The 57,671-nt window shown below is 44.2% G+C and carries 58 protein-coding genes, 1 tRNA gene and 1 pseudogene (2 of these 60 only partly in view); 44 read left to right on the top strand and 16 right to left on the bottom strand.

Annotated features, from left to right (window positions below; all coding sequences use genetic code 11):
- The 10 genes from ATL39_RS04980 to hfq form a co-directional block, all read left to right on the top strand.
- Window positions 1–197: the end of a TIGR00282 family metallophosphoesterase gene (locus tag ATL39_RS04980; RefSeq protein ID WP_120192198.1), read on the top strand. Its footprint begins 598 nt before the window's first position; 197 of the gene's 795 nt are visible here — the last part of the coding sequence; its start codon lies off the left edge, out of view; it ends in the stop codon at window positions 195–197.
- 153 nt (window positions 198–350) lie between these two features.
- Window positions 351–611: a stage V sporulation protein S gene (locus tag ATL39_RS04975; RefSeq protein WP_120192197.1), complete on the top strand. Its 261-nt coding sequence runs from the start codon at window positions 351–353 to the stop codon at window positions 609–611.
- 220 nt (window positions 612–831) lie between these two features.
- Window positions 832–2,505, top strand: a complete 1,674-nt coding sequence (locus ATL39_RS04970; protein WP_120192196.1) for an ABC-ATPase domain-containing protein — start codon at window positions 832–834, stop codon at window positions 2,503–2,505.
- 98 nt (window positions 2,506–2,603) lie between these two features.
- On the top strand, window positions 2,604–4,205 hold the full coding sequence (gene miaB / locus ATL39_RS04965) for a tRNA (N6-isopentenyl adenosine(37)-C2)-methylthiotransferase MiaB (protein ID WP_120192195.1): 1,602 nt from the start codon (window positions 2,604–2,606) through the stop codon (window positions 4,203–4,205).
- A 2-nt stretch (window positions 4,206–4,207) separates the two neighbouring features.
- Window positions 4,208–4,639, top strand: coding sequence for a YlbF/YmcA family competence regulator (locus tag ATL39_RS04960; RefSeq protein WP_120192194.1), 432 nt, complete (start codon window positions 4,208–4,210; stop codon window positions 4,637–4,639).
- Between the two features lie 197 nt (window positions 4,640–4,836).
- The gene (mutS, locus tag ATL39_RS04955) at window positions 4,837–7,440 is read left to right on the top strand and encodes a DNA mismatch repair protein MutS (protein ID WP_425452967.1); all 2,604 of its coding nucleotides are present in this window, start codon (window positions 4,837–4,839) and stop codon (window positions 7,438–7,440) included.
- Window positions 7,441–7,458: 18 nt separating this feature from the next.
- Entirely contained in the window at window positions 7,459–9,315 is a 1,857-nt protein-coding gene (gene mutL, locus ATL39_RS04950) for a DNA mismatch repair endonuclease MutL (RefSeq protein ID WP_120192193.1), read from the top strand.
- A 247-nt stretch (window positions 9,316–9,562) separates the two neighbouring features.
- The gene (locus ATL39_RS04945) at window positions 9,563–10,342 is read left to right on the top strand and encodes a class I SAM-dependent methyltransferase (RefSeq protein ID WP_120192192.1); all 780 of its coding nucleotides are present in this window, start codon (window positions 9,563–9,565) and stop codon (window positions 10,340–10,342) included.
- A gap of 3 nt (window positions 10,343–10,345) precedes the next feature.
- Window positions 10,346–11,341 carry a tRNA (adenosine(37)-N6)-dimethylallyltransferase MiaA gene (gene miaA, locus ATL39_RS04940; RefSeq protein WP_120192191.1) on the top strand — a complete coding sequence of 332 codons (996 nt, stop codon included), beginning with the start codon at window positions 10,346–10,348 and terminating at the stop codon, window positions 11,339–11,341.
- Window positions 11,328–11,567: an RNA chaperone Hfq gene (hfq, locus tag ATL39_RS04935; RefSeq protein ID WP_120192190.1), complete on the top strand. Its 240-nt coding sequence runs from the start codon at window positions 11,328–11,330 to the stop codon at window positions 11,565–11,567. The genes miaA and hfq overlap by 14 nt, the downstream gene beginning before the upstream one ends.
- Window positions 11,568–11,607: 40 nt before the next feature.
- Here the strand turns inward: hfq and ATL39_RS04930 are convergent, their stop codons facing one another.
- Window positions 11,608–12,585 carry a tyrosine-type recombinase/integrase gene (locus tag ATL39_RS04930; protein ID WP_120192189.1) on the bottom strand — a complete coding sequence of 326 codons (978 nt, stop codon included), beginning with the start codon at window positions 12,583–12,585 and terminating at the stop codon, window positions 11,608–11,610.
- Here ATL39_RS04930 and hflX point away from each other — a divergent pair.
- The 4 genes from hflX (at window position 12,577) to glnA (ending at window position 17,110) form a co-directional block, all read left to right on the top strand.
- Window positions 12,577–13,893, top strand: coding sequence for a GTPase HflX (gene hflX, locus ATL39_RS04925; protein WP_120192188.1), 1,317 nt, complete (start codon window positions 12,577–12,579; stop codon window positions 13,891–13,893). The two genes, ATL39_RS04930 and hflX, sit on opposite strands and share 9 nt — an antisense overlap.
- Window positions 13,894–13,908: 15 nt before the next feature.
- On the top strand, window positions 13,909–15,174 hold the full coding sequence (locus ATL39_RS04920) for a methionine gamma-lyase family protein (RefSeq protein ID WP_281270881.1): 1,266 nt from the start codon (window positions 13,909–13,911) through the stop codon (window positions 15,172–15,174).
- A 110-nt stretch (window positions 15,175–15,284) separates the two neighbouring features.
- Window positions 15,285–15,683, top strand: coding sequence for a MerR family transcriptional regulator (locus ATL39_RS04915; RefSeq protein ID WP_120192186.1), 399 nt, complete (start codon window positions 15,285–15,287; stop codon window positions 15,681–15,683).
- Between the two features lie 74 nt (window positions 15,684–15,757).
- Window positions 15,758–17,110, top strand: coding sequence for a type I glutamate--ammonia ligase (gene glnA / locus ATL39_RS04910; protein ID WP_120192185.1), 1,353 nt, complete (start codon window positions 15,758–15,760; stop codon window positions 17,108–17,110).
- Between the two features lie 98 nt (window positions 17,111–17,208).
- Here glnA and ATL39_RS17610 read toward each other — a convergent pair whose 3' ends face one another.
- Both ATL39_RS17610 and ATL39_RS04905 read right to left on the bottom strand, forming a co-directional pair.
- Window positions 17,209–17,334, bottom strand: a complete 126-nt coding sequence (locus tag ATL39_RS17610) for a hypothetical protein (protein ID WP_256497910.1) — start codon at window positions 17,332–17,334, stop codon at window positions 17,209–17,211.
- A 241-nt stretch (window positions 17,335–17,575) separates the two neighbouring features.
- Window positions 17,576–18,034 (bottom strand): hypothetical protein, encoded by a 459-nt coding sequence (locus tag ATL39_RS04905; protein ID WP_120192184.1) that lies wholly within the window; start codon window positions 18,032–18,034, stop codon window positions 17,576–17,578.
- A 295-nt stretch (window positions 18,035–18,329) separates the two neighbouring features.
- Between ATL39_RS04905 and ATL39_RS04900 the strand changes: the two genes are divergently transcribed.
- From ATL39_RS04900 to ATL39_RS17380, 7 genes are all read left to right on the top strand, one after another.
- A complete protein-coding gene (locus ATL39_RS04900; protein ID WP_120192183.1) occupies window positions 18,330–18,590 on the top strand; it encodes a metal-sensitive transcriptional regulator in 261 nt (86 codons plus the stop codon).
- Window positions 18,591–18,659: 69 nt separating this feature from the next.
- Complete coding sequence (locus ATL39_RS04895) at window positions 18,660–19,442, top strand: sulfite exporter TauE/SafE family protein (protein WP_245960923.1); 783 nt, start codon at window positions 18,660–18,662, stop codon at window positions 19,440–19,442.
- Between the two features lie 103 nt (window positions 19,443–19,545).
- On the top strand, window positions 19,546–20,106 hold the full coding sequence (locus ATL39_RS04890) for a sulfurtransferase TusA family protein (RefSeq protein WP_120192181.1): 561 nt from the start codon (window positions 19,546–19,548) through the stop codon (window positions 20,104–20,106).
- A gap of 14 nt (window positions 20,107–20,120) precedes the next feature.
- The gene (locus ATL39_RS04885) at window positions 20,121–21,251 is read left to right on the top strand and encodes an MBL fold metallo-hydrolase (RefSeq protein WP_120192180.1); all 1,131 of its coding nucleotides are present in this window, start codon (window positions 20,121–20,123) and stop codon (window positions 21,249–21,251) included.
- Between the two features lie 19 nt (window positions 21,252–21,270).
- Complete coding sequence (locus ATL39_RS04880; protein ID WP_120192179.1) at window positions 21,271–21,498, top strand: sulfurtransferase TusA family protein; 228 nt, start codon at window positions 21,271–21,273, stop codon at window positions 21,496–21,498.
- A 14-nt stretch (window positions 21,499–21,512) separates the two neighbouring features.
- Window positions 21,513–21,998 (top strand): DsrE/DsrF/DrsH-like family protein, encoded by a 486-nt coding sequence (locus ATL39_RS04875; protein WP_120192178.1) that lies wholly within the window; start codon window positions 21,513–21,515, stop codon window positions 21,996–21,998.
- 420 nt (window positions 21,999–22,418) lie between these two features.
- Window positions 22,419–22,589 (top strand): hypothetical protein, encoded by a 171-nt coding sequence (locus ATL39_RS17380; RefSeq protein ID WP_170146840.1) that lies wholly within the window; start codon window positions 22,419–22,421, stop codon window positions 22,587–22,589.
- Window positions 22,590–22,620: 31 nt separating this feature from the next.
- Here ATL39_RS17380 and ATL39_RS04870 read toward each other — a convergent pair whose 3' ends face one another.
- Entirely contained in the window at window positions 22,621–22,866 is a 246-nt protein-coding gene (locus tag ATL39_RS04870) for a hypothetical protein (protein WP_120192177.1), read from the bottom strand.
- Window positions 22,867–23,068: 202 nt separating this feature from the next.
- Between ATL39_RS04870 and ATL39_RS04865 the strand changes: the two genes are divergently transcribed.
- Complete coding sequence (locus ATL39_RS04865) at window positions 23,069–23,320, top strand: hypothetical protein (protein WP_147419334.1); 252 nt, start codon at window positions 23,069–23,071, stop codon at window positions 23,318–23,320.
- Window positions 23,321–23,352: 32 nt separating this feature from the next.
- Here the strand turns inward: ATL39_RS04865 and ATL39_RS04860 are convergent, their stop codons facing one another.
- The 3 genes from ATL39_RS04860 to lexA all read right to left on the bottom strand — a co-directional run bounded on the left by ATL39_RS04860 (window position 23,353) and on the right by lexA (window position 24,682).
- A complete protein-coding gene (locus ATL39_RS04860; protein ID WP_120192175.1) occupies window positions 23,353–23,565 on the bottom strand; it encodes a hypothetical protein in 213 nt (70 codons plus the stop codon).
- Between the two features lie 187 nt (window positions 23,566–23,752).
- The gene (locus ATL39_RS17375) at window positions 23,753–23,914 is read right to left on the bottom strand and encodes a hypothetical protein (RefSeq protein WP_170146839.1); all 162 of its coding nucleotides are present in this window, start codon (window positions 23,912–23,914) and stop codon (window positions 23,753–23,755) included.
- A 138-nt stretch (window positions 23,915–24,052) separates the two neighbouring features.
- The gene (lexA, locus tag ATL39_RS04855) at window positions 24,053–24,682 is read right to left on the bottom strand and encodes a transcriptional repressor LexA (RefSeq protein ID WP_120192174.1); all 630 of its coding nucleotides are present in this window, start codon (window positions 24,680–24,682) and stop codon (window positions 24,053–24,055) included.
- A 160-nt stretch (window positions 24,683–24,842) separates the two neighbouring features.
- On the opposite strand from lexA, the gene ATL39_RS04850 reads away from it, so the two are divergent.
- From ATL39_RS04850 to ATL39_RS04815, 8 genes are all read left to right on the top strand, one after another.
- Window positions 24,843–25,058: a hypothetical protein gene (locus ATL39_RS04850; protein ID WP_120192173.1), complete on the top strand. Its 216-nt coding sequence runs from the start codon at window positions 24,843–24,845 to the stop codon at window positions 25,056–25,058.
- Between the two features lie 29 nt (window positions 25,059–25,087).
- A complete protein-coding gene (locus ATL39_RS04845) occupies window positions 25,088–25,741 on the top strand; it encodes a YneB family resolvase-like protein (RefSeq protein WP_120192172.1) in 654 nt (217 codons plus the stop codon).
- Between the two features lie 142 nt (window positions 25,742–25,883).
- Complete coding sequence (locus ATL39_RS04840) at window positions 25,884–26,126, top strand: DUF896 domain-containing protein (RefSeq protein WP_120192171.1); 243 nt, start codon at window positions 25,884–25,886, stop codon at window positions 26,124–26,126.
- 317 nt (window positions 26,127–26,443) lie between these two features.
- Window positions 26,444–28,447: a transketolase gene (tkt, locus tag ATL39_RS04835; RefSeq protein WP_120192170.1), complete on the top strand. Its 2,004-nt coding sequence runs from the start codon at window positions 26,444–26,446 to the stop codon at window positions 28,445–28,447.
- 175 nt (window positions 28,448–28,622) lie between these two features.
- Window positions 28,623–28,892: a YneF family protein gene (locus ATL39_RS04830; RefSeq protein ID WP_120192169.1), complete on the top strand. Its 270-nt coding sequence runs from the start codon at window positions 28,623–28,625 to the stop codon at window positions 28,890–28,892.
- A gap of 138 nt (window positions 28,893–29,030) precedes the next feature.
- The gene (locus ATL39_RS04825; RefSeq protein WP_120192168.1) at window positions 29,031–30,797 is read left to right on the top strand and encodes an ABC transporter ATP-binding protein; all 1,767 of its coding nucleotides are present in this window, start codon (window positions 29,031–29,033) and stop codon (window positions 30,795–30,797) included.
- Window positions 30,781–32,592 (top strand): ABC transporter ATP-binding protein, encoded by a 1,812-nt coding sequence (locus tag ATL39_RS04820; RefSeq protein WP_120192167.1) that lies wholly within the window; start codon window positions 30,781–30,783, stop codon window positions 32,590–32,592. The genes ATL39_RS04825 and ATL39_RS04820 overlap by 17 nt, the downstream gene beginning before the upstream one ends.
- A 118-nt stretch (window positions 32,593–32,710) precedes the next feature.
- Window positions 32,711–33,226, top strand: a complete 516-nt coding sequence (locus ATL39_RS04815; RefSeq protein WP_120192166.1) for a CcdC family protein — start codon at window positions 32,711–32,713, stop codon at window positions 33,224–33,226.
- A gap of 15 nt (window positions 33,227–33,241) precedes the next feature.
- On the opposite strand, the gene ATL39_RS04810 is transcribed toward ATL39_RS04815, so the two are convergent.
- Entirely contained in the window at window positions 33,242–33,691 is a 450-nt protein-coding gene (locus tag ATL39_RS04810; RefSeq protein WP_120192165.1) for a DUF2621 family protein, read from the bottom strand.
- 125 nt (window positions 33,692–33,816) lie between these two features.
- Here ATL39_RS04810 and ATL39_RS04805 point away from each other — a divergent pair, with 125 nt between their 5' ends.
- The 3 genes from ATL39_RS04805 to ppc all read left to right on the top strand — a co-directional run bounded on the left by ATL39_RS04805 (window position 33,817) and on the right by ppc (window position 37,429).
- Window positions 33,817–34,239, top strand: a complete 423-nt coding sequence (locus tag ATL39_RS04805) for a YueI family protein (protein ID WP_120192164.1) — start codon at window positions 33,817–33,819, stop codon at window positions 34,237–34,239.
- A gap of 33 nt (window positions 34,240–34,272) precedes the next feature.
- A complete protein-coding gene (locus tag ATL39_RS04800; RefSeq protein ID WP_120192163.1) occupies window positions 34,273–34,461 on the top strand; it encodes a hypothetical protein in 189 nt (62 codons plus the stop codon).
- A 214-nt stretch (window positions 34,462–34,675) separates the two neighbouring features.
- Window positions 34,676–37,429: a phosphoenolpyruvate carboxylase gene (ppc, locus tag ATL39_RS04795; RefSeq protein WP_120192162.1), complete on the top strand. Its 2,754-nt coding sequence runs from the start codon at window positions 34,676–34,678 to the stop codon at window positions 37,427–37,429.
- Between the two features lie 50 nt (window positions 37,430–37,479).
- Here ppc and ATL39_RS04790 read toward each other — a convergent pair whose 3' ends face one another.
- The gene (locus ATL39_RS04790; RefSeq protein WP_120192161.1) at window positions 37,480–37,677 is read right to left on the bottom strand and encodes a hypothetical protein; all 198 of its coding nucleotides are present in this window, start codon (window positions 37,675–37,677) and stop codon (window positions 37,480–37,482) included.
- Between the two features lie 225 nt (window positions 37,678–37,902).
- Here ATL39_RS04790 and ATL39_RS04785 point away from each other — a divergent pair.
- The 3 genes and pseudogenes from ATL39_RS04785 to ATL39_RS04775 all read left to right on the top strand — a co-directional run.
- Window positions 37,903–38,481: pseudogene (locus tag ATL39_RS04785) on the top strand (peptide-methionine (S)-S-oxide reductase MsrA); the annotation flags it as partial.
- A gap of 193 nt (window positions 38,482–38,674) precedes the next feature.
- Window positions 38,675–39,661 carry an ATP-binding cassette domain-containing protein gene (locus ATL39_RS04780; protein ID WP_120192159.1) on the top strand — a complete coding sequence of 329 codons (987 nt, stop codon included), beginning with the start codon at window positions 38,675–38,677 and terminating at the stop codon, window positions 39,659–39,661.
- Window positions 39,661–40,503: an ABC transporter permease gene (locus ATL39_RS04775; RefSeq protein ID WP_120192158.1), complete on the top strand. Its 843-nt coding sequence runs from the start codon at window positions 39,661–39,663 to the stop codon at window positions 40,501–40,503. Before ATL39_RS04780 ends, ATL39_RS04775 begins: the two co-directional genes overlap by 1 nt.
- Window positions 40,504–40,572: 69 nt before the next feature.
- Here the strand turns inward: ATL39_RS04775 and ATL39_RS04770 are convergent, their stop codons facing one another.
- Together ATL39_RS04770 and ATL39_RS04765 are read right to left on the bottom strand one after the other, a co-directional pair.
- Window positions 40,573–41,967, bottom strand: a complete 1,395-nt coding sequence (locus ATL39_RS04770; RefSeq protein ID WP_245960922.1) for a glycoside hydrolase family 30 protein — start codon at window positions 41,965–41,967, stop codon at window positions 40,573–40,575.
- Between the two features lie 275 nt (window positions 41,968–42,242).
- Window positions 42,243–43,340, bottom strand: coding sequence for an N-acetylmuramoyl-L-alanine amidase family protein (locus ATL39_RS04765; RefSeq protein ID WP_170146838.1), 1,098 nt, complete (start codon window positions 43,338–43,340; stop codon window positions 42,243–42,245).
- A gap of 322 nt (window positions 43,341–43,662) precedes the next feature.
- Between ATL39_RS04765 and ATL39_RS04760 the strand changes: the two genes are divergently transcribed.
- On the top strand, window positions 43,663–45,195 hold the full coding sequence (locus tag ATL39_RS04760) for an FAD-dependent monooxygenase (protein WP_170146837.1): 1,533 nt from the start codon (window positions 43,663–43,665) through the stop codon (window positions 45,193–45,195).
- Between the two features lie 43 nt (window positions 45,196–45,238).
- Window positions 45,239–45,451: a hypothetical protein gene (locus ATL39_RS04755; protein ID WP_120192154.1), complete on the top strand. Its 213-nt coding sequence runs from the start codon at window positions 45,239–45,241 to the stop codon at window positions 45,449–45,451.
- 41 nt (window positions 45,452–45,492) lie between these two features.
- On the opposite strand, the gene ATL39_RS04750 is transcribed toward ATL39_RS04755, so the two are convergent.
- From ATL39_RS04750 to ATL39_RS17370, 3 genes are all read right to left on the bottom strand, one after another.
- Window positions 45,493–45,876, bottom strand: coding sequence for an IDEAL domain-containing protein (locus tag ATL39_RS04750; RefSeq protein ID WP_120192153.1), 384 nt, complete (start codon window positions 45,874–45,876; stop codon window positions 45,493–45,495).
- 117 nt (window positions 45,877–45,993) lie between these two features.
- Entirely contained in the window at window positions 45,994–46,407 is a 414-nt protein-coding gene (locus ATL39_RS04745; protein ID WP_170146836.1) for an RrF2 family transcriptional regulator, read from the bottom strand.
- Between the two features lie 571 nt (window positions 46,408–46,978).
- Window positions 46,979–47,075: transfer RNA gene (locus ATL39_RS17370), tRNA-Sec, on the bottom strand.
- 291 nt (window positions 47,076–47,366) lie between these two features.
- On the opposite strand from ATL39_RS17370, the gene ATL39_RS04740 reads away from it, so the two are divergent.
- The 3 genes from ATL39_RS04740 to ATL39_RS04730 are packed head-to-tail and all read left to right on the top strand — an operon-like array spanning window position 47,367 to window position 52,931.
- Window positions 47,367–48,848 carry a type I restriction-modification system subunit M gene (locus ATL39_RS04740; RefSeq protein ID WP_120192151.1) on the top strand — a complete coding sequence of 494 codons (1,482 nt, stop codon included), beginning with the start codon at window positions 47,367–47,369 and terminating at the stop codon, window positions 48,846–48,848.
- The gene (locus ATL39_RS04735) at window positions 48,841–50,001 is read left to right on the top strand and encodes a restriction endonuclease subunit S (protein WP_120192150.1); all 1,161 of its coding nucleotides are present in this window, start codon (window positions 48,841–48,843) and stop codon (window positions 49,999–50,001) included. The genes ATL39_RS04740 and ATL39_RS04735 overlap by 8 nt, the downstream gene beginning before the upstream one ends.
- Window positions 49,998–52,931: a type I restriction endonuclease subunit R gene (locus ATL39_RS04730; RefSeq protein WP_120192149.1), complete on the top strand. Its 2,934-nt coding sequence runs from the start codon at window positions 49,998–50,000 to the stop codon at window positions 52,929–52,931. The genes ATL39_RS04735 and ATL39_RS04730 overlap by 4 nt, the downstream gene beginning before the upstream one ends.
- Window positions 52,932–52,943: 12 nt before the next feature.
- On the opposite strand, the gene ATL39_RS04725 is transcribed toward ATL39_RS04730, so the two are convergent.
- Window positions 52,944–53,699, bottom strand: coding sequence for a M48 family metallopeptidase (locus ATL39_RS04725; protein WP_120192148.1), 756 nt, complete (start codon window positions 53,697–53,699; stop codon window positions 52,944–52,946).
- Window positions 53,700–53,907: 208 nt separating this feature from the next.
- Between ATL39_RS04725 and ATL39_RS04720 the strand changes: the two genes are divergently transcribed.
- Window positions 53,908–54,477 carry a DUF1643 domain-containing protein gene (locus tag ATL39_RS04720; RefSeq protein ID WP_120192147.1) on the top strand — a complete coding sequence of 190 codons (570 nt, stop codon included), beginning with the start codon at window positions 53,908–53,910 and terminating at the stop codon, window positions 54,475–54,477.
- A gap of 174 nt (window positions 54,478–54,651) precedes the next feature.
- Here the strand turns inward: ATL39_RS04720 and ATL39_RS04715 are convergent, their stop codons facing one another.
- Window positions 54,652–55,728 carry an FxLYD domain-containing protein gene (locus ATL39_RS04715; RefSeq protein WP_120192146.1) on the bottom strand — a complete coding sequence of 359 codons (1,077 nt, stop codon included), beginning with the start codon at window positions 55,726–55,728 and terminating at the stop codon, window positions 54,652–54,654.
- Between the two features lie 164 nt (window positions 55,729–55,892).
- On the opposite strand from ATL39_RS04715, the gene ATL39_RS04710 reads away from it, so the two are divergent.
- Together ATL39_RS04710 and ATL39_RS04705 are read left to right on the top strand one after the other, a co-directional pair.
- Window positions 55,893–56,873, top strand: a complete 981-nt coding sequence (locus ATL39_RS04710; protein WP_120192145.1) for an HNH endonuclease domain-containing protein — start codon at window positions 55,893–55,895, stop codon at window positions 56,871–56,873.
- Between the two features lie 510 nt (window positions 56,874–57,383).
- Window positions 57,384–57,671, top strand: the 5' end (the start) of a protein-coding gene (locus tag ATL39_RS04705) for a hypothetical protein (RefSeq protein ID WP_211326973.1). 1,011 nt of this gene lie beyond the right edge of the window; only the first 288 of its 1,299 coding nucleotides appear in the window; it begins with the start codon at window positions 57,384–57,386; the stop codon falls past the right edge of the window.

Raw genomic sequence — 57,671 nt, 5'->3', positions numbered from 1 at the left:
GTCCGCGTGACGGCATACTTGGAATGGAACGGGAAAGCGTTCTTTATAAGTTCAAGACCGGCCTGCCGGCCAGGTTTGAAGTGGCGCAGGGACGGGAACAATTAAGTGCAGTCCTTATTGATGCAGACGATAAAACCGGACGTGCCGTTTCCATTAAACGCATCCAAATAGACGAGGATCATCCATTCTTTGAATAAAGCACCGGAGGATTTTTTCCTCTCTGTTTAATTGTCAAAATCCTTTGATTTTTTAAAAAACAGTTACCAGAAAAAGGAGGATTTTTCAGTTCTTCTCTTGAATACTATTAAAACAATGGTCCAGGCTTTAACCCACACAAGGAGGTACTATTAATGGAAGTATTAAAAGTATCAGCCAAGTCAACCCCAAACTCTGTAGCAGGTGCCTTAGCCGGTGTAATTAGAGAAAAAGGAGCAGCAGAAATTCAGGCGATAGGTGCAGGCGCCATTAACCAGTCTGTAAAAGCCATTGCTATAGCCCGTGGATTTGTTGCACCGAGCGGTATTGATTTAGTATGTGTCCCCGCTTTTACAGATATTGTTATTGACGGGGAAGAGCGGACGGCTATCAAACTCATAGTAGAACCAAGGTAACTGGAAAAACAGGGCGCGGGCGTCCTGTTTTTTTACGTCCTTTATGCTTTCTATTTCCAGTGCAGGTCCGTAAAAGCAGGCAGCCTTGATTTTTTCTGTCCCGGGCTCTATCATGGAGGAAGAGAAAATATTAGTTACGGAGCCGTATATAAAAGGCAGGCACCTGAAAATCAGGTGCCTTTTCTATGCCTGTTATTATTTGAAGGAGGAAACGATATAGATGCAGCAATTAAAAAAGCAGCTACAGCGGATTGATAAAAAAGGCTATAAAGCCTATAACGATATAAAAGGATCTTATAGATTTGAAGGATTTACACTCAAAGTGGATCATGTGCAGGCGGATCCTTATGCTTCGCCTTCCAAAGTACGGGTGGTCATCTCCCTGCAGGACCTCGGTATCGGGAAAGATGAACAAACGACTCCTTCCCGTAAAACAGCAGTAATTGACTATTTCGCTGAGCGGATGATGAAAGAGCTCCGCAGCGGAAAAGACCAGGGAGGAATTTTAATTGACGGCCCGGGGCAGGAGGTCATGGATCGTACCGCTGTAAAAATCAGCGCCGGCGAACTGGAAGTAAGGCTTTCGGTACACCTGCCGGCAAAAGGACGCACGATAATGGGAAAACAGGCGGAAGAGCGTTTAACCGGAAGGCTTCCGGCCGCCGTGAAAAAAGCGGTTCATCAATTTGAACAGAAAAGCCTGAAAGACGCGCTGGAACTGGCCGATCAGCAGGATGAAATCCGTCGTTATCTGACAGAAAACAAAGCAGCCGGATTTATTGCAAACGGCGCCGTTCTTCCCAGGGAGAGCGGCATCAGCAGCCGTCCAATGAAAAGCGCGGAAGCCCGCACGTTTCAATCACCGCCGTCCATGGAAGTGACTATCCCGCTTCCCCACCGCAGCCCAATTTCCGGAATGCTGATAAAGGAAGGCGTGACGCTTATTACCGGAGGCGGCTATCACGGTAAAAGCACCCTGCTCGAAGCAATCGAAAGCGGTGTGTATAATCACCGCCGGGGAGACGGACGCGAGTATGTGATCACGTTGGCCGATGCAGCAAAAATAAGAGCTGAGGACGGCCGCAGCGTGACCCGGACGGATATTTCCATGTTTATATCCAACCTGCCCAATAAAAAAAACACGGCTCAATTTACAACAGAAAATGCAAGTGGCAGCACGTCCCAGGCCGCAAATATTATGGAAAGCCTGGAAGCAGGGAGCCGCTGCCTGCTGATTGATGAGGATACAAGTGCCACGAATTTCATGATCCGCGACAGCCGCATGCAGGAACTTGTTCACAGCAGCAAGGAACCGATCACGCCATTTGTATCAAGGGTTCGTCCTTTGTACAAAGAACACGGTGTTTCTACGATATTAGTTGTCGGCGGCACCGGGGATTATTTCAGTAAAGCGGATACGGTTCTGATGATGGATGAGTACATTCCGTATGATGTAACTGAAGAAGCCCACCGGATTGCTGAAAAAGATGTAAGAGCAGAACCGGCAGAAAGCGCTGCTCCGCTCCCTGCCGGCCGGAAAATACAGTGGAACAGTTTTGATGCAAGCCGGGGCAGGAAAACGAAGGCAGGCGCAAAAGGACGCAGCACGATCATGTATGGAAAAGAAACGATTGATCTTTCCAGCGTGGAGCAGATTGTCAACACAAGCCAGACAGAAGCAGTGGCCCGGATAATCCAGGCACTTGAAAAGCATTTTGCTTCCCGCGCGGTGTCGTTTGAGGAAGCGTTCCGCTATATTGATAAAATCTACAAAGAAAAAGGACTCGACGGCTTTTCCATTCATGAAGGCGTTCATCCGGGAGAAATGGCTCTTCCGCGAACGGTGGAAATTGCTGCCGCCGCCAGCCGCTACCGCAGGCTCCGCACGGAGTAGTCGGAGCTTCTATACAGCGCGGCGTTAATATACTACAATGTATAAAGAAGAAAGCTATAAGCCTTCCTTGAAGGACCAGAGAGAAAGGAGAGGGCGTAATGAACGAAGACCAGAGAAAACAACAGCTCAACGAATCACCCTCATATAATCATGACAAAAAGGATACACCACAGAAAGACTACAGCGCCTATTTTGACTTTTCGAGCGCTTCCATAGAGGAAAAAGAAGGCCGCCAGTATATGAAAATCGGCGGCCGCAGCATTCAAATTAACGAACAGCCTGATTTTAAAAAGGGGAAAAAGCGCGGCAAAGAAGAAGTGGAAGTTCAGTATGGCTTCAACGTTCCTGAAGAAATGCGCCAGATGGGCCGTGGGAAAAAATATTTAATCCGAACGTATGGCTGCCAGATGAATGTACATGATACAGAAAATATGTCAGGCATCCTCGAAGAAATGGGCTTTACAGAAACATCGGAAACGACTGAAGCGGACGTTATCTTTTTAAATACGTGCGCGATCCGCGAAAATGCTGAAAATAAAGTGTTTGGAGAACTCGGCCATTTAAAACCGCTTAAACTGGAAAAGCCGGAGCTTATTATCGGCGTATGCGGCTGTATGTCCCAGGAAGAAACCGTCGTAAACCGGATTCTGCAAAAGCATAACCATGTGGATCTTATTTTTGGTACACACAATATTCACCGGGTGCCTGAACTGCTTCAGGATGCCATTTTAGGAAAAGAAATGGTCGTTGAAGTATGGTCCAAAGAAGGCGATGTTGTCGAAAACATGCCCCGTAAACGCGCTGGAAAAACACAGGCATGGGTAAACATTATGTACGGCTGTGACAAGTTCTGTACATACTGTATTGTGCCTTATACAAGAGGGAAAGAACGAAGCCGGATGCCGGAGGATATTATTCACGAAGTCCGGGACCTTGCCAGACAGGGCTACAAAGAGATTACGCTTCTGGGCCAGAACGTAAACGCCTACGGCAAAGATCTGGAAGGCAACTACCGGCTGGGGCATTTAATGGATGACCTGCACAAAATTGATATTCCGAGAATCCGCTTTACGACAAGCCATCCCCGTGATTTTGATGATCATCTGATCGAAGTGCTCGCCAAAGGCGGCAACCTCGTCGAACACATTCATCTGCCCGTACAGTCCGGAAGCAGTGAAGTGCTGAAGCTGATGGCCCGTAAGTATACGAGAGAGCAGTACGTCGAACTTGCCGGCAAAATTAAAGCAGCTATTCCGCATGCCTCGTTTACAACGGATATTATCGTCGGCTTTCCAAACGAAACAGACGCCCAGTTTGAAGAAACGATGTCGCTCGTAGAGGAAATGGATTACGATATCGCCTATACGTATATTTATTCCCCAAGGGATAATACGCCGGCTGCAAAAATGGAAGACAACGTACCGATGGAAGTGAAAAAAGAGCGGCTCGCCCGCCTGAATAAACTCGTCAATGATATTTCTGCACGCCGCAACGCAGAACTCGAAGGCAAAGTGGTCGAAGTGCTGATTGAAGGCGTCAGCAAGAAAAACGAAAACGTCTTATCCGGTCGCACAAGAACGAATAAAATGGTCAACGTAGCCGCACCGGCAAGCTGCATCGGCCAGGTCATTTATACGAGAATTACAGAAGCAAAAACATGGTCTCTAAACGGAGAGCTTGTAGAAATGGCGGAGGTGTAACGATGGAACAGCAGTATGCAACAAAAGCAGACGTGCTGGCGAAAGCCAAAGAACTGGGATCCATGATCGCAGAAACCGAAGAAGTCGATTTTTTCAAGCGCGCAGAAGCACAAATCAATAAAAACCTGCGTGTGCAGGAACTGATCGGAAAAATAAAAGCCAAACAAAAAGAAGCGGTAAACCTGCAGCATTACCAAAAGCACGAAGCGCTGAAAGAAACAGAGCGCGAAATTGATGAGCTTAATGCAGAAATTGAAAGCATTCCTCTCGTCGTGGAGTTCCAGCAGAGCCAGACAGAAGTAAATCATCTGCTGCAGCTCGTCTCCACGTCTATCTCCAATACGGTGACAGATACAATTATTGAATCAACGGGCGGGGACAAGCTGCAGGGTACGACAAACCATAATCCGTTCATGAATATCACAAAAAAGTAAGCTGCATATTGTTCAAAGGGCCGGCCGGCGTTTATTAACCTAAACGCCGGCTGCTTTTTCATCATGGACCAAAATAAAACGTTATTATATAATTTCACAAACCAAAATATTTTTAAATAAGAGGTTTCCTTCGTTTAGGGGAAGGAATCAGCTATGCTATAATAAAACAGATATAAAGCGATTGAAAAGCTGGAGGAATGATTTTTGTGACTCAGGAAACGCCAATGATGCAGCAATATAAACGAATTAAAGCAGAATATACCGATGCTTTTTTATTTTACCGTTTGGGTGATTTTTATGAATTGTTTTTCGAAGACGCAGTAAAAGCTGCGCAGGAATTGGAGATTACGCTGACGAAGCGCGGAAGCAAAGGGGATCAGGATATTCCTATGTGCGGGGTGCCGCATCATTCGGCAGAAGGGTATATTTCCACGTTGATTGAAAAAGGGTATAAAATTGCGGTCTGCGAGCAGGTGGAGGATCCGAAAACGGCCAAAGGGGTCGTAAAAAGAGAAGTCGTTAACCTGATAACGCCGGGAACCGTTATGGAAGGCCGGGCCATTCATGAAAAAGAAAATAATTTTATTGCCGCCCATTACCAGCAGGAGGATGGCACAGCGGGTTTTGTAAAAGCCGATCTAACAACCGGTGAAATTTACGGTGCCCGGCTGGAAGCCGACCGTCCCGCCTGGGAGCAGGAGGCTTCTAAAGCTAATGTGAAAGAACTTATTCTGCAGGAAGAGCCTAAAGACGGGGAGTGGAAAACATTTGCCGGCACGTTTTCGGTACAGAAGTCAGCTGAGATTCCAGAAGAATTCTCCTCCCTCTGCACCCATATAAGCAGTGCTGCGATCCTGCGGGCTTTCGGTTTATTAAGCAGCTACCTGTCGCGGACGCAGAAACGTTCGCTTGATCATCTGCAGCCGATTCACCTGTATGAACCCCGTCAAAAAATGCAGCTGGACCGAAATTCACGGAGGAACCTGGAGCTCACCGAAACGATCCGGGACCATAAGAAAAAAGGCTCCCTGCTATGGCTGATGGACCAGACGATGACAGCGATGGGGGCACGCCGGGTAAAAAGCTGGATGGAAGAGCCTCTGCTTCAGGAAAAAGAAATAACGGACCGCCAGAGTATCGTGCAGTCCCTGCTTGACCATTTCTTTGAAAGAGGGGATCTGCGGGATCGTCTTAAGTTTGTGTATGACCTGGAGCGGCTCGCCGGTAAGGCGGCCTTTGGAAACGTAAACGCGCGGGAGCTTGTGCAGATGCGCCGCACGCTTCAGGAGCTGCCCGAAATTATTTCGATTTTAAAGCAGGTGGATAACGGCCTGCTTCAGGAATGGATTACTCCGCTCGATCAGTTTCATGGACTGCTGGAACTGTTGGAAGACGGTTTGGTGGAAGAACCTCCCGCTCTTATTACAGAAGGCGGGATGTTCCGTATGGGCTTTCACGAGACGCTGGATGAATACCGGGAAGCGAGTACAAATGGCCGGCAGTGGATCTCCAAGCTGGAGCGTGATGAAAAGCAGGCAACGGGTATAAAATCCCTTAAAGTAGGCTTTAATCGCGTGTTTGGATATTATATCGAAGTGACAAAAGCGAACATTCCGCTTCTGCCTGAGGGGAGATATGACCGGAAGCAGACGTTGACGAACGCTGAGCGTTTTACAACCCCCGAGCTGAAAGAAAAAGAAGCGTTGATTCTGGGCGCTCAGGAAAAAAGTGTAGAACTTGAACATACGCTCTTCTTAGAACTAAGAGAAAAGGTGAAAACGTATCTTCGTCCTCTACAGGAAGCAGCGCTTGTAATCAGCCAGCTTGATGTGCTGCAGGGATTTGCCGAACTAAGCGACCGCCAGGGCTACGTCCGGCCGCAGATGAGCAGGGACGGCAGCGTCCATATTAAAAACGGTCGACACCCGGTCGTGGAAAAAATTGTAGGCCCGGGAGAATATGTGGCAAACGATGTTTATATGGACCAGGGCCGCAATATGCTGCTTATCACCGGACCGAATATGTCTGGTAAAAGCACCTTTATGAGACAGGCTGCTTTGATTTCAATCATGTCCCAGACCGGCTGCTTTGTACCGGCGGAGGAAGCAGAGCTGCCTATTTTTGATCAGGTATTCACGAGAATTGGAGCTGCTGATGATCTGGCATCCGGACAAAGCACCTTTATGGTAGAGATGCTCGAAACCAACTATGCGCTCTCCCATGCGTCCAAAAACAGTCTGATACTGCTTGATGAGATTGGAAGAGGCACGTCCACCTACGACGGCATGGCACTTGCCCAGGCCATTATTGAGCACATACATGAGAGCATCGGCGCGAAAACGATGTTTTCAACGCATTACCATGAATTAACGACCATCGCTGATTCTCTTTCCAATCTGCAGAATGTTCATGTGCGGGCGATTGAAGAGGAAGGACAGATTGTCTTTCTGCATAAAGTGGAGGAAGGAAGCGCCGATGAAAGCTACGGCATTCACGTAGCGAAGCTTGCTGATCTTCCGGATCCCCTGCTGAGCAGAGCAGATGAGCTGTTAAAACAGCTTGAGCAGAAAGAAAAAAGCAGCGGAATGGTTGAACCTGTCTCCATTCGGGAAGCAGCCCCTGCAAACGATGAGCCGACCCAGCTGACGCTGTTTCAGGAAGAAGAACAGGCCGAAGCAGCAAAAGCAAAAAACGGAAAGCTTCATCCAATCCTGGAGGATATCCGTAAAACAGACGTGCTCCATTTATCGCCGATGGAAGCACTTGAGAAGCTTTACCGGATGCAGCAGAGACTCCGCTGATGAGGAAGGGAGACAACAATGGCTAAAATCACGAAACTGCCGGACGATTTATCCAATAAAATAGCGGCAGGCGAAGTTGTGGAACGTCCGAGTTCCGTAGTAAAAGAATTGGTGGAAAATGCGATTGATGCAGGCGGCACCCGCATCCAGGTCGACCTCGAGGAAGGAGGTCTGTCTTTAATCCGGGTTGTAGATAATGGAAGCGGCATGGACCGTGAAGACGCAGACCTTGCCTTTTACCGTCATGCGACGAGTAAAATCACCTCTGAAAAAGATTTATTTGATATCCATACGCTTGGATTCCGCGGGGAAGCACTGCCGAGTATCGCCGCCGTGTCACAGTTGGAAATGGAAACCGGGAATGGGCGCGATGCAGGTACGCTTCTCCGCTATCAGGGGGGAAGACGGATTACGCTGACTTCGTCCAAAAGCCGGAAGGGAACGGAAATCAGCGTCCGCGATTTATTTTTTAATACGCCGGCACGGTTGAAATACATGAAAACCGTTCATACGGAAGTAGGCAAAGTTAGTGACATTATTAACCGTCTTGCGATGTCGAGGCCTGATATTTCGTTCCGGCTGGCCCATAATGGGAAGCAAATACTGCACACTAACGGGGATGGCAGACTGCAGACGGTTATTGCATCGATTTACGGCAGGCAGACCGCAAAATCTTTTCTTCCGATTCATCATGAATCAAACGATTATACGGTAACCGGTTATATAGCCAAGCCGGAAATCAACCGGGCCTCCCGTCATTATATGTCTACCTTTTTAAATGAACGGTTTATCCGCCATTATCCACTTACAAAAGCAATAGAGCAGGCATATCATACGCTGCTTCCAATTGGCCGTCATCCAATGGCCGTGCTGCATATTAAGCTGAATCCGACGTTAATGGACGTCAACGTTCATCCATCCAAAATGGAAGTGCGTCTTAGTAAAGAAAAAGAGATGCTTCATGACGTGGAGCACACGATCAAACAGGCTCTGCAGCAGCTTTCCCTCATTCCGGAAGCAGATATGGCACGGGGCAGGCGTATGCAGTCGGAAGCGCTGGAACTTCCCCTGCAGCAGGAAAAGCGGGAAATCCCTCCTAAAGTGGAGGAATCCGCGCCGCCGGAATTTCGTCAGGAGCAGCAGGACTGGCAGCGTGCAGAGGCAGTAGCGGAGCCGGAATCATACACGGAGCCCTCCATTCAGGAAATGCCTGCTCCTGTAGAAGAGCCGCCTGCAGCGGAAGAAAACTACAGGACAGAGCCTGAGAACGGAGCGGGACTATATCGGCATAGAGAACTGCTTGAGCTGGAGCCGATCGGCCAGCTGCACGGGACGTATCTGCTGACGCAGAGCCGGGACGGCATGTATATTATTGATCAGCATGCTGCCCAGGAGCGGATATTTTATGAGTTTTTCCGCGAAAAAATCGGCAGCGTTAATGGAGAGATGCAGGATCTGTTGATTCCGCTGACGTTTGAAGTGACCAGCCAGGAAAAGATGGTAATTACGAACTCCCGCGAAGAGCTGGAACAGGCAGGCGTATATTTGGAGGAATTCGGAGAGAACACGTTCCGGATCCGGTCGCAGCCTACCTGGTTTCCGGTTCAGGAAGCAGAATCGGTTATACGGGAACTGCTCGAGCAGCTGCAGCAGGAAAAAAATATCAGCACGCATAAAGTACGGGAAGAAGCAGCGATCTTAATGTCCTGCAAGGCAGCGATCAAAGCCAACCGCCACCTGCGCAAAGATGAGATTGCTGCTCTTATCGAAAAACTCGGCACATGCAGAGACCCATATACGTGTCCGCACGGGCGCCCGATCGTGATCCATTTTTCCTCGTACGATATGGAGAAAATGTTTAAACGAATCCAGTAAAAAAGCGCTCTCATTTTTCCCTGTTCCCCCGCTTATGTATGCTATAATAAAAACAAATATTACATAGCGGGGGGAATCAGCTCATGTCAGCACTAGATGTCGTAGCTATCGGCGGTATTTCTTTTTTTGTTATTGTAGTAAGTGTCATCATGGCGTATTACTTTTTGAAACGGTCACAGTCCGATAACTAAAAGCGCCGAAACGGCGCTTTTTTCACGTTTAAATAGACAGGCAGGCGACATACAGTATGATTATAACGACAACTAAAGCCGCCGGGGCCATCACTGCGCAGAAAGCCGAAGCGCTTGCGGTCCGCTGGGAGGCCTCCTACCAGCAGCGGAATAAACGCTCGATAAAAAAATGGCTTCTTGAAACAGGGGAAGCTATTTATGTAGCGGGTGATGAGGCGGACATGTTTTATCCCCCCCACAGCAGAAACGGCTTCTTTTTTCATCCAAGCATGGCAAAACTCCGGGCGAAGCGCGTCATGGATGGAGGCAGGGATCCGCTGGTCGAAGCCGCCGGCATTTCAGAGGGAATGAGCGTGCTGGACTGTACTCTCGGTCTCGGCTCGGACAGCATTGTTCTGAGTGCTGCAACAGGAAAGACAGGCCAGGTGCAGGCACTGGAGAAAACAAAAGAGATCGAAGAAGTAGTAAAAAAAGGGCTGCAGCAATGGAAGCAGTCGGATGTGTTATTGAATGAAGCGATGGAGCGGGTAAACACGGTGCATGCAGACTATTCAGAGTGGCTGCGGGAAGCTCCTGCAGCTTCATGGGATGTTGTATACTTCGATCCGATGTTTCATGAAGCATTAGCTGAATCGTCCTCTATGGAGCCGCTGAGAGAGGCTGCAAGCTATGGCGGTCTTCAGGCTGCGGACGTCCGGGAGGCGCTCCGGGTCTGCCGGAAGAGAGTCGTGTTTAAAGAGCACACCAGAAGTCCGGTTTGGAATACCTTTCCGGAAGCGGTCAGGAAAAAAAGCCATGCAGCGTTTGCTTATGGCATATTGGAAAAGGACGTTTAAACGATGATGAAACAAGAAATAATTATTATTGTCGGGCCCACTGCGTCGGGAAAAACAGAAGCAGGTATGATGATAGCGGAACAACTCGGCGGAGAAATCATCAGCGGTGATTCGATGCAGGCCTATCAGGGTCTCGATATCGGCACTGCCAAAGCTTCCCCTGCAGAAAGAAATGCCGTGCAGCACCATGGCATCGATATAAAAACAATTCATGAGGCGTACACGGCAGCAGATTTTAAAAACCGGGCAGCGGGGTGGATTGAAGACATCATCCGCCGGGGGAAAGTTCCTGTCATCGTCGGAGGAACCGGCCTCTACATCCGTGCCCTGACGAGAAATTTTGATTTTCAGCAGAGCGAATCAGATCCCGAATACAGGGCGGAGCTGGAAAGGCAGCTTGCTGAACACGGAAAAGAGCGGCTGCATGAGCAGCTTCGTTTTCAGGACAGTGCAGCCGCAGAGCGTATTCACCCAAATAATACCCGACGCGTGATTCGCGCGCTGGAAATTTTAAAGCAGCAGGGCGGCCGCACAAAATCTTTTTCTGAACAGGAAGAAGCAGAAAGTCCTTATACGGTCCGGATGATCGGTCTGGATATACAAAGAGACGTCCTTTATAAACGTATTAATGACAGGGTCGATCAGATGGCGGATGCCGGTCTGATCGAAGAAGCACGGTGGCTGCTCGAACATGCGGGACCGGATGTACAGGCAGCGCAGGCGATTGGGTACAAGGAGCTGTTTCCTTACCTGCGACAGGAGTCTACGCTCGAGCAGGCACTCGATACGTTAAAACAGCACTCAAGAAATTATGCAAAAAGACAGCTGACTTGGTTTCGGAATAAAGAAGATGTGGAATGGATGAATATGACAGATACTTCCACCGCTTCAAAACAGGCAAAACTTCTTTCGTATCTTGAAGGAATCAGGCAGCCTCTGTCGAAAGGTATACAAGCAGGAAGAAAGCAGAGGGGAGATCCAGACGATGAAACATGTTAATATTCAGGACCAATACTTAAATACGCTCCGAAAAGACAAAATTCCAGTGACGGTATTTTTAACGAATGGATTTCAACTCAGAGGCCACATTAAAGCATTTGATAATTTTACCATTGTTCTGGACAGCGACGGCAAACAGCAGCTGGTGTATAAGCATGCTATTTCTACATTTTCGCCGCAGCGCAATGTGCCGCTTCAGACTACCCCTGATACGGATGAATCCTAAACACAAAAGAAGGCCCCCGGCTGATGGGGACCTTCTTTTTTTAGCTGTCTGCCTGATTTACAAAGGAAATGTACTTGTTTAATGTTAGAATAGACTGCAGGCCAAGCGTTTCTTTCATATGTTCGGGACTAATGCCTTTTTTCAATTCATTCACTATATAGGTGTTCCGGAAATGCTTTGCAGAAAAGGACCGGTCAATGCCTGCCCGGCGGCGTTCTTCACGCAGCATTTTCTGTATAGCGACCTCCGTCAGATTTTTCGGGGCATCATTTTCATAACTCCAGCGGTACGTCTGGCGCTGGAAGTCAAAGGCGACAAATACAGGATGATGGGGATAAGAGGGCCGCACCGGCTCCGGAATCAGCTGAAAGTACTGGAAAAAAAGCTTTTTCTCAGCAGCTGACAGCTGTACAATTCTGGGATTGCCGGTGAATTCCGAAATTGCAAGCTCCCCTTTTCCCAGATTAACCTGGCGGTAAGTAAGTGTGGAAAGCTCCTGAAGCCGAAGTCCGTGCTGCAGGAAAAGCTGAATCATCAACAGGTTTCTTGGGGCAAGCATTGGACGAACGGCGGCCTGACGGGCGGAGAGGCCGGCATCGGAACGAAGCGAATGAAACAATTTTTTCACTTCGGCAGGAAAAACGAGGTCTTTTTCCTGCAGGCGTTCTGTCACCGCTTCTTCCGCTGTAATACCTGTCATTGGATTGGAAGCGATACGCTGTGTGCTGTGAAGAAACGAAAAGTAACGAAGCAGCACGGTGTGAATTCGCTTGATCGTCTTGGCATGGTAATGCCTGCCCTCAGCGAGCAGGGAAAAATACCCTTCGAGAAGCGAAGGGGGGATTCGCTTTGAAGCAGGCGGACGATCCTCCTCCAGTTCCACGGAGACAAAGGCGTAAAAATCCTGAAGATCATACCGGTAGCGCCGGATCGTACTTTCCTTTCTCCCCCGTGAAGCGAGGTAATCCAAAAATAAAGTGACGTCTGTTGGTTCCGTTAACAATGCTTCATGAGCCATAGGGCAGGATCCTTTCTTTTAAATAAACGAATATATACCAAGGAGGCTTTTTCATTGAAAGAAGATGTAATTATTGTAGGTATTATTGATAAGAGCCGCAAAGATTCAAGATTTGACGCTTCTATTGAAGAATTAAGAGCGCTCGTCGACACAGCTGGCGGCACGGTTGTTGAATTGTTTACCCAGGAAAGATATTCCCCGCACCGTTCTACTTATCTTGGTAAAGGTAAGATAGAAGAGCTTTATGAAAAAGCGGAAGAGCTGAATGTAGATACTATCATTTTTAATGACGAATTGTCTTCCAGTCAAGTTAAACATTTAACCGATGAGCTCGACCGCAAAGTAATGGACCGCACGCAGCTTATTCTGGATATCTTTGCCCGCCGTGCACGTACGAAAGAGGGTATTATCCAGGTTGAACTGGCCCAGATGTCTTATCTTCTGCCGCGCCTCTCCGGACAGGGGCAGATGATGTCCCGTCTCGGAGGTGGTATTGGTACGAGAGGTCCGGGTGAAACAAAGCTGGAAACCGACCGCCGCCACATTCAAAAACGAATGGACGATTTGAAATCGCAATTAAAAGAAATGATTTCCCACCGCGAAGGCTACCGTAAACAGCGGAAAAATAACTACGCGATCCAGTACGCTCTCGTAGGCTATACAAACGCCGGCAAATCAACCATTATTAACAAATTGACGCAGGCAGATACGATGGAAAAAGATGAATTATTTGCCACGCTTGACCCGTTGACACGGAAAATGGATATTCCGTCCGGACTGTCTGTGTTGATTACGGATACAGTTGGATTTATTGAAGATCTGCCGACTACGCTGATTGCCGCTTTCCGCTCCACCCTTGAAGAAGTAAAAGAAGCCGACGTGCTGCTTCATGTCGTAGATGCATCCCATCCGGACTGCCACCAGCACATGAAAACAGTCGATAAGCTTCTCACGGAGCTTGATGCCGGAGCGATTCCCGTTCTTACCATCTATAACAAAATAGATCAGGTGACAGACACCGAGCTTCTTACCGGAGAAAACAGTCCGTCCATCCGGATATCGGCCCGCGACGATGCAGACATTGAGCGTCTTCGTGAAGCGATGGAAGACGTTTTAAAAGAGCAGATGCAGTTTCATAAAATCCGCATCCCGATGTGGGAAGGAAAAGACTTATCGAGTCTTTACGAAAGTACTATTCTAAAGAAAGAAACGTTAATAGAAAAAGAAAACATGCTCGTATGGGAAGGGTTTGCGCCCATCGATCATCCGGTGAACGGCATTATAAAAAAATATAAAACGACAGAATAAAGGCAGGGAATGAACGTGCAGGATACACAAGAACAGCTGGGCGGCTGGAAAAGAAAAGCCCGGCAGAATATTGCATTGTACACCGAGGAAATAGATGAAACGACCGATAGAAATACAGAAAGACTTCTTACGCTGTTCCGCGAACACAACGTGGGAGCCTTTCATTTTACTCCATCCACCGGGTACGGGTACGACGACCTGGGACGGGAAAAGCTTGACAGCCTGTATGCAGGCGTATTTGGAACGGAGACGGCGTTTGTGCGCTCCCAGTTTATTTCCGGCACGCATGCTATTACTGCGGCATTATTTGGGGTGCTGCGGCCCGGAGATGAGCTGCTGTATGCTACAGGCATGCCATACGATACGCTGCGGACCGTTATTGGAATCGAAGGAGAAGCGGAAGGGACCCTTCAGGAATGGGGGATTACGTATAAGGAATCTCCCTATGAAGTAGGCGAAGAGCTTTCTGCCGACCGTATTCTTTCCCACGTAACCGAAGCGACAAAGGTTATTGCAATTCAGCGGTCGCGAGGCTACGCTGAACGCGAATCTGTTCCGATGGAAAAAATGAACCAGGTCATAGCAGCCATTAAGCAAAAAGTGCCGGACGTTATTGTGTTTGTAGATAACTGTTACGGGGAGTTTACCGAAACGAGCGAACCAGGCCATGCCGGAGCCGATTTAATGGCAGGGTCTCTTATTAAAAATCCCGGCGGCGGTATTGTGAAAACGGGCGGTTATATTGCAGGCCGGAAAGATTTGATTGAAAAAGCGGCATCAAGATTTGCCGCTCCGGGTATAGGCATGGAAGGCGGGCCGACGCTGTACAGCCTGCAGGAAATGTTCCAGGGGCTTTTCCTCGCGCCTCACGTAGTAGGCGAAGCACTGAAAGGCTCTCTGTATACAGCTGCTCTCCTGGAGGAGTCCGGACTGCAGACCACGCCTTCGTATACAGAAAAACGTACGGACCTGATTCAGTCGGTTACGTTTGCCTCCAAAGAACAGATGGTTACGTTCTGCCAGGCAATTCAGGAAGCCTCACCAGTAGACGCACGCGTCATACCACAGCCGGCCTACATGCCGGGGTATACATCAGACGTGATTATGGCTGCGGGGACGTTTATACAAGGGGCGAGCATTGAACTAAGCGCGGACGGTCCGATACGTCCTCCCTACACGGCTTACGTTCAGGGCGGACTGACATTTTCCCACGTGAAAATCGCCGTGGAACATGCGGTAACCCGGCTGCTCGAGAAAGAACTTTTAGCTTCTTTACTATAAAATTTCTTACTTTCAGAAAATTTTGATGTGAAAAAAGCTCACATGGACTTGACTATAAAAGTAACATCGGGTAGGATGAAAATATCTTCCTTAGGGAAGGAGGCCTACTGATGAATGATCATATTAGAAGAAACATGCCTTTATTTCCCATTAGTATTGTCAAAAAGCTGACGGAATTGTCCGCCAGACAGATTCGTTATTATGAAGAATACGGATTGGTTTTTCCTTCCAGAACAGAAGGTAATCAGCGCCTGTTCTCTTTTAATGACGTAGACCGTCTCCTTGAAATTAAAAGCCTGCTTGAACGCGGTGTTAATCTTCAGGGTATCCGGGAAATTTTTCTGCTGCGCGAGCACAATACTTCCAAAACAGCTGGACCCCCTATGAGAAGAGACGGAGATCTTACCGACCTGGAGCTCAGGCGTCATTTGAAAAATGAGCTGGTGTACACAGGCAAATACGGAAGAACTTCCCTAATCCAGGGGCAGCTATCACGGTTTTTTGACTAGAACAGCGGTTTTACCTTCTGCCCTGCAGAAGATTATATAATTTTTTGTTCAAAGAAGGAGAGGAGTTTCTACAAATGGCTAACAGTTATTCGAAAAAAGATATCATGAAAATGGCAGATGACGAAAATGTAAAATTCATCCGTTTGCAGTTCACAGATTTACAGGGGATTATCAAGAACGTGGAGATTCCTGTGGATCAGCTTACAAAAGCACTAGACAATCAAATGATGTTTGACGGTTCTTCTATCGAAGGATTTGTCCGCATTGAGGAATCCGATATGTACTTATACCCGGATCTGGATACATGGGTTATCTTCCCGTGGACACCGGAAAAAGGTAAAGTAGCGCGCCTTATCTGCGACATCTACGAGCCGGGCAAGCCTGGAGACGAGCCAAAGCCTTTCGCAGGTGACCCACGCGGTATTTTGAAGCGTGTACTTAAAGAAGCAGAGCAGCTTGGCTTTACTGACTTTAACATTGGACCTGAGCCTGAGTTCTTCCTTTTCAGAAATGATGAAAAAGGCGAGCCAACGCTTGAGCTTAACGACAAAGGCGGATACTTTGACCTTGCTCCAACGGATCTTGGTGAAAACTGCCGTCGTGATATCGTACTTGAACTGGAAGAAATGGGCTTTGAAATCGAAGCTTCCCACCACGAAGTGGCACCAGGACAGCACGAAATCGACTTTAAATATGCAGATGCCGTTACAACATGCGACAACATTCAAACGTTTAAGCTTGTTGTAAAAACAATCGCCAGAAAGCACGGCCTTCACGCAACATTCATGCCTAAGCCGCTCTTTGGTGTAAACGGTTCTGGTATGCACTTGAACATGTCTCTTTTCAAAGGCAAAGACAACGTGTTCTTTGACAAGAAAACAGACTCCCAGCTAAGCGAAACAGCTATGCAGTTTATGTCTGGTATCCTTGAGCACGCACAGGGCTTTACAGCGTTAACGAACCCAATTGTTAACTCTTACAAGCGTCTTGTTCCTGGATTTGAAGCACCGGTTTATGTAGCATGGTCTGCACGCAACAGAAGCCCGCTTGTCCGTATTCCTTCATCCCGCGGCCTGAGCACGCGTATTGAAGTAAGAAGCCCGGATCCATCTGCGAACCCATACCTTGCTATTGCAGCAATGCTGGCTTCCGGTTTAGATGGTATTAAGCGTAAGCTTGTTGCACCAGAGCCAACGGACCGCAACATTTATATCATGAACAAAGAAGAGCGTAAGCAGGAAGGTATTGAAGATCTTCCAGCTGACCTTAATGAGGCAGTAAACAGCCTTCTTGAAGATGAAGTACTTGTAACGGCTATTGGACCACACGCAATCGAGCATTTCGCAGAAGCGAAAGAAATCGAGTGGGACATGTTCCGCACACAGGTTCACCCATGGGAAAGAGATCAGTTCCTACAGACTTACTAATAGATAGAAAAAACCTACAGCCAAAGGGGCTGTAGGTTTTTTAGTATTTAAATCTGCTGCGGTTCTGCCGGACAGGCAGCGCCTGAATGTTACGTTGTTTATACTTCTTCGTCAACATCCGGGTTTTCCGGCGGTGTGTCCTCCGGTGCCTCTTCTTCTCCGCCGCAGGCAGCTGTTGCTAATAATAAACTAAAAGCCAGTGCCATTAAACCTGTTCGTCTCATTTTTATACCCCCTGGTGTGTTATTTTCCGTTGTTGTAATGAACATCTGCGGTCTTTTATGACTCATAAATAATGAGGAAGCCCAAACATCATATTACTTTATAGTTTCCGCCCCAGGGCTAAAGTAAACGTGAAAATAAAAAGCAGCGAATAAAAGAAAAAATCCCGATGACGCGTCTGTGCGGTCATCGGGATATCTCTGCAATTTCCAGCAGCAAGAAGCTTTGCGCTGCATATAAGAATTACTCCATTTCTATATAAGGGGTGAGCATGTGCTCAAACACCGAGTCGGCCATTTCCTTTGTAAATTCGACTTTTCTGTTCGGATCTGCTGACCAGAAACAGTTCGCCGTATCAACCAGATACGCATTTTCATATTTAGGCTGTCCCAGGCTGAAGTTAGCGTCATCAATATAAACAGAAAAAGAAGCTTCAGCTTTTCTCATAGGGTGGTTTGTCGTATCAATCCGGATTTTTAAAATAGCCTGATCGAAGGTAAAAGAGGCTTCATAATATTCCCGGAAATAGTTCACCTGTACCTCCGTCTGTTCGTTAATATCATCTCGAACGGAGTTAAATAAGTCAAATAAATGATCAATGCATTCTGTTAGTTTTTCATCAGAAATTTCATTTTTTTCTTTGATTTTTTGGATGTTGCGCTCCAGCGCGTCTTTTGATACGTTCTCTTTCCAGTTATTCATATGACAAGACCCTCCTGATTTTATTCCCGGCTCCACAAGTTGAGTACAGCAGGAGATGATTAACAAGAAAAACAGCAGCCATGTTATGTACTGTTGTTTCTTTCCACTATATCATAAGTAGAAGCCCTGTTAATACGGTGATTCCTAAAGAAACCGCCGTAGACAGGCTTTTTTTCAAAAACGAAGCAGATAAATAAAAAGAATGAATAAATAGTTGACGAAAAGAAAATACACGTTATATAATATACCCCGTAAGGTATTAAAAGAGAACATGAAAGAAAGGAAGCAGGTATATATGGACTATTCAACAGAAATGAAAAACCGCCTGAAGCGCGTGGAAGGCCAGGTCAGAGGCGTTCAGCGTATGATGAATGAAGAGAAAGACTGTAAAGACGTTGTGTATCAGCTGTCGGCAGCCAGATCAGCGATCGATCGGGCAATCTCATTTATTGTAGCGGAAAACCTGGAGCAGTGCATTAGAGATCAAATTGAAAAAGGCGAAGATACAGCTGATTTTGTTCAGGAAGCTATTCAATTATTAGGAAAAAGCAAATAAAAAAATTTTTAGCCGTTTATATACCCGTGGGGGTAATGTAAATAGAGAGAAATGGATGAGGTGCTCATCGTGGAACTAACATTGTTTTTTATTTTTGTGTTATTTTTTATTGGATTTATCGGCTCTTTCGTTTCCGGAATGGTAGGAATAGGCGGATCTATCATTAAATATCCAATGCTTTTATATATTCCGCCTCTGCTCGGTCTGTCGGCATTTACCGCTCATGAAGTAGCCGGTATCAGCGCCGTGCAGGTATTCTTCGCTACCATAGGGGGTGTCTGGGCTTATAGAAAGGGAGGGTATTTAAATAAATCTCTTATATTTTATATGGGGACAAGCATTCTGGCGGGAAGTTTGATCGGGGCTGTCGGCTCTAATTATATGAGCAATGACGGTGTGAACATGGTGTACGCGGTTCTTGCAACGCTCGCGGTTATTATGATGTTCCTTCCTAAAAAAGGAAAGGACGACACGCCTAACGATCAAGTGACCTTTAACAAGCCGACAGCCGCTGTTTCCGCTTTTCTTGTAGGTATAGGAGCAGGCATTGTCGGTGCAGCCGGGGCATTTATCCTCGTTCCGATTCTTCTCGTGGTACTGAAAATCCCGACAAGAATGACGATTGCAACATCGCTTGCTGTTACGTTTATTTCCTCTATAGGTGCTACTATTGGAAAAATCGCTACAGACCAGGTATTAATCGGTCCGGCTGCTGTGATGGTCGCGGCAAGTTTAATCGCTGCACCGCTTGGGGTGATGGCGGGCAAGCGGATGAATACAAAGCATCTTCAATGGCTTCTCGCTTTACTCATTCTAGGAACAGCCATTAAAATCTGGCTGGATATATTATAAAAGGTTGACAGCTATTTTTTTACTTGGTAATATACCCATACGGGTATGAGTTTATTTTTTTGTTTATTTTAATACCCCATAGAGTATAAAAGGAGGACTAATAATGAATGTAAATTTAGTAGTGGATGCAAAAGGGCTGGCATGTCCAATGCCAATCGTTAAAACCAAAAAGGCGATGGACTCAATTAATGCAGGAGAAGTAATGGAAGTGCAGGCAACGGACCGGGGCTCTTTAGCCGATATGAAAGGCTGGGCTAAGACTACAGGCCATGAATACATCGGTTCTAAAGAAGAAGGAGAGGTACTGCTGCATTATGTAAGAAAAGCCAATCCTGAAGAAGTGAAAGAAACAAAACCTTATCCGAAGGAAATGACAAATGAAAAACTCGAAGAGGCTCTTGAAAAAGACAATATAACAATACTGGATGTGAGAGAACCTGCCGAATATTCCTTTTCACATATACCGGGAGCTGTTTCGATTCCTCTAGGGGAGCTGGAAACCAGAGCGGGGGAATTAGATGATTCAAAAGCAATATATGTCGTGTGCCGCACAGGCAACAGAAGCAGTATGGCAGCCTACACCCTGGAAGAAAAAGGGTTTACGAATGTGCAGAACGTAAAACCGGGAATGAGCGGCTGGAACGGCCCGACCGAGGAAAAATAAAGGAGGAACCACATATGTCTATGAAAGCAATGACAGCTGCCGAATTGGCAGAGATAGTGATTAACCAGAAGGATTTATTTATTTTAGATGTCCGAAACGAAGATGCCTTTAAAGATTGGCAGATAGAAGGAAAAAATGTAGAGATATTAAACATTCCGTATTTCGATCTGTTGGAAGGAGTCGAATCTGTTCTTCCACGGATACCAGCGGACAAACCAGTCATAGTAGTCTGTGCCAAAGAAGGATCTTCCAAATTCGTGGCTGAGCAGCTGGTAGAAGCTGCAAACCGGGATGTTTACTACCTGGAAGGCGGAATGAAGACGTGGAGTGAACATGTGGAACCGGTAAAAATCGGTGATCTTTACGATGGCGGAGAGCTGTATCAGTTTGTACGTATTGGAAAAGGCTGCCTGTCCTATATGGTCGTCTCTGGAGGAGAAGCTATAGTTATTGATCCAATGCGTCTGACAAATGTATATACAGATTTTCTAAAACAAAAAAATGCCGTTCTTAAGTATGCAGTGGACACGCATCTTCATGCCGATCATATTTCCGGGGGAAGAATACTGGCTGAAAAAACAGGAGCTGCGTATTATATTCCGGAAGACGATGCTGCAGAAGTAACGTTTTCCTACAAGCCTCTAAACAATAACGATGTATTACAGGCGGGAAAGACAGAAGTGGCTGTCCAGGCTTTGTACTCCCCAGGCCATACCATTGGGAGTACCTCTTTAATTGTTGATAATCGTTACCTGCTTACCGGCGATATTCTCTTTATCGATTCTATCGGACGTCCGGATCTCGCAGGAAAAGCAGAAGACTGGGTGGGTGATTTGAGAGAATCTCTTTATGTCACCTACCAGGCACTGAACGATGACCTGTTGGTACTTCCTGCTCATTTTTCGAAAAAAGAAGAAATGGATGACCGGGGACGAGTAATGGAGAAGCTTCGTGTGCTGTATAAAGAAAATGCCGGACTGCAGGTAGAAGACGAGGAGATATTCCGCAAAATGGTGACGGAAAACCTTCCTCTGCAGCCAAATGCTTATGAAGAAATCCGTCAGACAAACATGGGAAGAGTGCAGCCGGAGCCCGAGGAACAAACAGAAATGGAAATTGGACCAAACCGCTGCGCTGTATCATAACTAAAAAGGAGAGATTAATATGAACGTGACAAAAACAGTAGATGCAAAAGGATTGGCCTGCCCAATGCCGGTAGTAAAAGCAAAAAAAGCAATGGATGAACTTCAGGCAGGAGATGTACTCGAAATCATATCTACAGATAAGGGAGCGAAAGCAGATCTCCCGGCATGGACCAAGTCCTCAGGCCACGAATTAGTGGAGCAGACTGAAGCAGGTAACGAATATACATTTTGGATAAAAAAAGGATAAGGGGAGAATGAAGAATGGAAGAAACAAAAAATGGAACAACGATGGTCGTATTTGACGGAGACCTCGATAAAGCAATAGCCAGTTTTATTATTGCCACAGGAGCTGCAGCAATGGGAAAGAACGTAACGATGTTTTTTACTTTCTGGGGATTAAATGTGCTCCGAAAAGATAATGTGATCAGCGGCAGTGATAAAACAATGATGGAGAAAATGTTCGGAAAAATGATGCCGCGCGGTCCGGAAAAATTAGCACTGTCCAAAATGAATTTTGGTGGAATGGGACCGAAGATGATGAAAAAAATGATGAAAAATCATAATGTATCTTCTTTAAAAGAAATGATTGAAATGGCCCAGGATCTTGATGTGAAAATGGTAGCCTGTACGATGTCCATGGACGTTATGGGGCTGAAGGAAGAAGAGCTGATTGACGGACTGGATTATGCGGGTGTAGCTTCATATCTGGCAGAAGCTGAAGAATCAAATATTAATCTGTTTATTTAATGGCTGTATCATGGAAAAGAAAAAAGGCAGCATCTAAGGTTATACAAATTTCCAGCAGCTGAAACAAATACGTGATAAACCAAGAGCCTGCCCCCTTAAAGGGACAGGCTCTTTTCCTATGTAAGCAGAAACTAGTATACGGACTGAACGACAGAAACCAGGCAGTTGTTATGCAATGCCGCAGGAAGTGACAGCGCCCATAATGCCGGCTATAGCAATTCCTACTATAAATTTTTTCACGTTAGTCCTCCTGTATCTATAGATTCATAATTATGGTAAATAGTTTACTTTATTATAGTCGATAATTCCTAAAAAAGGTTGCATTTTTATTACTTTTTCTAAATATCGGCTTGAATGAAAAATTGTGAAGAGAAAATCTTTTTATATTATAATAAGAATAAAGGAAAGTGGGGAGATAAAATGACAGAAGAGCTGTATCACGACCTTTTTTTGAAAGATGCGGGATTTCTTCCAGTGGAAATCGAAAAATTAATGATGGAATATGCCGAAGAGTTTCAGCAGGCGGAAATTCAGCAGGTTATTAAACATACAGATGAGCATTATACCGTTGTGACAAAAGTGACAAAGTAAAAAAGCTCCCCTATAAGGAGAGCTTCAATTATTACTTCTTTTGTATTTCAACAGCTTTACGCTCTATTTCTTCATACGAATTTGTTCCGTTGGCATAATCTTTTACCATGCTTTCAAAAGAGCGGAACAATCGTTCATCTGCAGGGTCCTGAAGATCGAGGCCCATCGATTTGGCAGCTTCCTGTTGATCCCTGCGGAATGTGTCATCAGCTTCAAACGTGTTTCCTTCCTTGTACTTTTCCAAGTGGTGATCGACAAATCTTTTAATAACGTCCATATATATCGCTCTCCTTCTATTTAAACAGGTTCAGTGTTCTTTTCCCGCTTCTCACGATATCAAACCGATGAGCGGGCTGATGCGGACCGTTCGCATTGAGCACCGGCATACGATAGATTTTATATACGGATAAACGGAAAAAGGACTCACCCTTGAAGGATAAGGTATACTGTAGGATAATGGCATACGGAAAGGGGATGGAATGAATATGGTAAGCGGAAGAAATACAGAAGATATGATTATGGACCTAGCAAGCCAGCTCTCTATTGAGCAGGCAAGAAACAAAATTTTATGGGATCTTATTCTACGTCATAACGTACTCTCTCAGCAGGATGTGGATAAAGAAGTAGAAAAGCATTATGAAACCTACCGTACCACTTCTTATGAAGAATTAACCGGTTTTAACTTGAAAGAAGACACCAAGCCGGTAAAAGAACCGGAAACAGAAGAATAAAAAAAAGCGTTCCCGAAGGGGGAGCGCTTTTTTTATTGCCTTACAACATCCAGCAGCAGAAAAAAGATTGATTTTACTGCTGTGAATACCATAAGAAAGATGAACACCAGTACAAGTATAGTAAGAGCGAGATCCCCCTGAAAGTGGAGAATATCGATCAGAATTAAATTGGCAAGAACGGCGGAAATCACGCCGATAAATAGTGTGCTGTTAAATACTCGTTCCATTATATAAGAGGGAGCCATATCAACATCTCCTGAATGTAGTATAGTGTGAACTTGTGAAATAGTGAGCGTTGTTTATCCTAACCCTATTAAACCGCATTAAAGAAAGGAAATCAATAGCTGAAAAGTGACAAAACTGCGAAATAAATGGCTAAGTGGTGAACATTAATAAATGAAGACAAAAAAATAAAGCATCCATTTGGACGCTTTATTTTTCATATATATCTTCTGCCAGTAATTTAATAGGACTTCCACAGTGAGGGCAGTTTTGATACTCCTCCTGGATGTTCTCGTTGCTTAGTTCGGAAACCGACATCTGTACTTCTGCTTTTGTTTCTGTTCCACATGAATGACATTTAATATAGAGCACTGTTTATTTCTCCTTTCCATGACTGCTGCTGAATTTAATGAAGTATATTATATATTTGTATACCACAACAATTTTTTTCAAAACCTTTCCAATCAAAAAGCGGCTGTCTTCTTTTCCGAAGACAGCCGCTTTTTATCATTAATGAATCGTACGGAAAACACCAATAACTTTACCTAGAACGGTACAGTCATCAAGAATAATAGGATCCATAGCAGCATTTTCAGGCTGCAGGCGGATATAGCCGCTTTCTCTGTAAAAACGCTTTACAGTAGCTTCAAGCTCCTCTGTCATCGCCACAATGATGTCTCCGTTGTTGGCTGTCTGCTGCTGCCTGACAATAACAAGGTCCTTATCATATATTCCGGCTTCAATCATACTTTCACCTTGAATCGTAAGCACAAACACGTTCTCGTGTTCATTTGCTACCATACGCTCCGGGAGGGGAATGTATTCCTCTATGTTTTCTATGGCGGTTATTGGTTCACCGGCTGTAACTTTACCGAGCATCGGCACGTACACAGCAGAACTTTCAGATATTTCCGGCGGTGCATCTTCAAAAGACAGCACTTCTATAGCTCTTGGCTTAGTAGGGTCGCGTCGAATAAATCCTTTACTTTCCAGCCTGGATAAATGGCCGTGCACCGTAGAACTGGAGGCAAGCCCCACAGCCTCCCCGATTTCACGGACAGACGGGGGATAGCCTTTTAGACGTACTTCCCCTTTTATATAGTCAAGTATTTGCTCTTGTCTTTTTGATAATTTAGTCAAAGTCCCGGCACCTCCTGTGCGTGTAATGTTATTTTAAAAAATTGTATCATGAATAAAACGAACATGCAAACATCCGTTCTAATTTTCCTTGACGGGAACAAAAGTTCTTATTATACTTTTAAAAAAGGGAACACACATTCTTAAAAATGGGGGAATTACAATGATTTCAAAAATATCGAATGTAACGACACAGGAATGGATGATATTATTACTGTTTGCAGCATCTATATTATTCTTAATTATAGCCGTACAGGTAAATGCACCGGCCTCAGAGACCGGCTTTGTCTATGAAGACGATATGGTGGAGGAAAAAGAAGAACTTCAGCTCGAACAGGAATTAACATCCTATCAGTGGGTGAATTACAACCTCGACTAAGCAAAGCAATCAGAAGGTGAAGTGGAAAGATGGAAAAGTGTATAATTTACTGCAGAGTCAGTACCGAAAAAAAAGAACAGCAGACATCTCTGGAGCGTCAAGTGGAGGAATTAACCTCTCTTGCCAAGAGAAACAACCTGCCCATCTATAAAACCATTAAAGAAGAACAGAGCGGTTATTCAATGGAAAGAGAAGGACTGCTGGAAATACTTGACGACTTTTCAGCAGGAAAGGCGTCGATTTTGTGTGTGCAGGATGACACGAGACTGGGGAGAGGCCATGCCAAAGTAGCCGTACTCCATGCTCTGCATAAGAGTGGTGTTACTATTTACTCCGTTCGTGAAAACGGGGTGCTGGAACTGTCCGAATCTGACAGCATGCTGATCGATATATTATCCATCGTGGAGGAGCACCAGCGGAAGCTTCATAATTTTAAAATTAAACGCGGCATGAAGCGGGCGGTGGAAAATGGCTACAGGCCGGATAAAAATTTAAAAAACAGAGGGCAGGGGGAACGTATAAAAAAAGAAGTTCCGATAGAAGAAATCATCAGGCTCCGTCAGCGCGATCTTCCTTTTTATGACATTGCAGCCACCCTCCGCGGGCTCGGATATGATGTATCCAAAGCCACGGTCCACAGGCGTTACCGGGAACATATGAAAAAAGAAGATGAACGGTCATAGTGAAGGCTGAGCGCCGTTGATGAGCTTCTATACCCTCCTATCCCTCTTTAAAAGAGATGGTTCTGTTTGCATAAAAGCGGGTATATAAGTACCATTAATATAGAAGGATATTTATGTATACGAACATAAAGGGGGGAATATCATGTTATCCCAAGATAAAATTGCACGTATCAACGAGCTGTCCCAGCGCGCAAAGACAACCGGCTTGTCGGAGTCTGAAAGTCTGGAACAGCACGAGCTGAGAGAAGAATACCTGCAGAGTTTCCGATCCTCTTTTAAAGATCAGCTTCATTCCGTTAAAGTAGTAGATCCTGAAGGCGCAGACGTTACCCCGGATAAGCTGGACAGATCAAAGAAAGAACGAAAAGTTTACCGTTCCAGGTAATGCAGTAGTGAATATATCCTTCACTGAATGAAACAGGTATTATATTTATATACAAACTGCTGACCGGCAGTGGATTCCAAAAGACCATTTTCGATCAAGTATAAGAGAGTGGTCTTTTCAGCGTGTAATGAACCGGTGATAAGCAGGAAAAAGACGATGAGAATTGCCATCACACCAGCTTAAAGAAAGAAAGCAGGTACGATTTAGAAAAAATCCACGTATTTTGCCCCGGTTCTTGTATAATAAAAAGAAAGCGTTTATTATTTACTCATGGATGGACGTTAATTACTAAATAGAGACAAGGGGAGAATACGATTATGGCAGCGCAGACAACAACAGCACAATTAGAAAACTTAGCTATTAATACGATTCGTACATTATCTATCGACAGCATTGAGAGGGCTAATTCCGGTCACCCAGGTCTGCCTATGGGAGCCGCACCAATGGCTTTTACTTTATGGACAGAATGTATGAACCACAATCCCGGCAACCCGGAATGGTTTAACCGCGACCGTTTTGTACTATCCGCCGGTCACGGCTCTATGCTTTTATACAGTCTGCTTCACCTCACAGGGTACGATCTTTCCCTGGAAGAACTGCAAAATTTCAGGCAGTGGGGAAGTAAAACACCGGGTCACCCGGAATATGGTCACACTCCAGGTGTTGAAGCAACAACAGGACCTCTTGGACAAGGACTTGCGATGGCAACCGGTATGGCAATGGCAGAGCGCCATATGGCAGCCACTTACAACAAAAGCAGCTTTCCGCTCGTGGATCATTATACATATGTTCTATGCGGAGATGGAGATATTATGGAAGGCGTCAGCGCAGAGTCAGCTTCATTAGCCGGTCATCTTAATCTGGACCGCCTGATCGTACTTTACGATTCCAACGATATTTCCCTCGATGGCGATCTGCATCAGTCGTTTTCCGAAAACGTTATGCAGCGTTATGATGCATACGGCTGGCACACAATTCTTGTAAAAGATGGCAACGATACGAAAGCTATCAAAGAAGCTATTGAAGAAGCAAAACAGGCGGGCAAGCCAACTTTGATTGAAGTTAAAACTACAATCGGCTATGGTTCTCCTAATAAAGGCGGCACCAATGCAGCACACGGCGCCCCGCTTGGTGCAGATGAGATTACATTAGCTAAAGGAATGTACAAGTGGGAATATGAAGAAGAATTCCATGTACCGGCGGAAGTAACGGCCTTTTTTGCCGACAAAAAAGCAGAAGGCGCCCGCAAGGAAAAGGAATGGAACGACTTATTCGCAGACTACCAGAAAAAGCATCCTAAAGACGCAGAGCAATTCATAACAGCGCTTAAGGGAGACCTTCCTGAAGGATGGGAAAAGGAACTGCCGGCCTATACGAACGAAAAAGTAGCCACACGCGCTGCATCAGGTGATGCGCTTCAGGCAATTTCCAAACACGTACCATCTTTATTCGGGGGATCAGCTGACTTGGCTTCTTCGAATAAAACACTTATTAAAGAAGAAACAGATTTTACAAAAGACAACTACCAGGGACGTAATATCTGGTTTGGTGTTAGAGAATTTGCGATGGCTTCCGCACTAAACGGTCTTAAGCTGCACGGCGGAGTACATCCATATGCTTCTACGTTCCTCGTGTTTTCCGACTACCTGCGTCCGGCTCTTCGTCTTAGTGCCTTAATGAATCTGCCTGTCACTTATGTGTTCACGCATGACAGTATTGCAGTCGGAGAAGACGGACCTACTCACGAACCGGTAGAACAGATCGCTGCTCTCCGTGCAATACCAGGCGTTCATGTTATCCGTCCGGCTGACGGTAACGAAACATCTGCAGCCTGGAAAGTAGCATTGGAGAGCACGGGCGGACCAACCGTTCTTTCCCTTACAAGACAAGGGCTTCCTACCCTTTCTACTTCCGGCGAAAGAGCGCAGGAAGGGGTAGCAAAAGGCGCGTATATCGTGGAATCGGTTGATTCTCCAGACGTCCAGCTGCTGGCTTCCGGCTCTGAAGTAGCTCTGGCTGTGGATGCCAAAGCAGCCCTTGAACAGGAAGGCATTGCTGCAAACGTAGTAAGTATGCCTGATTTCCTTTCGTTTGACCGCCAGCCGCAAAGCTACAAAGACAGCGTGCTGTTAAAAGGTGTGCCGGCTCTCGGAATGGAAATGGGATCAACAATGCCATGGTATAAATACGTAGGCACAGAAGGCGCGGTACTTGGTATCGATGAATTCGGCGCTTCTGCACCTGGAGACAAAATTATGGCAGAGTATGGATTTACTACCGAAAACGTAGTAGCTATTGTAAAAGACCTGCTTCAAAAATAAAAAGCAAAGCCTGGACAAGATCCAGGCTTCTTTTTTACGAATAGGGAAATAAAAGCAAATCAACGTGATGCTCTTTTCATCCGTCGGTTAGTAAGGTATAATATTAGGGGTCCTTACAGTATCCCCGGATGATAATGAAGGATGTTCACTAGAGATAGAAGGAGGAAGTGCCGGAATGGATTGGCTTTGGTTTGTACTCGTCGGCGTACTGTGTTTAATCGCAGGAGCAGCGCTTGGCTTTTTTATTGCCAGAAAAACAATGATGAATTACCTAAAGAAAAACCCGCCTATTAACGAACAGATGCTTCGGGTTATGATGATGCAGATGGGGCAGAACCCTTCACAGAAGAAAATTAATCAAATGATGAAGGCTATGCAGCGTCAGCAGGATACAAAAGAATCAAAAAAAGAAACAAAAAAAGAACTAAAAAATGCCAAAAAATAATAGGAGCGCTCTCTAAATCGGAGAGCGTTTTTTTATGCATTTCATGCCGGTTCCGGGCGCCCTTTCTTGAAGATAAAACGGAAGATAACGTATGATAATAAAGAATGAAAGATAACGGAGAAGAAAGCAGGGAGACACATGCAGATATTCTGGTCGCTACGATGGTTTTTTCAAAAAGAATGGCTGGCATACAGCGTGGGCATAGGCATATTAATGCTTGTTTCCGCCCTGGCTCTGCTTCCCCCCTATGCCGCGGGCAGAGTAGTAGACCAGATTGCCGAGGGAACGCTGACCGTAGGGGATCTGCAGTACTGGGCGGTTCTCCTTCTTGGAGCAGGAATTTTGATGTATATCTTCCGTTATATATGGCGGATTATGATTTTTGGTGCGGCTATTCGTCTGGCAAAGCTGTTAAGAAGCCGCCTGTACGAACACTACACAAAAATGAGCGCCTCTTTTTACAATAGACGACGGACGGGCGATTTAATGGCCCACTCCACCAACGACATAAAAGCGGTGGAGCAGACGGCGGGCATTGGTGTATTAACGCTTGTTGATTCGATCGCCATGGGCGGTTTTGTTATAGCTGCGATGGCTTTTACGATCAGCTGGCAGCTTACACTGTTATGTCTGCTGCCGATGCCGTTAATGGCCGCAGCAACAAGCATCTATGGCAATATTCTTCATCACCGCTTCGGACAGGCCCAGGCCGCTTTTTCCGAGCTGAATAATAAAGTACAGGAAAGTGTTTCCGGTATCCGAGTAACGAAAGCATTTGGACAGGAGAAAGCTGAAGTGGCGGCCTTTTCCAGACAGTCGGATAAGGTAGTTGAAAAAAATGAGAATGTTGCCAGAGTAGATGCACTATTTGAACCAACGATCTCGCTGGTCGTAGGTATTTCGTATTTTCTGGCCGTGTTTTTCGGAGCGAGGTTCGTGATTGCAGGAGATCTAACAATAGGCGAACTGACAAGCTTTACGGTCTATCTGGGCATGCTGACGTGGCCTATGCTTGCATTCGGACTGCTCTTTAATATAGTCGAGCGTGGAAGGGCAAGCTATGGACGAATTGAATCGCTGCTGGAGGAAAAGCAGGATATTACTGATGAACGTGCAGAATACAGCAGTATTCCGACTGGCTCTATAAACGTTGTTATAGAAAGCTGCCACTATCCGGAAGCAGAACAGGCATCGCTTCAGGACATTTCCTTTTATGTGCAGAAAGGCGAAACCATTGGCATAGCGGGACGAACGGGGAGTGGGAAGACGACGCTGCTTAAATTACTGCTTCGGGAAATGGAAGATCCGCTGAGCCGGATTGAAGTCGATGGGGTATCCGCAGCCTCCTATCAGCTGGACAGCTACCGGATGGCTTTTGGCTACGTGCCGCAGGACCATTTTCTCTTTTCGATTTCCATTGCCGATAACATTGCTTTTGCACGCCCGGATGCTTCCTTCAAAGAAATTGTACACGCGGCTAAAACAGCGCACGTTCATGAGGACATTATAAATATGGAATACGGATACGATACGATTGTAGGAGAACGGGGAGTTACGCTGTCAGGCGGCCAGAAGCAGAGGCTTGCTATAGCAAGGGCCTTAATTACAGACCCGGAAATTCTTATTCTTGATGACTCCCTTTCTGCCGTGGATGCTAAAACAGAAGAATCGATTCTCTCTCACCTGCAGCGGGAACGTCACAATAAAACCACATGGATTGTTTCGCACCGCATGAGTGCAATTAAACATGCCGATCAGATTGTAGTGCTTGAAAATGGGCGCCAGATAGAAAGAGGCACGCATGATGAATTAATGAAAGACCACCGCTGGTACGCTGATATGTATGACATGCAGCAGCTTGAAAGCTTAGTGGAGAAAGGAGGAAAAGATGGAGCACCAGGATAGGGTACTAAGCAGCAAAGAGCAATGGAGCATTTTTAAACGATTATTAAAAGCAGCTGTACCTTATAAAAAACAACTGGCAGCTGCTGCTCTTTTCCTTCTGGTTGGCACAAGTGCCGATCTGGTCGGACCCATATTAGTAAAAGTGTTTATTGATGATTATTTAACCCAGAACAGCTTTCCGGCTGGTCCGCTCGTTCTGCTGGGCGTAAGCTACGGTGTGCTTCATCTGCTTGCTGTGGTTCTGGGCTATTATCAGATTTTCTGGTTTCAGCGGATCGCTCTGCAGATTATTCGCACGCTGCGGATTGATGTATTCAAAAAGGTAGAGCAGTCCCGGCTTCGTTTTTTTGACCGGACCGCCGCCGGGGGTTTGATATCGAGACTGACCAACGATACGGAATCAGTAAAAGAAATGTATGTGGAAGTACTGGCTGTCATTATTCATAATGGAGTGTTTCTAATCGGCGTCTTTATTGCAATGGCGATATTGGACGCACAGCTGGCTCTGCTTTGTCTTTCCTTGTTTCCTATCATACTTGTTTTAATATATTATTACCGGAAAAAAAGCGCTGTATTTTTCGGAGCAATGAGCGGTCGGTTGAGCATGCTTAATGCCAAAATAAATGAATCTATTCAAGGGATGAGCATTATTCAAGTGTTCCGCCAGGAAAAACGCATGCGCCATGAATTTGAAGATATTAACGAAAAGCACCGCCGCTCTTCCGTGCAGACGATGAAGCTTGACGGTCTGCTTCTCCGGCCTGCTATTGATTTGATCAGCGTAGCGACGCTTGTGCTGGTCCTTACTTATTTTGGGCTGGCTTCTTTCGGAGGAAGCGTACAACTGGGTGTGCTTTATGCTTTTATTAACTACATCGACCGTCTATTTGAGCCGGTTAACCAGATTATGCAGCAGCTCTCCAAGCAGCAGCAGGCCATTGTGTCGGCGGGCCGGGTATACCAAATCCTGGACCGGAAAGAGGATATGGAGCCTGCGGTGGATCATTCTTATGCCGGTACTATGATAAAAGAAGGCAACGTTCGGTTTGACAACGTTTCTTTTGGATATGACCCGGACAATCCTGTATTAAAAAATATTTCGTTTCAGGTAAATAAAGGAGAAACGCTCGCTATCGTCGGCCATACCGGAAGCGGTAAAAGTTCGATTGTGCAGGTGCTTCTGCGTTTTTACGATGCCCAGCAGGGCAGAATTACCGTGGATGGAACCGATATCCATCAGTATGAGAATAAAGAAATCCGCAGAAACATCGGGCTTGTACTTCAGGATCCGTTTTTGTTTACCGGTACCGTTAAAGATAATATTATTTTCCACGATCCGGACGTGAACGAGCAGGATATGAAGCGGGCGGCAGAAAAAGTAGAGGCATCGCCATTTATCGAAAAGCTGCCCTTTAAATACGAGGAACCGGTTGGAGAAAGGGGAAGTTCTTTTTCCAACGGGGAAAAACAGCTGATCACGTTTGCAAGAACCATTGCGAAAGATCCAAGAATTCTCGTTCTGGATGAAGCGACGGCAAGTATTGACTCCGAAACGGAACAGGATATTCAGACGGCGCTGGAACGCATGAAAAAGGGGCGCACGACTATTATGATTGCCCACCGTCTTTCTACCATAAAAGACGCAGACCACATTATTGTGCTGCATCAGGGGGAAATACGTGAAGAAGGAAATCACGAATCCCTGCTCAGGCAGCAGGGGCTTTACCGGACGATGTATGAACTGCAGCAGGGCAGGCTCGAGCAGGAAAAAGCCTATAACACCGAAATAGGATAACAAGCATTGCAAGATAACGTTTTCACGGTGTAAAATAGAAACATAGCTGTAAGCGTAGAAGCGTTTGCAGTTCGGCCCCGGGCATTTAGTACAGGCACGGGGAGGGGAGTGAGTGCAAATGAATATAGCTTTACTGGCAACAACCGCCGGGGCGGCTTGTATGGCAATGATTGCGCTCTTTATCCGAATGAAGGCAATCAAAAAGCCGGCAAGCATAAAGAAAATTATTCTGCCGCCATTTTTCATGTCCACCGGTATGCTGATGTTTGTATATGAACCGGCACGTCTGGTACCGCTTCAAATTATAGAAGCGCTGACCGTCGGCATTATTTTTTCCTTCTTATTAATGCGTACGACCAGCTTTGAAGTACGCAACAGCGATATTTATATGAAGCGCTCGAAAGCTTTTGCTTTTATTTTAATCGGACTGTTGATTGCACGTGTGATATTCAAGCTGATTATTGGAGACGCCATCGAAGTTGCGGAGCTTGGAGGTATGTTTTACTTATTGGCTTTCGGAATGATTATTCCCTGGAGAATCTATATGCTGATCCGTTTTAGAGAAATAGAAAAACGGCATCATGCTTCCATTGATGAACCGGCCTCCGTGTTATCCAAAAAAATGGTTAAATAAAAGCTGCCTTCTCTGTTATTCAGAGGAAGCAGCTTTTTCTTTAAACAAATATTCATACTCAGTTAAATCGATATTCTTTTCCCGGCATTTTTTCCGCAAGAATTTATGATCCCGTTTCGGGGTAGCAAGAATATATCCGCGGATTAAAAGCGGCTCATCTATTGTCTGCGCATGCTCTTCCAGAGCAATCCGGCCTATTTCCCCGGCTATCCGCTCACGTGCCACGTCCCGGAACAGTTCAGGTACAGGCTCAACCAGTTCTTCAAGCAGGTTTTTTTTGGACTGCGGCCATAAATGACTCGTTTCCTGAAGATAGTAATCCTGCCAGTCCAGAATGGAAAGGCCGTCCTCTTTTGGAAAGCGCTTTAAAAATTTGCGGAACATGAAAAAACCGCCTATGAACATAAAGACCGTTAAAAAAACCGACCATGCCATAATAAACCACATAAACGTATCAGAAGGCATCTGAATCCCCTCCATTCATATCGACGATAAAAAAACTGTTTACTCATCTTGCCTTATTTTATCATAGTTTCAAGTATAGTAGTATAATGAAAAGAAGCCCAAAGATAAAAGTAGGAGTGGTAAATATGGCTGGAAAAGAAGTAAACGATATATTAAATGAAGGCATTTACGGAAAAAAAGACATCCGCCCCGATGAAAAGAGGCAGTACCTGGGCGTGTACCGGGAACGTATTCTGCTTGTCCTGACAAAAAAGCAGGTTATGGAAAAAGGCACAAGACCGGAAGTGGAAACGGAAATGAAACAGCATAGAGACGCAGTCATCGTCTTAAATGGAAAGCTCAGCTATCAGGCTCTTAAAGGGTATCAAAAGCTTGCCAAAAAATATGGAATAGACTATACAAATGTTTCCTCGCTGGATAATGTAACAGAAATTGGGCTTGTACTGGCGAAGCCTTACGCTATTCATAAAGAAGAAATTGAAGTAGAAGACAAGCAGCCGGAAGCAGCGCCTCCTAAAAAACCGTGGTGGAAGCGAATTTTTGCGTAGCATCCGCAGAGGAATGGAAGTGAGGGAAAAAGAATGAAGCGTGCTTTATATATGGTGTTAACCGCCGTTGTATTATTATGGACCAGTCCGGCAGCAGCTGCCGACTCACCGGTGAAGAACCAGGATCTTACTGGAATATTTATCTTAATAACCATTGGCATGTTCGCTGTGATTATTGCGGTGTTTGTCTGGTTTTTAAATAAATACAAAAAGAATAAATAGGCTGAGCCGGATCATTCCGGCCGGTCATTAATCGATATTTTACTAAGATGCACAAAAAGTTTTGATTATTTTGCATATTTGATGGTAGTATATATAGATACCTGCTGAAGCGGGTGTCTTTTTATACAAATCAAGGGTCGCCAAACGTCCTTGCGGGACATGTAATGACCCAAAAATCGATGTGAAGATCGTATCAACCAGGAGGAAACTAACCATGACACAGACAGATAATCAAAGCAGCCTGCTTCGAAATGATGTAAAGAAGCTTGGTACCATTCTCGGGAAGATATTAAAGCATCACGGAGGAGACACACTTTTTAATCAAGTAGAGGAGATTAGAAAATCAACAATTGAACTCCGCCAGGATTTTGATGAAGAGGCGTACAATGAATTAAAACAAAAAATCAGCAGGTTAAAGCCGCCGATGCGCCAGCACGTAATCCGCGCATTTTCTACATACTTTAACCTGGTAAATATTGCAGAGCAGAACCACCGGATCCGCAGACGCCGCCAGTATCAGCTCGAAGATGACGGTGTAGCCCAGCCGTTTTCTATTGAAGGAGCCGTTACGTCGATCAAAGAAAATAATATTTCTACAGAAGTAATTGAAGACGTTCTGCAGAAGCTTTCGCTCGAGCTTATTATTACAGCTCATCCAACAGAAGCAACGAAACGGACGGTACTTGAAATACAAAAGCGTATTTCCACTATTCTGCAGCAGCTGGATAGTCCTGTCCTGACAAAGCGGGAGCGTAAAAATCTGGATGAAAGCCTGTTTAACGAAGTAACGGCGCTGTGGCAGACAGATGAACTGCGCCATCGTAAGCCTACCGTTATGGATGAAGTAAGAAACGGCCTTTATTATTTTGACCAGACATTATTTGAAGTGCTTCCTGATATTCATCAGGAGCTGGAAGAACAGCTGGAAGAGCACTATCCGGACACGCAGTGGAAGGTACCTAACTTTCTTACCTTCGGTTCATGGATCGGCGGAGATAGAGACGGAAATCCAAACGTAACGCCGGAAATTACCTGGGAGACATTAACAAGACAGCGCGAGCTGGTACTGAAAAAGTATAAAAAAGTAATTGAGGAATCGATGAGACGCTTCAGCCACTCCTCGGCCCGTACGACAATTGATGAATCTCTTGTTCTACAGGTAGGGCATGAAGAAGAGAAGTATCTGCAGCCGGATGAAATCTGGCCGGTGGTTTCAGAAGTCTACCGCCGCAAGTTTGCGGTTATCTTAAAGCGTCTTAGTGAAACAGGTGTATCTGAAAACGGATATGAGTATTCAGAGGAACTGCTGGAGGATCTTAACTCCATTAAAGAGAGCGTAGAAAAGCATCAGCCGTCGCACCACCGTCTCAAGATGATCAGAAAGCTGATCAGGCAGGTTCAGCTGTTTGGTTTTCACCTGGCTTCTCTTGATATTAGAAATCACAGTGGAGAGCACGAATCGGCGCTGGCAGAAGTGCTGAAAGCTGTGCACATTACCGATAATTATGCCGAGCTGGAAGAATCCGAAAAAACCGCGATTCTTGAAAAAGTTCTGAATGATCCAAGACCGCTCCTGCTTTCCAAGGACAGCTACTCCAAAGAGACGCAGGAAATGCTGAAGGTATTTACTATGATCAAACAGGCTCATGAAGAATTCGGCTCCCGCTCCATTGAAGTGTATTTAATCAGCATGGCGGAATCCGCAAGCGACATTCTTGAAGTACTTGTTCTTGCCAAAGAAGCAGGTATCTATGCTCAGCTTCCGGATGGTACAGTGAAAAGCGGACTTCATGTGGCACCGCTGCTCGAAACCATTGACGATCTGGTAGCCGGTCCGGCTATCATGAAGCAGATGTTCGAAATGGACGTCTACCGCCGTCATCTGGAAGTCAGAGGAAATCATCAGGAAGTAATGCTCGGTTATTCAGATGGAAGCAAAGACGGCGGAACGATGACCGCAAACTGGAAGCTGTTTAAAGCCCAGCAGGAAATTCATGACGTAGCAAAAGACTATGAAATCGGCCTTAAGTTTTTCCACGGACGCGGAGGTTCACTGGGACGTGGAGGCGGCCCGTTAAACCGGAGTATTCTTTCCCAGCCGGCCGAAACACTGGGAGACGGCGTGAAAATTACCGAGCAGGGAGAAGTGTTAAGCTCCCGCTATCTGCTGGAGGATATTGCTTACAGAAGCCTGGAACAGGGAGCTTCCGCGCTGCTTGAATCCACGGCCAAAACATCACAGGCGTCCGAACGTGCCGATCATAGGGAAAGTACATGGGAAGAGGCTATGGAACGTGTGTCCAGCCATTCTCTGAAAAAATACCAGTCTCTTGTATTCGGAGATCCGGATTTTCTTACCTACTTCAACGAAGCGACTCCGCTCAATGGACTTGGCGCGCTTAACATTGGCTCCCGCCCAATGAGCCGGAAAAACAGCAGTAAGTTTGAAGACCTCCGTGCGATTCCATGGGTATTTGCATGGACGCAGAGCAGGCAGTTAATTCCGGCCTGGTACGCGGCAGGAACAGGCCTTCAGGCATTCGCGGAAGAAGACGCAGGCAACCTGGAGCTTCTGAAGAAAATGTATCAGGAATGGCCGTTTTTCCAATCAACGGTAAATAATCTGCAGATGGCATTAATGAAAGCTGATATAAACACAGCAAAAGAATATACCAAATTGGTAAATGATGAAAAAATTGCTGAACGTATTTTCAGTGATATTACGGATGAATACAATAAAACACGTAGTATTCTGCTTGAAATTACGGAAAAACAGGAACTTCTCGATCATACGCCGAATATTCAAGAGTCGGTCTGGAGAAGAAATCCTTATGTAGATCCACTGAACTTCCTTCAGGTAGAACTGATAAAGCTTATGCGTGAAGAAGATGAACAGTCTGAAGAGCTGCTGACAGAAATGCTGTTGACTATCAGCGGTATTGCTGCCGGCCTTAGAAACACAGGCTGATATGATACAAAAAAAGCACCGCTTTCCGAAAAGGAGAGCGGTGCTTTTATTTATCCGGCGCTTTTATGCTTTTGGTAGCTGATAACACGAAAGATGAGATTGGTGAGCGGGAATAAAGCTGCAAGAATTAATAAACTTCCCCACAGAATATTGCCGGCGATAAAATGAATAAAAGCCAGGACAATACAAATAACAAACAGCAGTACAAGCCAGGCAATTTTAAGCTTAAAGGCTGTTGAACCTTTCATGGAAACACCTCTTTTATAGAATCATACAGTCCCGTCAATTATAGCAAGAGAAACATCAAATTGACCAGCGCCTTCCTTTTGCCCTGAACAGATTTCTCATATACACTAAAAGAAGACAAAAAGAAAGAAGGTGGCACGATGCAGGAAAACAATCAATTGCACCAGGACACATTGGGCATTAGAACAGAACAGGCCATTTTCGGCCTTGGCTGATTCTGGGGACCGGATGCCCAGTTTGGGCAGCTTAAAGGAGTAGTAAGAACACAGGTCGGCTATACCGGGGGTGCGAAAGAGGACCCGACTTACCGGAGAATGGGGGATCATACGGAATCCCTGCTGATTGAATATGATCCTTCCTATTTGAGCTACGAGGATCTCCTGAATATGTTCTGGAGCGCGCATAATCCCCGGAAAAAAAGCCTGTTCCGCGATCGGCAGTATATGTCTCTTTTGATCTACAATAACCAACAGCAGCACGAGACGGCTCTGAGATCAAAAGAAATGTGGGAAAAAGAGCTGGGAGGACCTATTAAAACGGAATTTCAGGAAGCTTCCACGTTTTATCAGGCAGAGGATTATCACCAGAAGTACTTTCTGAAACGGTTTCCGCGTGCGGTCAAAGCGCTTGAGTCAGTGTATCCGACGGCAAGGCAGCTGACAGATTCCACAGTGGCAGCCAGAATGAACGGGATGGTACGTGGATCCGGCAAGACGGCTGAATTAAAAAAAGAACTGCTGACCTGGAACATTTCGGAGCAGGAAAAAACACAGCTGCTGCAGGCGCTTGATCAGGTACGCTGGTAGAAAAATCAGAATAGGCAGCAACCCGGGACTCCTGTGTAACAGGAGTCTTTTTTTATAAAAATAAACCTTGAAATCAAACGTATGTTCGTATAAAATAAGTGTATACTACATAATATAATCAGTGCCAGAATCATATAAGTATACAACTTAATAATTCAGAATATTTAAAATTAATTACATAAGGAGGGATAAAATGAAAAGACAGGAAGTTAACAGTCCAATTGCTATTGAAGCAAAAGGTCTGGTAAAACGGTTTGGGACGAATGCCGCTGTTGATGGGGTCGATTTATCTATTCCTAAAGGATCGGTTTATGGTTTCCTCGGACCGAATGGTGCAGGAAAAACAACAACAATCCGCATACTTGCCACGCTGCTGGAACCAAGCAGTGGATCTGCTTCTATTCTGGGCCTTGACTTAAAAAGAGATGCCCATCACATCCGCGGGAAAATCAGCCTGACAGGCCAGTTTGCTTCTGTAGATGAAGATCTCACAGGATTGGAAAACTTAGTAATGGTAGCCAGGCTTTTAGGGTTTTCCTGGAAAGAAGCAAAAAAGCGTGCCATGGAGCTGCTGACTGCATTTGGCCTCAAGGAAGCCGCTAGGCAGCAGGTGAAAAATTATTCCGGCGGCATGCGCAGGCGCCTTGATGTAGCCGCAAGCATTGTTGTTGCTCCGGAAATATTGTTCCTGGATGAACCGACAACCGGACTCGATCCAAGAAGCAGAAACCAGGTATGGGATATTATCCGGACTCTTGCAGAGAGCGGCACAACCGTTCTTTTGACGACCCAGTATTTAGATGAAGCCGATCAGCTGGCTGAAAGGATTGCAGTGATTGATGAAGGGAAAATTATTGCCGAAGGAACAAGCAGAGAGTTAAAAGCCTCTGTTGGAGCAGGGGCCCTGTCGATCCAGTTCTCTGACGAAGGGTCCCGCATCAAGGGAGAACGGCTTATAAAACAACGGCTGCCGGCTGTTCTTCAGTCCCAGCCGGACGCTGCTTCACTTACGGTTAGAACGTCTCATGCAAATGAAGGAATAACCGTACTGGATATATTGGCTCAGGCTGGTATTGAAGTGATTGATTTTTCTTTCGGTAACCCGACGCTTGATGAAGTATTTCTTGCACTAACCGGTGAGGCAGCCGGGGACAAAAATAAGAAAGAAGGTATAAAATAATGAAAACGCCGGTTTCTTCTATTTCCACTACCGCGCAGGAATCGCTCCGGGATTCGATCGCGCGGGAAAAAAAGCAGGACAGGCGGGCAGGTGCTCTTTCTGCTTCGGTCACTTTTGGATGGAGGGCGCTTTTAAAAATCAAGCACGTCCCGGAACAGCTTTTTGACGTAACGGCTTTTCCAATAATTTTTCTATTAATGTTTACGTATCTATTCGGGGGAGCTATAGCAGGATCGACAGGAGATTATTTACAGTTTCTCCTTCCCGGCATTCTGGTAATGACGGTTACGATGATCACCATGTACACCGGCATGGATTTGAATAAAGATATCGTTAAAGGGGTGTTTGACCGCTTCCGCACACTCCCAATCTGGAGACCGGCTCTGCTGGTCGGAGCACTTGCCGTAGATATGGTCCGTTATTCCATGGCCGCTTTTATTATGATATCTCTTGGTCTTCTTCTCGGTTTTCGGCCTGAAGGCGGTACGGTTGGAGTATTGGCTGCGGTGGCTCTTCTGCTCGTATTTTCCTTTAGTTTTTCCTGGATCTGGACGGCGCTTGGCATTATGATGAGGTCTGAGAAATCACTTATGATGATCAGCATGATGTTTTTATTCCCGCTCACGTTTGTAAGTAACGTTTTTGTTGACCCGGCAACGCTTCCTTCCTGGCTGCACGGATTTGTAGAGTGGAACCCAATTTCTTTACTTGTCACAGCGATCAGAGGGCTTATGCATGGATCTGCATCGATCGAAGACATTGGGTGGGTGCTGCTCGTTTCTATGTTACTGACAGCTGTTTTTGCTCCTCTCACCATGTATTTATTCCGTCATAAGAGATAAAGCCGGCAGATGCCGGTTTGTATATCATGTAATAAGGCCCTCCCCATATTATAGGGAGGGCCTTAGCAGTTACCAGGTAAAGGTTACGGCTGATTCAGAAGGAAGGGAGTACATAAATGATTCGTCGCCTTCTTTTACTTTAAACTCTTCTTCATCGGCGCTGAGGTTGGCTGCAATCAATACTTTGGAACCGTCCGGATTCTCAAAAGCCACCGTTTCAATCGAATCTTCATAGTGGGTGGAATCGATACGGACTGCTCCGGTTTCGACAAATTTACTTGCATGCCCGAGCGTGTAGTACTCGACGTTCTCCGTAACGTCTCCTGTTTCCGGATCAATAGTGACGACACCGCGGCAGTCAGGGCACCCGCCGTTTTGCGGACCATCGGAAGGATCCAGTGCCAGATTCCAGAAAAGAATGCTTTCGGCATAATTTCTCGTGCCGCCGATCAGCATATTGGTCATATTCCAGCTCAGGTTCTCCCCAAAATCGGTATTCCAGCTGCCGCCGCTGCATTCTGTAACGTACATGTTTTTGTTCGGATAGGCTTCATGCACGTCCGTCATAGCTTCCGGTTCGCCGCCGTAGCAGTGAAAAGCTGTTCCGTCCGTGTATTCATTTGCCTGTTCATCGCCCAGCACGGCGTTGGCATAATCAAGTCCTGTATCCCAGTTATGATCAAAGGCGATGATTTCTGTATCAATATTGTTTTCTTCAAAAGCGGGACCAAGCTGTTCTTTAATAAACGTACGCTGTTCGATGCCATTCATGCTCATCGTCGGATACTCATCAGAAGTGTATTCCGGCTCGTTTTGAACCGTGATGGCATCTATTTCGACGCCTTCTTCTTCATAAGCCTGAATGTATTTTACGAAGTACTGCGCATACGTTTCGTAAATTTCCGGATCTGTGTAATCAAGAAATGATCCATTGAACGTATACTCTTCTTTCATCCAGGGCGGGGCAGACCAGGGAGAGCCGAGTATGAATGTGTCATCATTTTTATCCTGAATTTCGTCCAGTAAAGACCATACTTCTCGATCCGGTTCAATAGAGAAATTGTCCAGATTATAATCGGTGCTGCCCTCAGCTGCGTCACTATAGGAATAGCTGAGCGGATCGCCGTTTTCATCAACGGAATAATCAGAGGCGCCGATAGAATGACGGATAAAATTCAGGCTGATGCCATCGTCTGTAAATATGTCATCCAGCAGGTCGTCTTTCTGGGAAGGAGTCAGCACGTTATTAATTAAATAGGCTGAAGAACCGGTGACTGCCATGCCGAATCCTTCTATTTCCTGATAGGTAACGGCTGGGTCCACTTCCACTGTAAGAGGGGCCTCCGGCGTCTCTTCATCCGGCTGGAACTCCTGTTCCTGCTGCTCGTCAAGCAGGTTTTCCTCATCCCCTGTAGTAAGCCATACCTCTGCGCTGTTGTCCAGATAATCGGCGAGCCGAAACACGCCGATTACAGCAGCAAGCAGACCGGCAAGTATAAGTGCTGTTCGTAACCATTTGTTTTTAAGTATATAGACCGCTCCTTTATAGTTTTAGAATAGCCGGAAAATCAGGCACTTATTTATTATATCTATTTTAACGAACGAAATACAATAAAGTAACTTATATATCGAACAATATGATCAATACCTGAAAAAACCTTACTACACAAAAAACGCTTCGGCCTAAATGATAGGCCGAAGCGTTTCTTACATGAGTGTTTCATTTGAAACACTTATTATCAATTATAGTAGCGCTCCAGTCCTCTAACAATGGCACTGGCCGCTGCCTCGCGAAATGCACTTGAACGAAGTTTCGCTGCATCAGACGGTTCATCGATAAAAGCCGTCTCAGCCAGAACAGCCGGCATGGACGTATTGCGAATAACAGAAAAATTACCATCGCGGCTGCCGCGGTCTGCTGTTCCGAGAGCCTTCACCATTTCCTCCTGGATCAGACCGGCAAGTTCTGCCCCGTCCCGGCTGCCGGAATAATAAAATGTTTCCGAGCCGGATGCGGCACCGTTAAATGCATTTGCATGAATGCTGACAAAACTGTCGGCATTGGCCGAATTGGCGATTTGGGCACGCCTTTCCAGTCCTACATATACATCATTGCTGCGCGTCATCACTACGTTTGAGCCCGCAGCGTTTAATTTCTGCTCGACGCGGCGTCCGATATCAAGAACGACGTCTTTTTCCTGAAGGCCGTTTCCTACGGCACCAGGATCACTGCCGCCGTGGCCGGGGTCAATTGCTATCGTTTCCCCGGTTAGCGGGCTGCCTGCAACAGGTGAAGGAGAGCTGCCTTCTACTACGGACAGGTAGCTGAGGCTCACGTAGCCGTATGTGTCATTGAAATAAATAAGCGCCCAGTTGCCCACCGTGGACTCGACTTCAACTGTCGTGCCGTTAGGAAGAGAACCACGGATTTCTGAAGATGCATTGGCTCCGGAGCGGACATTCAGGCTGGTGTTAACGCCTGTCACAGTTCCCTGATACTCTCCTGTCCGACCGCTGGAGCCGGCAGACGGTTTATTTAAATCAACGTAGTTCATGCTGACGTATCCATATGTATCGTTGAAGTAAATCAATGCCCAGTTTCCTACAATATCCTCAATTTCGATCGTAGAGCCATTTGGCAGCCCGCCCCTGATCTCTGAAGACGCATTGGCTCCAGAACGGACGTTCAGGCTGCTTTCTACGCCGCTTACGATTCCTGTCCGGCTTGTTTCTTCTGCGCTGGCTTCTTTATGCTCCTGAAACGGGGAAAAGAAAAACAGCAGGCTTGTAACAGCCAAAGCAAAAACCATAATAACGGCTGTCTGTTTTTTGTACATATATCGCTCCTTTTCGTATGTCGGTTGCTTCCATTTCCCTGAATCAGGGCAATATCCTAGGGTAAAACAGCTTATGTATACAGAGAAAAGGAAGCCCATACATGAAATACTACCTGTGCGGATATAAGATGGAAAGTCCTATTCTTGAATTAGTGCTTACCTCGCGCTGGATAAATTAGCTATTATCGGAAGAAAAGTGGTATTTCGTACAGGCAGTGATATTCTTTTTAAAATCCATGCAGGATTATAGGCACTGAAGGGTATAGTCGTAAAAAGGACTGATTACATGACGGCAGGAAGTACGGAAAGGAAGGGCATACTTATGAACAAGCAGGAAGTTATTATAATCGGGGCAGGACCAACCGGGCTGACGCTGGCGCTTGAACTTTCCCGTTACCATATTCCGTTTCGGATTATAGCAAAAGACAGCGGGCCCGGCGAAGCGTCAAGGGCAATGGCCGTAGTGCCGCGGACGCTGGAGTTTTACCGGCAGTTTGGCATAGACCAGGAAGTAATTAATAACGGCATTAAACTGGATAATATTTTAGTAAGGGTAGAGGGAGAAGAAAAAGCCAAGGTGAACTTTCAGCAGCTGGGCGGGGATTTAAGTCCCTATCCGTTTGTACTGACTTACCCCCAGGATGACCACGAAGCTTTTCTTATCGAAAAACTTAAAAAACAGGGGACAGAAATAGAATGGGGAACCGAACTGGTATCATTTTCCCATCATGCTGAGGGCACAACGGCTATCGTAAAAAAAGAAGGGCAGCTAGAAGAAATTCAAAGTGCTTATCTGGTAGGCTGTGACGGTGCATCAAGTGTGGTACGGACTGAATTGGATATAGACTTTAAAGGAGGTACCTATCCGCAGATTTTCTGCGTCATTGATATCGAAGGAGAAGGGGAGGCGATTAGTTCAAGAAGCATGAATATGTGTTTCAGCGGAGATGAATTTGCGATATTTATGCCCGTTCGAAGCAGCGGAACAACCAGGTTAATCAGCATTATCCCAAAAGAACTGCAGGACCAGGGAAAAACGTCCTTTGAAGAGATCAAGCCATTTTTGGAATCGGCCTTTAAAGTGCGTATTGATAAAGTAAATTGGTATTCCACGTACAGTGTTCATCACCGTGTGGCAGAGCGTTTTCAAAAAGGACGGGTGTTTCTGGCCGGAGATGCCGCTCATATACACAGTCCAGCCGGAGGACAGGGAATGAATACCGGAATTGGCGATGCGGTGAACCTGGGATGGAAGCTGGCATCGGTTATCCAGAAGCGGGCGGATGCCACGGTACTGGAAACGTACAGTCCCGAACGACGTGATTTTGCGAAAGTGCTTGTAGCCAGTACCGACCGTGCGTTTACGCGGATTGTAGCAAAAGACAAGCCGAGCAAGCTGCTGCGCAAAAACATTATACCCGCAGGCATTCCCCTGTTGAACTATTCGGCTTTTATCCGCCGGATCGTATTTAATATCCTATCGCAGATCCGCGTTAACTATAAAAAAAGCGAACTGAGCTATGGGCATAAAAACAGGCTTTATGCCGGCCAGCGCCTTCCGTATACCGGTTATAATTACGACGCTCTCAAAGAAATGGACTGGCAGATCCACATTTATGGACAGGCAAGTGCCTCAATGAAAGAATTTGCTTCCACGCACCATATCACTTTATTCGAATGGGTATGGAACAAACGGGCAGCTAAAGCGGGTCTTGTGGAAGATGCGCTCTGCTTTATCCGCCCGGACGGGCATATTGGATTTTTAAGTGAGTATCAGGACACTCATGAGCTGAAAGCCTATATGAGAGAGCATGGTATTGTAACGGAAGCTGCAATCAGCAGTACAATGGAATAGGGAAAACGTGATATAGTAGAGGAAACCCGAAAAGGGGGGGCTTATGCAAATATCAAAAGCACGGTTCACTTTGATGTGTGTCTGTCATACTATGATGTTTCTTTTTTCTGCTTTGCTGCTGGGCCTTCTGCTCAGTGGAATACTTACAACGGAAAGAAATACGCTGTACCTGGTACTCGGAACTGTTATTCTTTTTTCCAGTATCATTGGAATAGACAATATGCTGAAAATGCTGGAAGAAAGAAAAACGGCATAAAAAAGCCCCGTTTCTTATAAAGAAGCGGGGCTTTTCAGTGTCTATGAGTTGTTGCTCTGCGTATTGTTAGGTTTAGACTCGAGCAGTAACAGGCCTGAAGAGGTCTGATCCCGCTGCTGTAGTTCGTAAAGAGAAGTGGTCAGTTCCATAAACCATTCTTTATCATTGGATTCCAGCGCCAGGTCAATCATATTAAGCAGGCCGGCTTCGTAATCAAGGCCTGCATCTTCCAGCTTCGTTACTTTCTGCTGAATCAGCGCTATCTTGCGGCCGATGGACGTTTTGTTATCAGAAGATACTACAACAAGCGTTACCGTTTCATTTAATGAATTCACGTGGTCAACGTAGCCAAAGATCAGTTCATCATTATTTGTCACAGCTTTTACCCAATCACCATATTGAAGCGTATCTTTTCTTGTGAGCATTCTGTAAACCTCCTCAAAGGATATCTATAAAATAGAGAGTGCCTTGTCTTCGGGTCCATGTCGGGAATGCATTGAATCTGTTCTCATTGTACCGTACAGGGGTACAGCACCGTCAACTTATCTGCTTTTATCCCAAAGATCGGATAAGTCGGCAATGGTGTAGTTTTTTAAAAAGTCTCCTAAGTGCTCTTCGGCATCGGTGAAGATGATGGACAAAAGCGTGTTCGTAGAAGAATGAAGAGAGTAGGAAACCTTTTCCTCCGCTCCTTTAGGGCGCAGGGTGCCTTCCGCAGTTACCTGATAGATATCCCATAAATTAATCCGGCTCGAATCTCCCTTTAGAGAAAATCCTCCGCCGATGCCTTCCTTTGATTCTACATATCCGCAGTCTCTAAGAACGCTCAGTACTTTTCTTACCTGGACCGGGTGAGCCTGTGCGCTGGATGCTATTTCAGCACTTCTTGCATAGCGTTCCGGTTTTGCATCGAGAAACAATAAACTATGCACAGCCAGCGTAAATTCTCTATTCACAGGCATCACCCTTTCCAGAAAAGCGATCCTTACTTATACTGTAAGTGTAATTGTTACAGAAAATTCTGTCAATTAAAAAGATTTAAAAAGTGAAAACGGTTTTTCAATGACATCTGCTTCAATAAAGACAGTACACAAATATCTGCTGCATGCCTATCTAGAAGTATGGTTATCGAATGTAATTAATACTATGAGGGACGTGGGATTGAAGGTTTTTTTAATAATTTTTATTGAGATGAAAATTATTTTGATAATAAATGGACTGAAAAATAGATAATCCTATGTTTGGCGTGTGATTAAACAATTTAAGCGGAGTTTTGAAATTTACGGAAATAACCATTAAATCCTATAGGCAGTATGGGAAAGGCTTGAATTATCTATGTAGAAAGTAACGAATAAAAAATAAGGGGATTTTAAATAATATGTATTAAAAGGGATAACGTTCCAGCGGAGTGTAATAAGGTCAATTTATTGTTATCTTTTTGCATGGAAGGGAGATAAAGCAGAGTAACATATTAATAAAAACCCCCTATATTGTATATAGAAGGCTGCGAAAATAAAATTATATGTATGGCGGGACTGTGTGGGAATCGAACCCACCGGAGACGGCACGCGCCTCCCTGAAGGTTTTGAAGACCTCGGCAAGCACCAGCTACACAACCAGCCCTTAGAAAACCATTCATATCAGTGTTTTTACCACATTATCGAAAGGTCTTATAGCATATTATCCAAAGGTTTTTCCCGCAACCCTCAAGTTTTTTATACTATTAATATACAATGAAATCTTAGATTAATAAAGATAAAATGTACAATTGCTATCCATCAAAGGATAATTTGTGGATACCAGTGTTTATGTTTACGGAATTAGGTATTTAAACTGTGGGTATGGATATAATAGGAAATTTGATATAGTTATAATAGATTTACAAAAAGTAAATGATCCAAGCGAGGGGAAATAAATGAGTAAATTAACATTACAACAACTAGAAGCACACTTATGGGAGTCAGCGAACATACTAAGAGGAAGCATTGATTCCTCTGATTATAAAAATTACATATTCGGACTGCTGTTTTTGAAACGACTAAATGATGTATTTGTTGAGAAAGCAGAGAAAGTTGAAAGAGAAGAAGGGGATGACTACGCATGGCGTGACCCCGATGAACACCAGTTTTTCGTATCCGAACGAGCCCGTTGGAAGCACATTCAGGGAACCACTCAGGACATTGGAGATATGATCAATAAAGCGTTTGAATCGTTGGAGGAAGAAAACCCATCTCTACAGGGCGTATTGGCTAGTATCGATTTTAACGATAAAGAAAAGCTGCCTGACAGTCTGCTTTTACAATTAGTACAGCATTTTACAGCAATTGATTTACGTAATGATAATTTATCCGAGCCCGATATGTTAGGTAGGGCTTATGAGTATTTGATCAAACAGTTTGCCGATGATGCCGGGAAAAAAGGCGGGGAGTTCTATACCCCTAGTAAAGTGGTGGAACTCATAGTTAATCTAATTAAACCAGAAGAAGGAATGCGCATCAGTGATCCTACGGTTGGATCAGGGGGAATGCTCATTCAATCTGCTGACTATATTAAGTCTATCGGAGGGAACCCGCGAAACCTTACCTTGCATGGGCAGGAGCGTAACTTAAGTACATGGGCGATCTGTAAAATGAATTTACTCTTACATGGAATGAGCGACCACCGTATAGAAAAAGGCGATACTATCCGCAATCCGAAATTGTTGGAAGACGGGGAACTGATTCTGTATGATCGCGTAATCGCAAATCCTCCATTTAGTTTAAGCAGCTGGGGAAGAGAAGAAGCTGAAAGCGACCAGTACGGGCGTTTTCGATTTGGTATGCCTCCAAAAGATAAAGGTGATTTAGCATTCGTGCAGCATATGGTGTCGACGCTGAATCAGAATGGAAAAGCGGGAGTAGTGATGCCACACGGGATTCTTTTCCGTGGGGGAGTAGAAGGGAAAATACGCCAGGGGCTACTGGAAGAAGATGCAGTAGAAGCAGTTATAGGCTTACCCTCTAAATTATTCTATGGTACAGGCATTCCGGCAAGTATCCTGTTATTAAACCGAAACAAAGAAGAGAAAAACAAAGAAAAAGTGTTCTTTATTCACGGAGCTGATGATTACCAAGAAGGAAAAAACCAAAACATGCTACGGGATCAGGATATCGAAAAGATTGTATCTGCCTATGATAAGGGAGAAGAATTAGAGAAATACTGCCGTTCTGTGCCGTTAGCTGAAATTAAAGAAAACGACTACAATTTAAATATTGCCCGATATATCGATACAACAGAGGAAGTAGAGCAAATTGATGTAGCGCAAGCAATAGCCGAACTTCGTGCATTAGAAGAAGAAAGAAATCAAGTGGATGACAAAATGTACGAGTATTTGAAGGAGTTGGGGTATAGTGAGTGAATGGAGAAAGGTTCAATTAGGAGAAGTACTTAAAATAACAAGTGGAAAGTCAAAGCCGCTGAAAAACCTTCAACCTTATTCTAAAAAGAATCCTTATCCAGTCTATGGTGGTAATGGAATCAACGGTTATACTAACGAATTTCTTATCGAAAAAGAAGCTATTGTTATCGGGCGTGTAGGTGAATACTGTGGAGTTGTACATAAAACTAAAGGCCCATCATGGGTGACTGATAATGCACTATTTTCTAAAGAATTTATTATCAAAACTGATCTGAAGTTCATCTCATATTTACTTAAATATCATGATTTAGGTAAATTAAGAAGTCAATCTGGACAACCACTAGTTTCTCAAAAGCCAATATACAATTATGAAATCAACTTACCTTTGTTAAATGAACAAAAAAAAATCGCAGCAATCCTCACTTCAGTCGATAACGCCATTGAAAAAACAGAAGCGATCATTAAGCAGGCAGAAAAAGTGAAAAAAGGATTAATGCAACAGCTTCTTACAAAAGGAATTGGACATACGAAGTTTAAGCAAACGGAAATCGGTGAGATTCCTAAGGAATGGGAATTTGTAAAATTGGGAGATATCACCACTCTAACAATGGGACAATCGCCTAAAGGTGATTCTTATAATAATATAGGTGTAGGCATCCCCTTATTGAACGGTCCTACAGAGTTTGGAAAGGTTAATCCTAAAGTAATTCAATGGACAAATAAGCCAACGAAAATTTGTAAAGAAAGCGATATTTTATTAACAGTTAGAGGGAGCTCGACTGGTAGAATGAATGTAGCAGACAAAGAATACTGTATAGGTCGTGGTTTAGCAGCTATTACTGCCCTTAGAGGGATAACAGACCAAAATTTTATAATGTATCATATTCAAAAGCTTGCAACTACTATACTATCCCAATCTACTGGTTCAACATTTCCTAATATAGATAAACAAAGATTGTCAAACTTGTTTATACCACTGCCAAAATTAAAAGAACAAATAAAAATAGCAAATATTCTTTATACAGCTGATAACAAAATTAAAATAGAAGGCAATAAACTTTTACAACTTCAAAATCTTAAAAAATCCCTTATGCAAGTTCTTCTCACTGGCAAAGTCCGGGTCAAAGTCAATGAATTGGAGGCAGTTAAATGACCTCAACGTCGAAATGGAATGAAAAACAGCTGGTTGAAAATAGATTAATTGAACAACTGGAGGGAATGGGCTATGAGTATCTTCATGGCTCTTCTTTGGATGCAGAACGGGAAACCAGGAATGACGTGATCCTTCGAGATCGTTTAACTAGGACATTGAAACGTTTGAACCCCTGGATGGATGAAAATAATACGCAGAAGGTGCTGCGTTCCCTTCTTTACATAGAGGCAACGAGCGTGATGGAAGCTAATGAGAAATTTCATCACATGCTTGTGAATTACATATCCGTGCAGCAGGATCTCGGAAAAGGGAAGAAAAATCAAACGGTCAAACTGATTGACTTTGACTATCTTGAAAATAATGAATATCTAGTAGTAGATCAGTTCAGCATTACAAGCCCACAAGGGACGATCCGCCCTGATCTGATAGTTTTTGTGAATGGCCTTCCTCTAGTTATTATCGAATGCAAAAGTCCGCTGCTTAACGGTAGTGAACAGATCGGTCAGGGGATCAAGCAGCTAATCCGCTACCAGGACGAGCAGGAGCGGCTTTTTCACTATAATCAATTTATGGTTGTTGCCAGTAATGACCGCGCCAGGGCAGGCACAATTGGAGCCCAGGCGAAGCACTATGGTCTTTGGAAAGACCCGTATCCTCTTACAGCTCCCAAAATTGGGGACAGCCCTTCCCCACAGGATATTTTAACAGCGGGGATGCTTTCCAAAGAGAACCTGCTCGACCTTGTGCAAAATTTCATCGTGTATGAGCCAGAGGGGGGACGAGTGATTAAGAAGCTCGCCCGGTACCAGCAGTTTCGTGCCGTGCGAAAAGCGATTGATCGGATTCTGTATGCCAAATCTCCTGAAGACCGTGGCGGGGTTGTATGGCATACGCAGGGCAGCGGAAAGTCGTTATCAATGCTGTATCTGGCCGTGAAGCTTCGTCGCCTGGAAGCGCTCAAAAACCCGACTATTGTACTGGTGACAGATCGGAAAGACCTGGATATTCAAATAACCGCTACATTTCGCCGCTGTGGGTTTCCGAATCCCCAGCAGGCAGCAGGCGTCAAGCAATTAAAGGGGCTTCTTTCCCAGGGTCCGGGTTCTACTATTATGACGCTTGTCCAGAAGTTTCAGGAAGATAAAGAAACAAGCACTTATCCCGAACTTTCAACTTCCGAAAATATTTTTGTGATGGTCGATGAAAGTCACCGCAGCCAGTACAAAGGGTTAGCGATGAACATGCGGACCGCGATGCCGAATGCCTGTTACCTCGGGTTTACAGGAACACCGATTGATAAAGAAGACAAAAGCACCACCGCTACCTTTGGACCGTATATTGACAAATACACGATTGAACAAGCTGTGGATGACGGAGCGACCGTGCCGATCTTTTATGAAGCCCGTTTATCGAATCTGCATGTGCACGGCGAAACCCTGGATCAATTGTTTAATCGAAAATTTCGGGAGTATGATGACGAAACCCGGGAAGAGATCAAGAAAAAGTATGCAAACGAGCAGGCGATCATCGCTTCTCCCAAAAGGATAGAGCAAATTGCTTTGGATATTATTGAACACTACCAAACACATATTAAGCCGAACGGCTTTAAAGCACAGATTGTGGCGATCTCCCGGGAAGCCGCAATTATGTACAAAGAAAAATTAGATGAACTTAGTGACTACGAATCCGCTGTGATTATATCAGGCGGGCATAATGATGAGCCGGGAATGAAGAAGCACCAATTAGCTCCCGATGAGGAAAAAAAGCAGATTGAGAAATTCAAAGAGCCTTTTTCCGAAAGCAGCTTGGCGTTTATTATTGTTTGCGACAAGTTGTTAACAGGATTTGATGCGCCGATCGAACAGGTCATGTATTTGGACAAACCGATTAAGGAACATAACCTGCTTCAGGCCATCGCACGAACAAATCGAACGTATGCAAAGAAGGATTACGGCTTAATCGTTGATTATTACGGCGTGTCCCGCTTTCTGGAACAAGCGCTTGGCATTTTTACTAAAAGTGACATTCAGGGAGCACTGAAACCAATTGACAGCGAGATACCACGGCTGCAGTCCCGTCACCGTGTGGCAATGAACTACTTTAATTATATTAATCAAAGCAATGCAGAGGCGTGTGTACAGGCGCTGGAGCCGGAAGATGTGAGAAATGAATTTGAAACAGCCTTCAAGCGTTTTTCCGAAAGTATGGATATGGTAATGCCAAATCCGAAAGCGCAGCCGTACGTGGAGAATCTCAAGTTTCTCGGAAAGATTCGCCAGCTGGCTAAGTCCCGGTACCGCGAAGAAGGAATGGACATTACCGAATGCGGGGAAAAGGTGCGCCAATTAATCGCTGATCATCTATATGCTTCTTCTGTGGAAGTGCTGCATGATCCGATCGATATTTTATCAAATAAGTTCGAACAGAAAATCGAACAGGCGGAGAGTGAGGAAGCAAAAGCGTCTGAAATGGAACATGCGCTTCGCCACGAGATCAAAATAAAGATGGAAGAGAATCCTGTGTACTATTCCTCCTTAAAAGAAAAGCTGGAAGAACTGATCAGCTCCAGGCGGGCGAATCAGATGGAAATTATTGATCTGGTGGACTCGCTGCGCGAAATGGTTCAAGACATGCGGGAAAAGACGCAGAAAGGCGAGGAGCATGGGTTTACCCGCGAACAGTTTCCTTTTTTTCAGTTACTTAAACAAGAGCTCGCGGAAGAGAACAAGGAAGAGATAAAAGACCTCACGTTTATTGTCACGGGTATTGTACAATCCAAACTAGTGATTGAGTGGACGAAGAAAGAGGATGTAAAGCGCGAGATGAGAAGTGAAATAAAGAAAAAGCTCCGACAGAAAATAGAGCATCCGAAACTCGAAGCTGTAGCCCAGCAGCTGATGGATTTAGCAGCCGTACACTTTAAGAAGTAACGCGAAAAGCCCTTACGTAACGACGTGAGGGCTTTCGTGTGCTATAGACAATTTAGGACCGTTGACGCGGAGCCATTCTTTACTCTGGTCATAATCAGGGATAATCGATCGTACGAACCGCCAAAAATCTTTGGAGTGATTGGGGTACTTGAGGTGCGCTAGTTCGTGAACCAACAGATAGTCTACAATGGGAAGAGGGGCCATCATAATTCTCCAATTGACATAAATATCCCCATTAGACGTACACGTCCCCCAGCGTCTTTTCTGTTCTTTCAATTTCACACTCTCCGGCGCAATGTTCATCTTTTCTGAGTATATCTTCAGCCTTTGTGGTAACTTTTTTTCTCCTTGCTTGAGATACCACTTTTTAAAAGCGGTCGAGAGGGCATCATTTTTCTCTTCTTCCGAAAAACGAGCCGGAACGTTAGCTATGAATCTCCCTCGATAAAAGACGAGGTGAGCCTTATCGATGTTTGTATGTCTATATACTTTCAGTCGGTAGTTTCTTCCCAAATAACTAAACTTTTCGCCGCTGACAAATTCCTTCGGAGCGGGTTTATCAGCAATTTCATCAAATGCCTTCCATTTGGACAAAATCCACGGGGCTTTTTGATGAAGCAGGTGCTGTAGCTGCTGCTCTTTTATATCATGCGGAGCGGTCACTTTCACTCCGTCAAGCCATTCTACAGCTATGGAAACATCTTTACTGTCAAAGCTATAGTCAAGCTGATAGTCTATCGTTGTTTTCCCGTACATGAAGCAGGGCATTGCGGAGCCACCTCTTTCTGTATTCATTGTAGCTCGTCTGATTATCAAGTTCAATTGAAAGCTGAATACTAGTATAAAGGGAGAAAGCACAGAAAACATGCAGAGGAAGACCTATTCTAGCGATAAATTTAGTTAACTTCTTTTGGTAAATAGACGAAAAAGAGAGTAGGAAGAATCTTTTTTTTAAAAATATTAGGAGTGAGTGCAGATGGAAAAAATAAGATTGGTCGAGCGTTGCGATATAAGTGAGGACGGTCTTTATCGATATGGGCTTGAAGTTCGAATTGCCCCACAGAACGGGTATGTAAAAAAACTTGTAGTTATTCAAAAAAATCCCTCAACGGCAGACGAACATACAACAGATGCCACGGTCAGAAGAGTAGAGAATTGGGCAAGAGATAAAGGATTTACCACGGTGAGTTACTTAAATTTATTTGCATTTCGCTCCACAAAACCAGAGGTGTTGAACGAATATGAGTATAATGAAATTGTTGGCGAAAGAAATAATCAAGTGCTGGAGAAAGAAATCAAACAAAGCGATACCGTTATCATTGGCTGGGGCAATCCCAGTAACATAAAAAAAGCTTATTATAATAAAAGATCCAAAGAGGTGCACGACCTTGTGATGAAAACTTGCGGAAAGATATGTGTAGTAGGGGAGATAACCAAAGATGGATATCCAAGGCATGGATTGTTGTGGCGGGATCAATGGGTCGTTTCTATCATCGAGGACAGCAGTGTGTTTGCTTATATGAAGACGAAACTTTTTAAAGGATAGTGGGAGAGGGCTAGTTATAAAAGAAACTCATATAGAGTTAGCTGCAAGGTCTGCTTATTTTTTGGAAGGATAGCATATTAGTTATTATATGAATTTTTCTAAAAAAAAAGCTTTCTACAGATTTGTAAAAAGCTAAATACTAATTCTGGTTTTAGAATTTTATTTTATATAAGTTTAATAATCAAAAGTGTCTGCATAAGCGCTATTTTCAACGCTATCTATTTTTTCAATTTGCTCTTTTGGTAAATCTTCTCCAGATATTTCAAATCCACTTGTTTGATTTGGCTGTAATGTAGTATCACCAGAAGTAGAATCTAAACCCAGAAAGTTACCGTTTTCATCTCTAAAAACACTGTAAACAGTATGATTATATAAGGGAGTTTCTGATTGATTTGTTATTTCTCCTAAAATATGAACATAGCTTTCATCCCAACTATCTGTTTTTGCCTCAAAATGATCGTTCTCTACTTTCAACTCTTCAGTAGAAGAATAAGAAGCATAGGGAGTTAGATTTAGTTCAGTATTTTTTAAGTCTTTAACACCACTTGTGACATCAGAATAACTTATATATCCTTTTTCACCAGGTTCGATAACTGTAGGAAATACTTCTATACTAGAATCGGTTACCATAGAAACATTGTCATCGTTATCGTACCAAGTAATACTGACACTTGAAATATCTAAAGGTTCTGATCCATTGTTTTTTAATTCAGCGAAATAAACAGTTTCATCGGAATCAACGAAAAATTCTGCTTCAGTATTGAAAAAAACTTCATTTTCAATAGTAATATCTTTAGAGTAATCTGCATTACTTTCTAGGTCTTCATCATAAATGGTAACTACTCCATTATTGTAATTTATTACTTCAACCTTTGAACCATCAATGGCCGGAATTTCCATTCCCGTATTTACTCCTAAATATTCGCCAGTAACTTTAACGTCGTCTCCTATCATAAGTGTTTCATTAGCAGAATGAGTAATATCATAAGCTTCTTCTCCATTTGCATCAGTAATGATTGTATACTGTGTATCACCATATAATTCTCCAGGAGCAGTGCCCCCTTCAGCATATGTTATTTGACCTTCAACTGTAACGATATCTCCTTCTTTAGAAGACTCTGAGAATCCTTGTGGATCTTCAGATGTTTCTGCACTTTTTGCTTTAGGAATTTCTTTAGAGCTTTCTTCACTGCATGCCGTAAGGCTTATTACAATAACTGATATAAATCCAAATTGCATTAATTTATTCAAAATTGCTCCTCCTTCATTATAGTATTTATATAATACTACTAAGTCTTAAGGAGTGCTACTTATTTCTTATTTAAATGTAACGAAATGTTTTAAATTCAACTATTTATTTTAAGGTTCTTACGTATTGAATTGATTAAAACTAATAAATGAAAAGAGTTGTTAATGTGGATACCTACATTAAAGATTGGCATAATATTATTTTAAATTGCAGCTTCGACAATACCTATAAAATGGTATGGGCTAAATCATTAGTAGAGTTAGCAGTAAACTCTCAAGAAAAAAATGATAAGGTTACTTTTAATTTTCGTGAGATAAGTGAGCTTTGTTTGAAATATTATTGGAATCAAACTATATATTTCAATCTAATACAAGGCTCCAACATAAAAAAACCACCTGAAATATTAACTTATGTAAAAGAACTTATTGGAGATTACATAACTAAAACAGGTAAAACTCAACCTATACGATTTGAAAAGCTGAATTTAACGGCTTTGGAATTAGAAAGTAAATATGAAAAAGTAATTAATAAAATATCGAATACTTTAAAAAGCGATGTATGTTGGCGTTTTAAAAATTTAGCCGGAATTACATATGAACTTTATGATTTAGATCGTGATAAAAAAACGGTAACTTTTAATAAAGAAGATATTCTTAATATAAAAGAGCAAAGCGATTTCTTGTTTTCCTTCATTAACTATAAATGGACACAAATGCTGGAAAGTTTTAATTTTAGTCCGAAAATATCCCAAAAAGTAAGAGGGATAGATGAAGGTAAGGTTAAACGATCTCCACTTAAGAAATACCATGAATATCTTGATCTAATGTGCAGCAATGGCAAAAGAATATGTTTCTATTGCAATAAAGAAATAAACGAAACAGATTTGTCTATTGATCATGTTATACCTTGGTCTTTTATGTTTTCTGATGATATATGGAATTTAGTTTACTGCCATAAAAACGAAAATTCAGAGAAGTCGAATCGTTTACCAAGCGAGAATGATATTAACAGATTAGAGGAGCGTAACATAAGACTGATGAAACTTATGGAAAACTCAGATTTCCATAAAAATAAAAATTTTGATCAATTACAATTAGCTAATGAAAAAAATTATGTTAGGTCATTTTGGATTTCTTGTAAATATTAAATGAAATTTGAGAGGTGAATAAAAAGTGGATGTCTTAGCATTTAGAATATGAAGATTGATAAGTTTGGTTGAATATACTCGGGGACAAGCTTGCTTGTTTTCGAGTATATTGCCCAAAACTCGGTGTGCGCAGGTTGACCTTTAGGTCAAATGCGACAACGAGTTGCGGGAGTGAGCAGTAGGCTTTAGCCTGCTGCAAATAATATATATTTTATACTAAAAATATTGATAAAAAAACGCTTCCATGTTATAATAAGATATAGCAATAGTATATAGTTGCTATATCTTTAACTTTGTTTAAGGGGAGTTGCTTGAAACCCTTGATAAACAAGGGTTTTTAAGTTTGATTTGCACTTTTTTATCTTTGTTTTTGCATTGATGAATTACATGCGTAATTAAAAATTCCCGTGAAAGAAAAATTTAAGAGAAAGCTGGTGATAGTTCTTTATTAGATTTTGTGTAACATTTTTAATATTTAAAAATAAAAAGAATAGGAGCAATTAATGAAAAATGAAAGAAGTAAATATTATCGATTCAATAATGGGAAGCGGTAAAACCTCATGGGCAAAACAATATATGAATAAGTATAAAGATTTTCAGAATTTTATATATGTGACTCCATACTTAGATGAAATTGAAAACAACGTGTTATTAGACTGTCCTTTTTTAACTCAACCCTGTTCTAAAAAAGGAAAGGGAAGTAAGTTAAAAGACTTTAAAAATTTAATTAAAGAAGGCAAAAGTGTTATAACTACTCACGCATTATTTGGATTATTTGATAAAGAAGTCATAGAATTA

The organism is Sinobaca qinghaiensis (assembly GCF_003610495.1).
GTDB lineage: Bacteria > Bacillota > Bacilli > Bacillales > Marinococcaceae > Sinobaca > Sinobaca qinghaiensis.
This window is presented reverse-complemented; position numbering and strand designations above follow the sequence as displayed.

Bases quoted from the DNA above. Each gene is read 5' to 3' on its own strand.
- ATL39_RS04975 (WP_120192197.1), top strand. From the start codon at position 351: ATGGAAGTATTAAAAGTATCAGCCAAGTCAACCCCAAACTCTGTAGCA.
- ATL39_RS04970 (WP_120192196.1), top strand. From the start codon at position 832: ATGCAGCAATTAAAAAAGCAGCTACAGCGGATTGATAAAAAAGGCTAT.
- miaB (WP_120192195.1), top strand. From the start codon at position 2,604: ATGAACGAAGACCAGAGAAAACAACAGCTCAACGAATCACCCTCATAT.
- ATL39_RS04960 (WP_120192194.1), top strand. From the start codon at position 4,208: ATGGAACAGCAGTATGCAACAAAAGCAGACGTGCTGGCGAAAGCCAAA.
- mutS (WP_425452967.1), top strand. From the start codon at position 4,837: ATGATTTTTGTGACTCAGGAAACGCCAATGATGCAGCAATATAAACGA.
- mutL (WP_120192193.1), top strand. From the start codon at position 7,459: ATGGCTAAAATCACGAAACTGCCGGACGATTTATCCAATAAAATAGCG.
- ATL39_RS04945 (WP_120192192.1), top strand. From the start codon at position 9,563: ATGATTATAACGACAACTAAAGCCGCCGGGGCCATCACTGCGCAGAAA.
- miaA (WP_120192191.1), top strand. From the start codon at position 10,346: ATGATGAAACAAGAAATAATTATTATTGTCGGGCCCACTGCGTCGGGA.
- hfq (WP_120192190.1), top strand. From the start codon at position 11,328: ATGAAACATGTTAATATTCAGGACCAATACTTAAATACGCTCCGAAAA.
- hflX (WP_120192188.1), top strand. From the start codon at position 12,577: ATGAGCCATAGGGCAGGATCCTTTCTTTTAAATAAACGAATATATACC.
- ATL39_RS04930 (WP_120192189.1), bottom strand. From the start codon at position 12,585: ATGGCTCATGAAGCATTGTTAACGGAACCAACAGACGTCACTTTATTT.
- ATL39_RS04915 (WP_120192186.1), top strand. From the start codon at position 15,285: ATGAATGATCATATTAGAAGAAACATGCCTTTATTTCCCATTAGTATT.
- glnA (WP_120192185.1), top strand. From the start codon at position 15,758: ATGGCTAACAGTTATTCGAAAAAAGATATCATGAAAATGGCAGATGAC.
- ATL39_RS17610 (WP_256497910.1), bottom strand. From the start codon at position 17,334: ATGAGACGAACAGGTTTAATGGCACTGGCTTTTAGTTTATTATTAGCA.
- ATL39_RS04905 (WP_120192184.1), bottom strand. From the start codon at position 18,034: ATGAATAACTGGAAAGAGAACGTATCAAAAGACGCGCTGGAGCGCAAC.
- ATL39_RS04900 (WP_120192183.1), top strand. From the start codon at position 18,330: ATGGACTATTCAACAGAAATGAAAAACCGCCTGAAGCGCGTGGAAGGC.
- ATL39_RS04890 (WP_120192181.1), top strand. From the start codon at position 19,546: ATGAATGTAAATTTAGTAGTGGATGCAAAAGGGCTGGCATGTCCAATG.
- ATL39_RS04885 (WP_120192180.1), top strand. From the start codon at position 20,121: ATGTCTATGAAAGCAATGACAGCTGCCGAATTGGCAGAGATAGTGATT.
- ATL39_RS04880 (WP_120192179.1), top strand. From the start codon at position 21,271: ATGAACGTGACAAAAACAGTAGATGCAAAAGGATTGGCCTGCCCAATG.
- ATL39_RS04875 (WP_120192178.1), top strand. From the start codon at position 21,513: ATGGAAGAAACAAAAAATGGAACAACGATGGTCGTATTTGACGGAGAC.
- ATL39_RS17380 (WP_170146840.1), top strand. From the start codon at position 22,419: ATGACAGAAGAGCTGTATCACGACCTTTTTTTGAAAGATGCGGGATTT.
- ATL39_RS04870 (WP_120192177.1), bottom strand. From the start codon at position 22,866: ATGGACGTTATTAAAAGATTTGTCGATCACCACTTGGAAAAGTACAAG.
- ATL39_RS04865 (WP_147419334.1), top strand. From the start codon at position 23,069: ATGAATATGGTAAGCGGAAGAAATACAGAAGATATGATTATGGACCTA.
- ATL39_RS04860 (WP_120192175.1), bottom strand. From the start codon at position 23,565: ATGGCTCCCTCTTATATAATGGAACGAGTATTTAACAGCACACTATTT.
- ATL39_RS04850 (WP_120192173.1), top strand. From the start codon at position 24,843: ATGATTTCAAAAATATCGAATGTAACGACACAGGAATGGATGATATTA.
- ATL39_RS04845 (WP_120192172.1), top strand. From the start codon at position 25,088: ATGGAAAAGTGTATAATTTACTGCAGAGTCAGTACCGAAAAAAAAGAA.
- ATL39_RS04840 (WP_120192171.1), top strand. From the start codon at position 25,884: ATGTTATCCCAAGATAAAATTGCACGTATCAACGAGCTGTCCCAGCGC.
- tkt (WP_120192170.1), top strand. From the start codon at position 26,444: ATGGCAGCGCAGACAACAACAGCACAATTAGAAAACTTAGCTATTAAT.
- ATL39_RS04830 (WP_120192169.1), top strand. From the start codon at position 28,623: ATGGATTGGCTTTGGTTTGTACTCGTCGGCGTACTGTGTTTAATCGCA.
- ATL39_RS04825 (WP_120192168.1), top strand. From the start codon at position 29,031: ATGCAGATATTCTGGTCGCTACGATGGTTTTTTCAAAAAGAATGGCTG.
- ATL39_RS04820 (WP_120192167.1), top strand. From the start codon at position 30,781: ATGGAGCACCAGGATAGGGTACTAAGCAGCAAAGAGCAATGGAGCATT.
- ATL39_RS04815 (WP_120192166.1), top strand. From the start codon at position 32,711: ATGAATATAGCTTTACTGGCAACAACCGCCGGGGCGGCTTGTATGGCA.
- ATL39_RS04810 (WP_120192165.1), bottom strand. From the start codon at position 33,691: ATGCCTTCTGATACGTTTATGTGGTTTATTATGGCATGGTCGGTTTTT.
- ATL39_RS04805 (WP_120192164.1), top strand. From the start codon at position 33,817: ATGGCTGGAAAAGAAGTAAACGATATATTAAATGAAGGCATTTACGGA.
- ATL39_RS04800 (WP_120192163.1), top strand. From the start codon at position 34,273: ATGAAGCGTGCTTTATATATGGTGTTAACCGCCGTTGTATTATTATGG.
- ppc (WP_120192162.1), top strand. From the start codon at position 34,676: ATGACACAGACAGATAATCAAAGCAGCCTGCTTCGAAATGATGTAAAG.
- ATL39_RS04790 (WP_120192161.1), bottom strand. From the start codon at position 37,677: ATGAAAGGTTCAACAGCCTTTAAGCTTAAAATTGCCTGGCTTGTACTG.
- ATL39_RS04780 (WP_120192159.1), top strand. From the start codon at position 38,675: ATGAAAAGACAGGAAGTTAACAGTCCAATTGCTATTGAAGCAAAAGGT.
- ATL39_RS04775 (WP_120192158.1), top strand. From the start codon at position 39,661: ATGAAAACGCCGGTTTCTTCTATTTCCACTACCGCGCAGGAATCGCTC.
- ATL39_RS04765 (WP_170146838.1), bottom strand. From the start codon at position 43,340: ATGTACAAAAAACAGACAGCCGTTATTATGGTTTTTGCTTTGGCTGTT.
- ATL39_RS04760 (WP_170146837.1), top strand. From the start codon at position 43,663: ATGAACAAGCAGGAAGTTATTATAATCGGGGCAGGACCAACCGGGCTG.
- ATL39_RS04755 (WP_120192154.1), top strand. From the start codon at position 45,239: ATGCAAATATCAAAAGCACGGTTCACTTTGATGTGTGTCTGTCATACT.
- ATL39_RS04750 (WP_120192153.1), bottom strand. From the start codon at position 45,876: ATGCTCACAAGAAAAGATACGCTTCAATATGGTGATTGGGTAAAAGCT.
- ATL39_RS04740 (WP_120192151.1), top strand. From the start codon at position 47,367: ATGAGTAAATTAACATTACAACAACTAGAAGCACACTTATGGGAGTCA.
- ATL39_RS04730 (WP_120192149.1), top strand. From the start codon at position 49,998: ATGACCTCAACGTCGAAATGGAATGAAAAACAGCTGGTTGAAAATAGA.
- ATL39_RS04725 (WP_120192148.1), bottom strand. From the start codon at position 53,699: ATGCCCTGCTTCATGTACGGGAAAACAACGATAGACTATCAGCTTGAC.
- ATL39_RS04720 (WP_120192147.1), top strand. From the start codon at position 53,908: ATGGAAAAAATAAGATTGGTCGAGCGTTGCGATATAAGTGAGGACGGT.